Below are 56,852 nucleotides of genomic sequence, written 5' to 3' on the forward strand. Positions count from 1 at the left end.
AAATTACAACTCGATGCCAATACCATTGAAAGTAAGCTGAATATCGATCATTCGATGCAAAAGCAATTGGCAGAGCAAGTGAAAACGCTGACAACGGAAAACCAGAAGCTGAAAGATGATTTAGCCTTCTTTGAGGGGCTGATGCCTTCGGGTACCGGTACAGACGGTATCACCGTGCAAAATTTAAAAATCGAGGCACAGGGGCCAGGTCAATTACGATATCGCGCTTTGGTGATGCAGGGCGTGAAAAATACCAAAGACTTTGAGGGAGAACTGCAATTCTCTGTCAACTTGGTACAAGCGGGTAAACCTGTTACGATGCTGTTTCCCGATCCGAAATCGGGCGAGGCTGGTAAATTGAAATTGTCGTTTAAACATTACCAGCGATTGGAAGGTGTCATCACTATTCCAGATGGCGCAACAACGAAAAACGTGCAAGTCAAAGTGCTTGAAAGAGGCGTTGTCCGTGCGCAGCAGGCTGTTAATTTATAAACCTTTTCAACGAGGCAGCGCCGCCTAGTGTGGTTTGCGTGATACGTTGAAGATGTCCGAAGAAGGAAGATTTCATGTTTAACCGAAAAGCAAAAAACACGATAGATAGTTTGATTGGCGTCAGTACAAAGATTGAGGGTGATTTACATTTCACCGGTGGTTTGCGTATCGACGGTCGCATTCAGGGGAATGTGATTGCTGAGCCTGGTTCTTCCACCATGCTGATTATTTCCGAACAAGCCATCATTGATGGTGAAGTGCGTGCCGCCCATGTGATTGTGAATGGCCAAATTAACGGCCCTGTATTTTCGACAGAATTATTAGAATTGCAACCGAAGGCCCGTATTTCTGGTGATGTGCATTACAAGACCCTAGAAATGCTAAGCGGTGCGCTGGTCTCCGGAAAACTGACGCACGACGTGTTGCACGAACCTGCCTTATTAATGCTTGCAGCGTCCAATGCATAGTTTTGCAGTCAGGACTATAATGGTAGTATCTTAGATTGAAGGAGCAAGAAATGAACGCCGTTGCCGAAATGCTAGCACCGATTGTTTTTACCGAAAGCGCTGCTGCTAAAGTTGCGCAATTGATTGAAGAAGAAGGTAACCCAGATCTGAAATTGCGCGTGTTCGTGCAAGGCGGTGGTTGCTCTGGTTTTCAATACGGTTTTACTTTCGACGAAATCACGAATGAAGACGACACGACCATGACAAAAAATGGTGTGCATTTGTTGATCGATTCCATGAGCTACCAGTATCTGGTGGGCGCAGAGATTGATTACAAAGATGACCTCGAAGGTGCACAGTTTGTGATCAAAAATCCAAACGCCACCACGACTTGCGGTTGTGGCTCTTCTTTCTCAGTGTAATCTGAGTCGAAGTTGCGAAAAAAGGACGCTGAGGCGTCCTTTTTTTATGCGTTGAAAACAATTCAGGGCAGTTGCGGCAAACTATTCATCGCAGAGTCAATTAAAGCTGATTACACTGGATGGAAAATAAATAAAAGGGTGTGGTATGGAGCAAATCAGTTCAAATCATCTTTTCGCCAAAAGACAAAGTGACGTCGCAAACGCGTTACGTGAAGTCTTACCCGCACATTGCGTCTTGCACGATGAGGAAGATATTCGACCTTACGAATGTGATGGCCTCGCCGCGTTTAGACAACTGCCCATGGTGGTTTGTTTGCCGGAGAATGAAGCGCAGATTATTGCAGTGATGGAAGTCTGTCGTCGACTCCAAGTGCCGATCGTGCCGCGTGGTGCGGGAACTGGTTTGTCTGGCGGTGCGATGCCCATCGCCGATGGTTTGGTCGTGTCGACGGCGAAATTAAATAAAATTCTGAAAGTCGACGCCTATTCTCGTACCGCTGTGGTGCAGCCAGGTGTTCGTAACTTGGCAATTTCTGATGCGGTTTCTCCTTTGAATTTGTATTACGCCCCCGACCCTTCATCACAGATTGCCTGTACGATCGGCGGCAACGTTGCTGAAAATTCGGGTGGTGTTCATTGCCTCAAATATGGTCTGACGGTACACAACGTCCTGCGCGTGCGGGTGGTCACTGTTGATGGTGATGTCATTGAACTGGGTAATGAAGGCTTGGATGCGCCGGGATTGGATTTATTGTCGGTCTTTATCGGCTCTGAAGGCATGCTGGGAATTGTGAGTGAGGTCACTGTGAAACTCGTGCCCAAGCCACAAACAGCGAGGGTTATCATGGCGTCTTTCGATGACGTCGTCAAAGGTGGCAATGCGGTCGCCAATGTAATTGCAGCGGGCATTATTCCGGCAGGGTTGGAAATGATGGACAAAACTTCTTCTCGTATGGTCGAACCGTTTGTAAAGGCGGGCTATGACACGGATGCGGAGGCCATTTTGTTATGTGAGTCCGACGGAACTGCCGAAGAGGTTGAAGAAGAAATCGCGCGTATGACGACCGTATTAGAAAATGCTGGCGCGACGGCGATCGCTGTGTCGCAAAGTGACGCAGAACGATTACGGTTTTGGTCGGGCCGCAAAAATGCATTCCCAGCGGCAGGACGGATTTCTCCTGATTACTATTGCATGGATGGGACGATCCCACGTAAGCGTCTCGCAGAAGTTCTCATTGGGATTACGCACATGGAAACCAAGTATGGTCTGCGATGCGCCAACGTGTTTCATGCGGGCGATGGTAACTTGCATCCATTGATTATGTTTGATGCGAATCAGCCAGGAGAATTTGAGCGTGCTGAAGCCTTTGGCGCTGAAATTTTAGAGCTCTGTGTCGCTGTTGGTGGCACCATCACTGGTGAGCACGGTGTCGGTATCGAGAAAATTAATTCGATGTGTGTGCAGTTTTCACGTGAGGAGCTCGATGCGTTTTTTGCAGTGAAAAACGCCTTTGATACGCATTCCCTACTGAATCCAGATAAAGCTATTCCGACCTTACATCGGTGTGCCGAATATGGTCGTATGCACGTGAAAAAAGGGCGTCTTCCTTTCGCCGATTTACCGCGTTTTTAATTTTCCGATTTATTACGAAACATTCTGATGACTACAGAAATGACAACCCAATTGCAGGACTTTCGTGAACGCATATTGCATGCTGCAGAACACGGAAGCGCATTGCAAATCCGAGGTGGTGGCACCAAGTCTTGGTATGGACAAGCAGTCGAGGGCGAGGTCCTCGATACACGTGCTTACCGCGGTATTATTGCCTACGAGCCAACCGAGTTGGTCTTGACCGCACGGTGCGGTACACCCTTATCGGAAATCGAGTCCGTCCTTGCTGAGCAAAACCAAATGCTCGCTTTCGAACCCCCGCATTTTTCTCAATCGGGACAAGGTGCAACCTTAGGGGGCATGTTGTCGGCAGGCTTATCCGGTCCACGACGTCCTTATGTTGGCGCTGTCAGAGATTTCGTATTAGGCGCGACACTCATGGACGGCAAAGGACAAGTGCTGGAATTCGGCGGTCAGGTCATGAAAAACGTTGCTGGCTACGACGTATCGAGATTGCTAGCAGGTGCGATGGGAAGCCTAGGACTGGTCGTGAATGTATCAGTCAAAGTGTTGCCACGTCCATTTGCAGAGACCACCTTGGTATTTGCGTTGTCTGAGGCCGATGCGATTCGCAAAATGAATCAGTGGGCCGGACAAGCTTTACCTATCTCAGGCAGTTGCTGGCATGTCGGTCGTTTAATGTTGCGTTTGTCGGGAGCGGAAGCAGCGGTACGGGCTGCCAAACACGTATTGGGCGGGGAAGAAGTGCAGGATGCCTCGACCTACTGGCACTCCTTGCGTGAACAGACGCATGATTTCTTCTCGCAAGACGAAGAGCACGGCTTATGGCGTCTTTCACTCCCATCTACCACGGGGCCATTACCTTTGACGGGTAAATCGCTCATCGAGTGGGGTGGTGCCCAGCGTTGGCTGTTCAGTGATGAATCGCCCACGACTATTCGTACATCGGCGATTGCCGCTGGTGGCCACGCGACTTTATTCCGTGGCGGAAATAAAAATCTCGGGGTATTCACACCACTCTCGACACCATTATTCAAGATACATCAGCGTCTAAAAGAGGCGTTTGACCCTGCTGGGATCTTCAATCCTGGTCGCATGTACAAGGACTTTTAATTCGCTATGCAAACTAATCTCGCTGATTTTATCAAGGACACGCGTGCCGGCAAGGATGCCGATGAGATCTTACGCAAATGTGTCCATTGCGGTTTTTGTACAGCCACTTGTCCGACTTATCAACTATTGGGTGATGAGCTTGATGGTCCACGTGGTCGGATTTATTTGATTAAACAAGTGCTAGAAGGAAAGCCCGCCACCGAAAAAACGCAACAACATCTGGACCGTTGTTTAACCTGCCGTAACTGTGAATCGACCTGTCCGTCTGGTGTGCAGTATGGACGCTTGCTCGATATAGGTCGTCAGGTTGTCGAGAAACAAGTGGGACGATCGATTTCACAAAAAATCGTCCGTGAGACCCTCAAGGCGGTATTGCCGCGTCCATGGATTTTTCAGCCCGCGATGCGTCTCGGTCAGTCCTTGCGTCCGCTGTTGCCGCAAAGTTTAAAAAATAAAGTACCAGCCGCGCAGCCTTCTGGTGCATGGGCAACGACAAGCCACACACGCAAAATGTTGTTGCTGGACGGCTGTGTACAACCAAGTATGTCACCCAATATCAATACGGCGACATCACGTGTATTAAGTTTCCTTGGTGTTGAATTAATCGTTGCCCCTAAAGCAGGCTGTTGCGGTGCCATTCGGCATCATTTGAATGATCATGACGCGTCGTTAGACGACATGCGCCGAAATATTGACGCATGGTGGCCTTACGTAGAAGCAGGGGCAGAAGCGATTGTGATGACAGCGTCTGGTTGCGGTGCCACGGTCAAAGAATATGGCCATTTACTTGCCCATGATCCCGCTTACGCACCTAAGGCAGAACGAATTTCTGTGCTGACCCGTGATCTGAGTGAGATTTTGCCGGATTTCGAGGTGCAATTGGTCGACAAGCTGAAAGGTAAAATCGCTGAGCGCATCGTTTGGCATCCGCCATGCACGTTACAACATGGTCAACAAATTCGCGGTAAGGTCGAAGGCTTACTACGTGCCATTGGTGTTGATGTCCAGTTGTGTGCTGACAGTCATTTATGCTGCGGGTCTGCCGGCACATATTCTGTGCTGCAGCCGACCTTATCGTATCAATTACGAGATAACAAATTGGCGAATTTATTAGCGACGAAACCGGATATGGTCTTGTCCGCCAATATTGGATGCCTGACGCACTTACAGTCGGGTACCGAGACACCAGTGAAACACTGGATTGAATTGATTGACCGGGCATTGACGGCAGCTTGATCGGAATCAGCGCGCATGATTCGTACGTTTTCTATTCTGTTGATCTTCCAATGCCTGGGCGAGGGGCTCGTTTATTTGACGGGCTTACCCGTGCCGGGTCCCGTCATTGGGATGCTGCTGTTGTTTGTGTTTTTGTTGATGAGAAAAACGGAAGCAGCGAAGCTCGTGCCGGGTGTGCAGACTTTACTGGGGCACTTGTCGCTTCTGTTTATTCCGGCAGGTGTTGGCATTATGGTGCACGGTAAGATGGTCATGGAAGAATGGTTGCCACTGACTTTGGCACTCATTATCAGTACGGCTGTATCGATCGTAGTGACGGCGTTGTGTGTGAAATGGTTGCAGAAATGAACCATCATCATCTCTCCGATGTCTGGGTCTACCTCGCTGCTTCACCATTATTAGGGTTGACCGCGACGTTAATCGCTTACCAGTTTGCGTATCTGATCTATACCAAGTGCCGGTTTAGTCCTTTGGCAAATCCAGTGGCTATATCCGTCATATTGATTGTGTCCGTTCTCGTCGCGACCGATACACCCTATCAAACGTATTTTGCTGGCGCGCAATTTGTGCACTTTTTATTGGGACCAGCGACGGTCGCATTGGCGGTTCCGCTCTACCAACAAATGAGCCGGTTGCGCGATCAGTGGCGAGCGTTTCTAGTTGGCGCTGTACTAGGCAGTGCGTCTGCAATTGCCACGGCGATGATGATCGCTAGTGTATTGGGTGCTTCGCGTACCACTGTATTATCGCTGGCATCGAAGTCCGTCACGATGGCGATTGCGATGGGTGTCAGTGAGAAAGTGGGTGGTTTACCATCATTGACGGCGGCATTGGTCATGCTCACAGGGATCATTGGTGCGATGATATCGGCATCGATTTTAAATCTGCTACAGATTCGTGACGACGCGATCCGCGGCTTTGCTTTGGGTGTGAGTGCACATGGGATTGGAACTGCTCGGGCGTTTCAAATCAATGAGCAAATGGGCGCATTTGCTGGGCTGGCCATGGGGTTATCCGGGCTGCTTACCGCACTGGTGCTGCCTTTTGCCTTACGCTTACTTGGTGTGATTTAGCACAGTAATGCGCCATCTTGAACGTGACGGACATCGATCATATCCGTCACACTGAGGGGGGGTGGTGATTTACTCGGCGAGTAACTTCGTGACGTCTTTAATCAGATCCGCAGGAGCCGTTTGTGGTGCATAGCGGCTAAATACCGTACCGTCTTTTTTGATCAAAAATTTGGTGAAATTCCATTTGATGGCTTTGGTTCCCATCAATCCTGGTGCCGCTTCTTTGAGATGGTTAAAGAGAGGATGGGCATGCTCTCCGTTGACATCTACTTTTTCAAACAAGGGAAACGTTACGCCATAGTTTTTCTCGCAGAAACTACCAATCTCGTCGGCAGATCCTGGTTCTTGATGACCAAACTGATTGCAAGGGAAGCCGAGAACGACGACGCCTTTGTCTTTAAATTGCTGATAAATTTCTTCCAAGCCTTTGTATTGGGGCGTAAAGCCGCATTTGCTGGCGGTATTGACGACTAATACGACTTTTCCGAGATACTGCTTCAGGTCAACTGGTTGGCCTTGTAAATTGTTGGCATTGAAATCGAGGGCATTCATGATCAAAGTATTCCTAAATGATTGGTACCTGCGGTAAGGTCACGCTCTTTGGCTTCTTTCCCTTGCAGCATAATGGCCAGACGCAGTTCATTGACTGAGTCGGCATTGCGCAACGCATCTTCGTAGGTGATCTTGTCTGCTTCGTGCAGGTCGAACAGCGCTTGGTCAAAAGTTTGCATGCCTAATTCACGTGATTTCTTCATGATGTCTTTGATCTCGTGCACATGACCTTTAAAGATCATATCGGAGATCAGAGGTGAATTTAATAATACCTCAACGGCCGCAATCCTGCCTTTGCGTCCCTTAATCGGTAATAGGCGTTGAGAAACGACCGCACGCAGATTCAGCGATAAGTCCATTAACAACTGCGCCCGACGCTCTTCTGGGAAGAAGTTGATAATCCGATCCAGTGCCTGATTGGCGCTATTAGCATGGAGTGTGGCGAGACACAGATGACCTGTCTCTGCAAAGGCAACGGCAAAGTCCATCGTTTCACGATCACGAATCTCGCCGATTTGAATGACGTCCGGTGCCTGGCGGAGCGAATTTTTGAGTGCTGAATTCCAGTCTTCCGTGTCGATGCCCACCTCACGTTGCGTGACAATACAATTGCCATGGGGATGCACATATTCAATCGGATCTTCGATCGTGATGATATGACCGTAGCTGTTTTTATTTCGATGACCAACCATCGCCGCGAGCGTGGTTGATTTTCCTGATCCCGTCGCACCGACGACAATGACCAAGCCGCGCTTAGTCATCGCGACTTCTTTGAGATGCTCCGGCAGACCCAAATCTTCCAGTTTAGGAATAGCGGTGGTAATCGTCCGCAGTACCAGACCAACACGCCCCTGCTGCATAAAAGCCGATACGCGGAAGCGTCCCATGCCTGCAGGGTTAATCGCAAAATTACACTCTTTGGTCGATTCAAACTCGGCCGCTTGTTTATCGTTCATGATCGCACGTGCCAGATCAATCGTATGCGCTTGCGTCAGCGGTTGGTTTGAGACCGGTGTGACTTTGCCGTCAATCTTAAATGCAGGTGGAAAATCGGCAGTAATAAATAAATCTGAGCCATTCTTGGTCAGCATGAGCCTCAATAGGTCATGCATAAATTTGGTTGCCTGATCGCGTTCCATCGCTGTGATTATCCTATGTGCTCTATCGTTCGGTCGTTATATGTGGTCAGTCGTTGCTGACTTATTGGAGATCAATTAACCAGGGAAATTTTCTGGGATCTTCGCCGCTGCACGTGCTGTGCCGACAGAAATCACATTCCGTCGCACCAGATCGGTCAGATTCTGATCCAAGGTTTGCATGCCCAAATTACTACCTGTTTGAATTGCAGAATACATTTGCGCTACTTTTGCTTCACGAATCAGATTGCGGATCGCTGGTGTCCCTAACATGATTTCATGTGCCGCCACACGGCCAGAACCATCTTTGGTTTTCAACAGTGTTTGAGAAATGACGGCTTGTAACGATTCGGAGAGCATAGAACGCACCATTTCTTTCTCTTCGGCGGGGAAGACGTCAACGATACGGTCAATCGTTTTTGCGGCAGAAGACGTGTGCAACGTACCAAAAACAAGGTGACCTGTCTCAGCGGCAGTCAATGCCAATCGGATCGTTTCGAGATCGCGTAACTCACCGACAAGAATCGCATCAGGATCTTCACGCAGTGCAGACTTGAGTGCGTTATTAAACGACATCGTATGAGGTCCGACTTCGCGCTGGTTGATCAGACATTTTTTAGATTCATGCACGAATTCAATCGGATCTTCGACGGTCAGAATATGGCCATATTCATTTTCATTTAAATGGTTCACCATCGCTGCCAAGGTCGTTGATTTACCTGAGCCAGTGGGGCCTGTGACCAACACCAGACCACGAGGTTTAAGCGCGAGATCAGCAAAAATTTTGGGTGTGTTTAATTGTTCTAGCGACAGAATTTTCGAAGGAATCGTCCGCATGACGGCGGCTGGGCCACGTTCTTGGTTAAATGCATTGACACGAAAGCGGGCAAGACCAGGAATGGCAAAAGAAAAATCGACCTCTAAGTGTTCTTCGTAGGCTTTGCGTTGTGAGTCATTCATAATATCGTAAATGAGCTCATGCACATCTTTGTGCTCCAGCGGCGGCAAATTAATACGACGCACATCACCGTGTACTCGTATCATCGGGGGCAAGCCGGATGATAAGTGAAGATCAGATGCATTATTCTTGACGGAGAACGCGAGGAGTTCAGAAATGTCCATTTATAATTCCGGTAATGAGTGTGTCGCAGATGACAGACGCAATGGCTGCCTGAGATTAGGATCTATTGCAAAAAAGTGACCGATTTCAACGAGTAATTTACATACAAGATTCCTGATTATGTCCTTAATTTCCGACAACTTGCAAGCCGTACGTGCTGATATCAGACGCGCCGCGCTTGATTGTGGCCGTTCTGAGCAGCAAGTACGCCTATTGGCCGTCTCCAAGACCTTTGGCGCAGACGCCGTGCTGGAAGCAGCACATGCGGGGCAGGTCGCCTTTGGCGAGAATTATTTGCAAGAAGCGGTGGATAAAATCACGTTTATTCGTCAATCGGCACCTGAACTTGATCTCGAGTGGCACTTTATTGGACCGATCCAGAGTAATAAAACCAGACCGATTGCAGAGCATTTCGCTTGGGTACATTCTGTTGACCGTGAAAAAATCGCGCAACGACTGTCCGAGCAGCGCCCTGCAGACATGCCCCCACTGAATATTTGCTTACAGATAAATATTAGCGGCGAGTCGACGAAGAGCGGCGCATTGCCAGAAGATGCAGTGTCTCTTGCGAAGAGGATTCATGCCTTACCGGGTTTGCGCTTGCGTGGCTTAATGGCGGTGCCTGAACCGACCAATGACGAACAGCAACAGCGCGCCGCATTCAGACAATTGAAGCAGCTCAATGACGAGATCGTCGCGCAAGGTATTGTTTTAGATACGTTATCCATGGGGATGAGTAGTGATTTACACGCGGCGATCGCTGAGGGCAGCACGATGGTCAGAATCGGTACCGCCATTTTTGGGAAAAGAGATTATGCAAAGTAAGTTAAAAATTGGATTTATTGGCGGTGGCAACATGGCAGTTGCACTGATTACTGGCCTACTGCAAGCAGGAACACATGCCAAAGATATTCATGTTGTTGACGTCAACCAAGCGAATTTAAATCGCCTAGAGACAGAATTTAATGTCACCACCTCCTTGCAAATTGATGCACATTTGCAACAAATGGATGTGATTGTCCTCGCCGTCAAGCCACAACAGCTACGGGATGTTGTCGGTGCGCTCGCTCCCCATCTTCGTCACCAGTTATTGATTTCGATCGCTGCGGGTATCCGCGCGACGGATATTTCTCGCTGGTTATCTTCCTATCCAAGAATCGTTCGCGTGATGCCAAACACGCCAGCGTTGATTGGCAGAGGGGTGACGGGCTTATTTGCCTTGCCAGAAGTGACTGAGGCCGAGAAACAATGTGCGGATGATATTTTGCGTGCAGTGGGCTCCACTTCGTGGGTTGTCGAAGAGAAATTAATCGACGTGGTAACTGCGGTTTCTGGCAGTGGTCCGGCCTATGTGTTTTATTTCATCGAAGCGATGCAACAGGCAGCGCAGGAACTGGGCTTAAGTCCAGAGCAGGGGACACAGTTTGCAATCGCTACCTTTGAAGGTGCAGCGCAACTGGCGATGCGATCGGATGAGGACGTCGCTGTCTTGCGTGAACGTGTCACATCGAAAGGTGGCACGACCTATGCAGCACTGAGCAGCATGGAAGAAAGTGATGTGAAAAATCACATCATCACCGCAATCAAAGCGGCGGCATCGAGAGCGACCGCGTTGGGTGAGGAATTTGGTCAACAAGCGTGAGTGTTGTTTTCACTTTGATGTGTACGATCGGTTTGTTGCCTGCTGACAGGTAGCGAAAAATCGGTTTTTCATGACGATAAAAATGCAGCGTCCCGTTCGGGTTCGCTGCATTTTTTCTTTGTGGAAATAAAAACGACCACATTACAACATTTGAGTACCGCAAATTAGTGAAAGGACTCTTATTTCAAGGGTTTGTCATGAAGGTATATGTATCAATGAGATACAATACGTTACCCACTGCTTGTATCCTTTTGTAGGGATGCAATCGCACCTTCCCATTTTGCGTTTTACCATTTTCGTAGACGACATCTATTGCTCGTGAGAAATTAAGCCTGTAAATCGCAGATATTTTTTCCTTTTTTACTGGTTTAGTATGGCAATTTTTGTTTGGTTTCGCGTCTTTGTATTTCATTTGTTACAAACTCAGATCTTTGGTAACAATGTCGATACAAACAAAACCAGTGATCGCTCACAGGGGCTCGCCAATAAAAACACAGTGGCTGGCATTTCTGTCGATTGGTCATTGTGCGCCCTGTTATCCCTGATTGGTATCTATTTGATACCTGGCCTCATTGGCCACGATCCTTGGAAACAGGATGAAACATATATTTTTGGCATTATTCATCACCTTATTGAAACGGGTGATTGGATCGTGCCGACAATGGCAGGTGAGCCGTTTATGGAAAAACCTCCACTCTATTATTGGGTTGCCGCCATTTTTGCTAAGACGTTTTACCCATGGCTAAGCTTGCACGATGGTGCGCGGCTCGCAACGGGGTTCTTCATGTCTGTCACCTGTGCTGCTGCTGGTTGGTCGGCACGCCAGTGGTGGGGGCAGGGAGTTGGTCGCTATGCCGTGATGGCGCTGTTAGGGTGTCTTGGTCTCGTTTTTCATTCCCATTTAATGCTCACAGACGTTCCTTTGTTGACGGGTTTTGCCGTAGCCACAGCGGGTTTTGTTCACATTGAGAACAATCCTTACCGTTCTGGTGCCTTACTTGGTACGGGCATCGGTATTGGTTTCATGGCAAAAGGTGTGTTGGCGTTGGGTGTATTTGGTCTCACGGCTGTCTTGTTACCTGTGCTGTTTAAGCAATGGCGGACGCGATCCTATGGGCGTGTACTTTTGGTGGCGTTCTTGTTTTCCACACCATGGTTGCTGATTTGGCCTATCAGTTTGTATCTGCGTTCAGAAACACTCTTTATGGATTGGTTCTGGCTCAATAACGTGGGGCGGTTCTTTGGATTTTCTGTCGCCCAATTGGGTGCGCCGCATACCGACGGTTTCTGGATCACGACCTTGCCGTGGTTCACCTTTCCCGCCTTGCCATTAGCCGTGTTGACGGTCTGGCGTCAGCGATCGACGATCTTTCAATCCTCGGCGATTCAGGCATGCGGACTCGTATTTTTAATGATGTTGCTGGTTTTGTGGCGTGCCGCGTCAGCACGTGATAACTATGCCTTGCCGCTGCTCTTGCCGATCGCGCTCATTGCTGCCCCTGCTGCACGTCAGTTGAGTGCCGGGTGGGATGCAGCGTGGGATTGGAGTGCTCGGCTCATTTTTGGTCTCGTCATCGCATTTATTTGGACCGTCTGGGCACTGATGACGATCAATGGTGCGCCGCCAGAGTGGTTGTTTTTGTTGCGCCACTTACCACGTGAATTCGTGCCGCATTTTGAATTTGGTCATGTCTTGGTTGCAGCGATCATTACCGCGCTTGCTTTTGCGGGAATCGGTCAACTCTCGCGCATTCAAGGACGTGGGCTCGTTAGTTGGGTGACCGGTGTAGGACTAAGCTGGATGTTGATTTGCCAGTTATTGATGCCATGGGTTGACCATGCAAAGAGCTATCGTAGTGTTTTTTCATCGATGCAAACAGCAATGGATCGCAATTTTGATTGTATGGCGAGTAAAGATCTCGGCGAGTCTGAGCGTGCAATGTTGAAGTACTTCGTGGGTATCAATACTTACCGCCAAGAGTCAACACCGGATGTCAGTTGTGACCTTTTGTTGGTCGATGGTTTTCAACGACAACCAACAGAGTATCTCAAGGATAAGCATTGGGAGTTAGTGTGGGAGGGCGCGCGTCCAGGCGATGATAACGAACGGCTATGGCTTTTTGCAGCCAAAAAAATGACGAATCAATTGGCCTTGAGTAGTGCGCGTCGCCCACTAAAATAAGGACGTGTTATTCGTCAGAATGTGCACTCGATTTCCACTCTTTGATCAAGGGGGCGATGATCTTCCAGATCTGCCACGTGTTCAACGCAGTGCGTGATAGTGAGACGATCTTAGAGGGTTTGACCAATAGCAGGCCTGCGCCGATGGCGACGGCGAGCAACGGCCTGCGACGCAATGCACCGACTGCATTGCTCGCACATTGGTAGCCCAATTCAGCGACTTCCGTTGATTGCTTGACGTCTTGCAACTGCAATGTCAGTAGCTGTCTTTGTGCGCGGATTTTTAGCAACAATGCCTCGCGACGCAGGGCGAGTTGATCAGGTCTGCGCTTCATGACGACGTTTCTTCGGATGAGGTTGTGGTGCCACGCAAGGCAGCGCTGTCTTGTTGGAGTTCGGCTAAGGTAAAAGCAAATAATCGTGGCTTTTTACCAAACTGATCGCGCAACCAGAAACCAAGACCAATGGAAGAAGCAAAGAAGAACGTGATGAGCGACGCAACCACCGCAATGCGATGGCTATCCCAGAAGACGGCGATGAGTAGTACCGCCAATAGGACCAAGCCAAAGCAAGCGCAAAATAACGCCACTAGCGACCAGAGCAGGAGCGAAAAAAAGCGCCCCAGCTCTTCCTCAATTTCAACGGACGCTAATTCTAGTCGCGTGTGGACAATACTGAGCGATGTTGCCAGTAACTGACCGAGCGAATTCAGTATCGCCATCGTTATTTATTACGGGCGATGAGCATGCCAATGAGAACGCCTACACCCGCCGCGATACCAATGGATTGCCATGGATTTTCTTTGACATACACGTCCGTCGCTTTGGCTGCTTCTTTGGTGCGTGTCACCACGAGTTCTTCAACGCGCGCGAGCTCTGCCTTAGCAGCGCCGAGCGTTTGTTCAAAACGCGCTTTCGCCGCTTTAAAGCCTTCACCTGATTGTTGCTCGGTGTTTTTCAGCATGTCCTCTGCATCGCGAATGACTTGATTCAGGTCATCGATCAAGCGATCCTTTTGATGTTCTGTTGTGCTCATCATCATTCCTTTGATATGAAGTAGTTGAAAGTGTTGGTTCATGTACCATGTCGAGGTACGCATCTTTAGTGTAGAGCAGGGCGACGATGCAGCCTTGTCATGGATCAATATTGCCCCGGAAATCACTTCATCGGATGTCCGTTCTAGTGTTCCCTTTCACTTTAGTGCATAGTCTAAGACAACACCAGCGAAGATCGCTGCACCGAGCCAATTGTTATGACGGAATGCAGCAAAACAGCGCATCCGGTCACGATCTTTGATGAGAGTGTAGTGGTACAGAGCGCAAGCGGTGGCGATCGCCATGCCGATAAAAAACCCCATACCAAGTCCGACCTTGACCGCGACGAAAGTGATTAACGCAAAGCTCGCTGCATAACAGAACATAATCGCTGCGACGTCGTAGCGACCAAAGGTAATGGCCGACGTTTTGATGCCAATTTTTAGATCGTCATCGCGGTCTACCATCGCGTACTCTGTATCGTAGGCGACAGCCCAGAAAATATTGGCGATAAGCAATATCCATGCATCCATCGGCACCGTATTTTGAATCGCGGCATACGCCATTGGAATGCCAAATCCAAATGCAATTCCGAGATAGGCCTGGGGAATGGCGAAAAAACGCTTAAAGTAAGGATAAGTCCCCGCCACAATGACAGCGACAACAGAAAGCTCTTTGGTGAGCAAATTGAGCGGCAATATCAAGCAGTAGGACAGGACTGCCAACGTGCCAGCGACTGCCAACGCTTCTTTGCCTGAAATTTTTCCGCTAGTGATTGGTCTTTCTGCGGTTCGTTTGACGTGCTTATCGAAGTCACGGTCTGCGTAATCGTTGATGGCGCAACCGGCAGAGCGCATGAGCGCCGTACCAACGGTAAATAAAGTCACGATAGTCCAGTCTGGTTTTCCTGCCGAGGCGAGCCAGATTGCAACCAACGTGGGCCACAGGAGCAGCACGATGCCGATGGGTTTATCTAAGCGTACTAATTTGACATACCAATGACAACGTGTAACAAAAGCGTTCATTTTTACCAGTCTGTTGTTTCGATCATGTGGAATTATAAGTCCTCTATACAATGTGTGGTCGCAATGCTATCTTAGCCACCTCATCATTTATTGATCGTTTCTGCAAAAAATCCTTGGTTTTTCCTCTGATACCCCGCCTCGACTTCATGTCGGCGAGGTTTTTTGCATGAGCATTGCTGACACTTTGGTAATTCGGAATAAAACATGACATTTTTTAGAAAATTAGGCGCCGCAACCACAGCTGCGGTGATGCTCACGCAAGCGGCACCGGCCTTTGCGGTGACAGAAATCAGTTGGTGGCACTCGATGACAGGTGCCCTCGGCGATCGGGTGAACAACTTGGCCGACCAATTCAATAAAAGTCAGACCGAGTACAAAGTTGTTCCAGTGTACAAAGGAGAATACGACGAGTCGTTGTCTGCGGCGATTGCGGCTTTCCGTGCAGGTAACGCACCGGATATTTTGCAGGTCTTTGAGGTCGGCACGGCGACAATGATGTATGCCAAAGGTGCGATCAAACCTGTTTCAGAAGTCATGCGAATTGCCGGCGAAAAATTCGAGCCTGCTGCTTATATCCCCGCTGTGGCCAGCTACTACACAGCACCCAACGGAGAAATGCTGTCGCTCCCTTTTAACAGTTCAACCGCTGTCTTTTTCTACAACAAAGAGCTGTTTGCTAAAGCTGGCCTTGACCCCAACAAACCACCCGCAACATGGCAGGAAATGGTGTCAGATGCTGCGCGTCTCAAAGTGGCTGGTAGTAAATGTCCCTACACGACAGGATGGCAAACGTGGATTCAGTTAGAAAATTACTCTGCATGGCATAACGTGGAGTTCGCGACCAAAAATAACGGATTTGGTGGCCTCGATGCACGATTGAAATTTAATAGCCCCGTCCATATCCGGCACATTGAAGATATGTCGAATTGGGCAAAGCAAGGTTATTTCGTGTATGCAGGGCGCAAGAGCGAGGCTGATGCGAAGTTTTATTCTGGCGAGTGCGCGATGCTGACTTCATCAAGCTCGGTCTATAGTGTCATCGTCAAAAACGCAAAATTTAAGTTTGGTGTAGCACCCTTACCGTATTACAGCGATGTTCCCGGCGCACCGCAAAATACGATTATCGGCGGTGCCTCGTTGTGGACAATGGCCGGTAAGAAAAATGAAGAATACAAAGGCGTTGCGAAATTTTATAAGTTCTTGTCCCAGCCTGAAGTGCAAGCGAAATGGCATCAAGAAACAGGTTACTTACCCATTACCAACGCAGCCTATGAGTTGACTAAAAAGTCCGGGTTTTATGAAAAAAATCCAGGTACGGGTGTAGCTGTTCAGCAGATGATTGTGAAGACAACGGATAAGTCACGCGGTATCCGTTTAGGTAGTTTTCCGCAGATCCGCACAGTCGTTGATGAAGAGCTGGAATTGGTATGGTCTGGCAAAAAATCGGCAAAAGACGCACTGGATTCTGCGGTCTCCCGTGGCAACGATTTGTTGACGCGCTTTGAGAAGGCGAACAAATAAGCGAGGATCAATAGGGCGTGACGGTGTGTTCACGCCGACGATGCTGGTGAGTTGTTTCCCTTGTAGGTGATGTTTCTCGTCTGTGCTGTATCGCTGTCGTGGCTCTCGTGATCTGTCGACAGCACTCTCTCTTTATATCAGAAGGTGATTCTTGGAAAAACGAGCGCGTTTTCGCTCACGGTGGGTGCCTTATGCTTTATTAGCACCACAACTCACTGTGACCGTTTTATTTTTTTTCTGGCCTGCAGTACAAGCGTTATACCAGTCCGTGTTACTGCAAGATGCATTTGGCTTATCGAGTGAATTTGTCTGGTTTGACAATTTCAAAACCTTATTCGACGATCCCGCTTATCTCACGTCATTTAAAACCACAGGTATTTTTTCTGTGCTGGTCGCTGTCACTGGCTTAGCGGTATCGTTGATCTTGGCTGTTTTTGCAGATCGGGTTGTCCGAGGTGCCTCTGTTTATAAGACATTGTTAATCTGGCCTTACTCCGTCTCTCCGGTGGTTGTGGGGGTGTTGTGGATGTTTTTGTTGAATCCGACGTTGGGCGTTGTGGCGCATTTTTTGCGTCATGTTGGTATTGAATGGAACCATCTTCTCAATGCGCAGCATGCGATGATTCTCATCGTGCTAGCGGCAGTATGGAAACAGGTTAGCTACAATTTTCTCTTCTTTTTGGCAGGATTACAGTCGATTCCCAAGTCATTGATTGAAGCGGCAGCGATTGATGGTGCAGGTCCTGTCCGTCGTTTTTTCTCGATTGTCTTGCCTTTGCTGACACCTACTAGTTTTTTCCTCTTGGTGGTCAATATCGTCTATGCGTTCTTTGATACGTTTGCCATCGTGGAGGCGACGACCCAAGGTGGACCCGGTAAGGAAACAGAGATTTTGGTGTACAAGGTATTTAATGATGGCTTTAAAGGCGGCGACCTAGGAAGCGCAGCAGCGCAGTCAGTCGTATTGATGTTGATCGTGGTGGTGCTGACGGTCTTGCAGTTTAAGTATGTAGAGAAGAAAGTGCAGTATTGATCATGATAGAACGTAGACCTTTTCTCGATGCGATCAGTCATGCGGTGTTGATTGTCGGTGTGATGTTGATTGCTTTCCCGATTTACATTGCTTTTGTAGCGAGTACACAAACAGCAGAGCAAGCAGCGTTAGCTCCTATTTCCTTGATTCCTGGCGATCAATTTTTCCATAACGTAGCCATGGTCCTCAATGGGGGAAGTAGCGCGAATGTCGATATCAGCCCTGTTGCTCGAATGATGTGGGTGAGTCTGGCTTCTGCATTACTGATCGCGGTTGGTAAAATCTCGATTTCGATGCTGTCTGCTTTTGCCTTGGTGTATTTTCGTTTCCCTGGGCGTCGACTATTTTTTTGGATGATTTTTCTGACCTTAATGCTGCCAGTCGAAGTCAGAATTAACCCAACCTATAAAGTAATTTCCGATTTTGGCATGCTGAATTCCTACGCTGGATTAACCATCCCCTTAATCGCGTCAGCAACGGCGACTTTTTTATTCCGACAATTTTTCCTCACGATTCCTGATGAATTGGCTGAGGCGGCGCGGATCGATGGCGCTGGTCCAATTCGCTTTTTTAAAGATGTCATCCTCCCATTGTCTCGCACCAATTTGCTCGCCTTGTTCGTGATTATGTTTATCTATGGCTGGAACCAATATCTTTGGCCCCTCTTGGTCGCTACAGAGCAAAGCATGTATCCGATTGGTGTAGGTATTAAGCGGATGATTGCCGGTGGTGACGCAGCGGTGGAGTGGAATCTAGTGATGGCAACTTTATTACTTGCGATGATCCCACCAGGATTGATTGTGGTCCTCATGCAAAAATGGTTTGTTAAAGGCTTAGTCGACGCTGAAAAGTAATCCTCACGTGGTTGAATGTCGCGATGAGGCAACAGACTCGATTCCTTGCAAAGATTTAAAAAAAGAGATGAAACAAAGAGATTAACGATGGCACAAGTTCACTTAAAAAATGTAAAGAAAATTTACGGCCACGGCAAAAAAGCGGTAGACGTTATTCATGGTATTTCAGTGGATATCGATGATGGTGAGTTTGTTGTCATTGTGGGGCCATCGGGATGCGGCAAATCTAGCTTGTTACGAATGATTGCTGGCCTGGAAGAAATTAGCGAAGGCGATGTCATCATTGGTGATCGCGTCGTTAATGACCTAGAGCCGAAGGATAGAGATATCGCGATGGTATTTCAAAACTATGCACTCTATCCTCACATGAGCGTTTTTGAAAACATGGCGTATGGATTGAAGATTCGTGGTTATTCAAAAACGGAAATTACCGAGCGCGTTCATAAAGCAGCAAAAATTTTGGAATTGGAGCACTTACTAGACCGTACACCACGTGCCTTATCGGGTGGTCAGCGTCAGCGAGTTGCGATGGGGCGTGCGATTGTGCGTGAACCCGCCGTATTTTTATTTGATGAACCGTTGTCGAATCTCGATGCGAAATTGCGTGTGCAAATGCGCCTTGAAATTCAGAAGTTACACAAAACCTTGGCGACAACCAGTTTGTATGTGACCCACGATCAAGTGGAAGCAATGACGCTGGGCCAACGGATGATTGTCATGAATGGGGGCGTGGCGGAGCAGATCGGGACGCCGGACGAAGTGTACTCTCAACCGGCAACAAGCTTTGTTGCGAGTTTCATCGGTTCGCCGCCAATGAATCTTCTGAAAGGAACGATCAGTAGTGATGGACACTGGATGACAATGGGTGACACGAAGTTTGAACTGCCGTTCCATCCATTGCATCTACAACGTAAAACAGACACCGATGAGGAAACGCTATTAGGTGTCCGTCCAGAGCACTTATTTATTGGGATGCCCGGATTGCCATTTGACGTTGATTTGGTTGAGTCTTTAGGGGCAGATTTGTTGATCCACGGACGTTGCGCGGGACAAGCACTCGTGGTGCGTGCACCTGTTGGAACACCCGTTACAGCAGGTCAAAAAACGACTGCGGGCTTCACGTTTGATAGTATGCATCGTTTTGATCCACAAACGCAGCGACGTATTGATTAAGTCGACGTGACTTCTTTTCTGCTAGTAGAGCAACGGAAGCGAGCATCATATGGTGCTCGCAGTTTGCTACATGATGAATCCCAGTTTGCGGCGTGGCGTCTTGTTTTCAGTCACACGACCGTCTGCATTGCTTGTTTCACTGACCAAGGTTGACAGATCCTGTTGTTCAAAAGAAACCGTCTGTATCGTTGCCTGATGTTGCCCTAATACATATCCTGAAGCAAACACCACGCCTGTTATCAGTAGGCAAGCACTATATCGGATGAGTGTATTCATAAACACCTTCGTTGTCTGATTGCGTATTCCATTGAGGTCTCCTGTTGCAGCGATCGCCTGATCCGGAGATAGGATTGCCGGTGAGGAGTGTTGACCAACTTTGTTGACGAGTTGTAGTGTCTCAATGCGCTACCGTGGTAACCAGTAAAATGTGCTAAGGGTTAGATTTTAGTATGCTTGGTACTGTAATTTGATACTATTACTGACAAATGATGACTAGATTGGAATGCCATGAGTTCACCGGAGATATTACTGAGCGTCTTGCGTGCCGAGCTGCGCGCTGCTGGCGTGACCTACAAGATACTTGCTGACCGGATAGGGATGAGCGAATCCAGCGTGAAGCGGATGTTCGGCCAAAAAGACATGAACTTGTCGCGCCTGGCGGAGATTTGCAAAGCGGCGGGGATCGCATTAGAGGATGTCTTTCGTCAAGCTGCTGATGTCACACCACATTCAGACACCCTAACCCTTGCGCAGGAAAAATCGCTGGTTGCTGATGCGAAATTATTGTTGGTGGCGATTTCTTGCCTTGGCCATTGGACGCTTGAGCAGATTGTTGAAACTTACGAGTTAAGTGAGCCAGAATGTATCCTGCATCTCATCGCACTCGATAAATTAGAATTAATTGAACTTCGACCCAACAATCGTTATCGCTTGAACGTATCGCCTGCCTTCCACTGGCGTCCGGATGGTCCCGTGCAGCAATTTTTCCGTGACCACGTCGTGAGCGATTATTTTAGAGGCACCTTTGATCGGAGTGGTGAAACCCTGCTCTGCGTTCCTGCCCGCGTATCGGGACGCAGTGCACTGGAGATCGTACAAAAGATTCAGCATCTCGCTGCAGAGCTTGCGCGTCTACAGCAAGAAGATCGCCGTCTACAGGCTGATGAGCGTGATGGCTATACCTTATTGGTGGGCTTTCAATCTTGGGAGTTTTCTGCCTTGACCGCGCTCAGGCGGCCAGAGGCAAAACCTGATCTACCGAGTATCACTCACCATATTGGACTCAAGAAAAGGTAAACTGCCGATCCCGCACCTCGGGTCGTTCCAGCACCGAAAAACAGTGGTCCAAAGCGGGTATCGACGGAAAGGCTGGCGCTACCTGCTTGTTTTAAAATGCTTCGATTGAATGAGGTCGTCGTGCCATAGGTGCCACCGATTTCAGCAGAGAGCGCGAGACGGATTGCACCGCCCACGGTACCTGGTAATGAACCAATTTTTCGGGCAACGACAATCCGACTAAAGACGCTTTCGTTTCCTGACAGCGAGTTTGTTGGTAACCCTGATAATCTTAAAAATCCACCCAATGGTGACAACGGCGGCGCATTTTGTGTCCTTGTCCATTCTGCGTACAAATGACCTGACCAATCGCCTGACTCAAAGGCTTGCATCGCGTCGAATTCGGATGTTGCAGCAGATGCCTGACCGGATACTTTGTTCGGTGAGCGTTGCCAAATTGCCTTCACAAAGCTTCCCCGGGTTGGGAACGCTAGCGAGTTGAGCGTATCGATTTTAAAGTTAACGAACTCAAAGCTGTCATAAATTCTCGAATGAAGATCGTAGCTGAGCGAGGGATCCGATGATAGTGCCGAGTCTACTTTTTGAAATCCTCGAGAAACACCGGCTTCTAGACTACCCCAATGGCCAAATTGACGGCCTAATAGCAGTGTGGCGCTACTATTGGTCGTGCCCTCGGTGGCCGTTTTTACGCCGTCTTTATACACGTTGAGATTCGTCGATTTGTAATTAATGGATGGCGCAATGTACCATTGTGAAGCGGGTGCCAATGGTTGCCAAAATTGCGTATTAAACTGCCTTACGCTGCCTATTTTTGCTAATGTTCGCAGTTCTGCACCGTAAGCATTGAGTGAGGAGGCGACGTGCAACAAGTCGAGAGCGAAGGTATTTTCATCAGAAAAATTACTGGCGAGTTCCATGCCTACACGCAAGCGGTTTCGACTTGAATTGGACTCTGTTGGTTTGATGAGAATATCCCGCATACCGTCATGATCTGTCAGAATTGTCTCGACTTTATCGAGGTCGCCACGACCATATAAACGGGTCGTCGCCGCACGGATTTGTTCTTGTGTCAGGATCTGACCTGTTTCAATGCCAGTTTGCGAAATTAGGGCAACGGGATTGATGTACTGCGTTCCTTGCACTTCAATTTTTGCGACAGGTAAGGCGGTGATCGGATTTTTCGTGACAGCGCCCGTATGGAGTCGCTTAGCTTCATAGGAGGCGAAACTATCCGGTGCAATACTCAATGCCTGAAGTTGGGAGGCTAATTGACGCGTCGCTTCTTCGCCTGCTTGAATAGCGCGAGGGTATTGGCTGAAATCTAAAAATGAAAGACCGTCGAGTGCTGGTGCGATGAGAATATCTTGTGATTTCAGTTGCTTAATCGACCGCTGTACATTTTGTTCGGTGAGAATTTGCAGCATTTGTGTCGCGACATCGACGGCACTTTGAATTTGGTGTTCTTTCGCAAGAGGTGTTCCGACGTTGACGGCAATAATCACATCCGCTCCCATTGCTCTTGCCATTTCAACGGGTAAATTACTGACTAATCCACCGTCAACAACCAATTTTTCTTTGATCCTCACAGGGGCAAAGACCCCCGGTACCGCAAGTGAGGCGCGCATTGTCGCTAGTAAAGGGGTGTTATCGAGTTCGACCAAATCGCCGGTTAAGAGATCGGATGCTGCTGAGCGGAAAGGTAAGGGAAGTTGATTGACTGGCTGGTCCCGCATGCCCTCAGGTAGCAATTGCGTCAGGGCATTTTCGAGGGTCGCGTTACCTGCTGCTGCCTGCGGTAACGATACGCCTTTTTTTGTCGCCGCAAATTCAATGCGCGTGGGCAGTAGGGTATCTTCTTCTTTGCGTCGGAAATCGAGGTCATTACGCGCAGGGCGATCCGACAACACGTTATCCCAATCGGTATCACGAACGGTTTTTTCTAACTCTTCTGGCGTACGTCCCGCTGCATAAGCGCCACCGACGACAGCACCCATGCTGGTGCCGACAACGATATCAATGGGGATATGCATTTCTCGTAGTGCACGCAGCACACCAATATGCGCAAAGCCACGAGCGCCGCCACCGGAAAGGACGAGCGCGATGCGAGGGCGATTCTCAGGGACTTGCGCATTGACTGCACTTTGTTGATTCGCTTGCGCATGACCTAGGGTCGTTGTACTGAGCATCGCGATACCAGCACATACCAATAGAATCCGGTTCAATATCATAGCCATTCAGACGCTCTATCCACAATAAACCGCAGATAGACTCCTTCTGCGGCGACTGGTTCAGAAAAGCCCAGAGTATAGCCGTAGTTGTGTACAGATTGGCATTACCGTTGACTTATTTCGATCATCAAGAGCGCAGACTCGCGCACTGGATTTTCCAACTGCGCGGAGAAGGGACAAGGAAAAATTGAGGGAGGATAGACCATCATTCAAAATGCAGCGGCGCGTCGGTTCTTACATCGTCGCTGCCGCTGGGTGTGGTCAAAGACCAGCGAATCACGCTTTCTTACTGGACACTGATGCCTTCATCAAGCATCGTAACACCTGGTAAGTCGCACGCAAGGACGGCGTCGCGGATGGCGTCGATCGCTGCTTGGCGGGTGAAACTTTTACGCCATGCGATCACGACGCGACGATCCGGTACGGGTTTCGCAAAATGGACATAGCGCAGCATACCATCCGTGCTATCCATATCAGGCACCGACGCAATCGGCAGTACCGTGAGGCCAATACCTGATGCAACCATGTGGCGAATGGTTTCGAGTGATGAGCCTTCAAAAGTCCGAGCAATGCCATCGCCAGTGGTGGAGAAACGTGCCATTTCTGGGCACACTTCCAAGACTTGGTCGCGGAAGCAATGACCATTACCCAGCAATAACATCGTTTCGGATTTTAATTCCGCCGTCGATACTTCTTTACGATCTGCCCAGGCGTGGTCTTTCGGCATCGCCACAACGAATGGTTCATCGTAGAGGGGTTGTATCATCATTCCTTGCTCTGGGAGTGGCAAGGCCATGATGGCTGCATCTAATTCGCCTTGGCGTAATAATTCGATGAGCTTGACCGTGAAATTTTCTTGCAACACCAGCGGCATTTGAGGAACGCGCTGGATCATTGTTTTGACGAGCGTTGGCAGTAAATAAGGCCCAATGGTATAGATGACGCCAAGCCGGAAGGGACCCGCCAACGGGTCTTTGTTCTGTTTTGCGATTTCTTTGATCGCCGCTGTTTGCTCCAGCACACGTTCTGCTTGGGCAACAATCTGCGCACCAAGCGGGGTTGTGGAAACCTCGGTGCCGCCACGTTCGAATATCGTTACGCCCAACTCGTCTTCGAGTTTTTTGATCGCAACAGACAAGGTCGGCTGTGCCACGAAGCACGCTTCTGCTGCATGACCGAAATGTTTTTGCCTTGCGACGGCAACGATATATTTTAATTCTGTGAGTGTCATGAGCTTAGTGTGGCACAGAGTTTCGCTGGCGTCAGCAATCTGTTTTATTTAACTTCAAGTAAATAGCAATAATAAGGGGAGTATATTTTATTACGCTTTGTTATCGTTGGTAAAAAAGGCTATCAAGCAAAAAGACAAGGGTACTCAGGGGGAGTATAAATTTCGCTTGCTTGTAATATTGATAAGCAAGCGATGCTATTTTTATAAAAAAAATGCTTATTTTTTTTGCAAATGACTCATTGCTTTGGTCAACTCAAGATGTCCTTGTGCCGCACCACTGTCAGGCACGCTTTCTCCGTCACGCAGACGAACTTCTGATAAGCGAGCAGCAAGTTGCTCCGGTGCATCTGCCTCACGCCCCACAAATACACCTTGGGTTAAGGTGATATTGGCTGCTTCAAAACTTCCTGCACCAGCGCATAAAATGGCCCGGGTTGGCGCGTCTTCGGCGGCCAGGACCAACATCGCAGGTACAACATCTGACGCCTTGAGTGCTTGTAAAAACTCAGGTGGGAAGAGACTTTCCGTCATACGGGTTGCTGCAGTAGGGGCGAGACTATTGACGCGGATATCGTATTTCGCCCCTTCCAGTGCGAGGGTTTGCATCAGTCCGACCAGTGCCATTTTGGCTGCGCCGTAATTGGATTGCCCGAAATTGCCGTATAAACCAGAAGATGAGGTGGTCATCACGATACGACCATATTTTTGTTCAGTCATGACCGGCCAGACAGCCTTACAGCAATGGACAGCGCCCATCAAGTGCACATCCATGACAAGCTTGAAGTCGTCGATATCCATTTTTGCGAAACTTTTATCGCGCAAAATGCCTGCATTGTTGATCAAAATATCAACACGACCCCACTGCGCCATGGTTTCAGCCACCATCGCCTGCACTGCCGAAAAATCCGTCACGGAAGCGCCATTGGCGATTGCTTCACCACCTGCGGCGCGGATTTCTTCGACGACGGCTTGCGCTGCGGAGAGCGATGAGCCCGAACCATCACGTGCACCGCCCAAATCATTGACGACGACTTTGGCGCCACGCGCAGCAAGTGCGAGGGCGTGTTCACGTCCTAAGCCACCACCCGCACCAGTGACGATCGCTACGCGGCCTTTAAAATCAAGTGTCATTTGTCTTCCTTTGTTGGTTGTTATTGAGTTACTCGTAGATGATATGTACAACACCCCCAACCGTATTGCAAGTGCCGTGCTGATTGAACAGGTGGGTATTGGACGTTCAACGCGACTACACGACGTTCACGCGAACTTTTTTTGCATCATGATGGCGCCACCCATCGCTGGATCTAATTCATACGTAGCGAAGCCTTGATCAACATACAAAGCCCGCGCTGGTGCATTTCCTTCCAATACTTCCAGCGTTAATTTACAGCATCCCCGCGCTTGCGCGACATCACTGATGAAGCGCATTAAATCTTTGGCAATTCCTTTGCCACGAAACGCGGGGTGGACAGCAAAATCGTGAATGTTCAAGAGGGGTTGACACGCAAAAGTCGAGAACCCCTCGAAGCAGATAGAAAATGCCGCCGGTTGATCATCTTCATACGCCAGAAAAGCAACCGCCGTTGGTCGATGTTGTAGGGCTTCCGCCAGATGGGTTTTTGCGTAATCAGATAACGGTTCTCCACCGCCCATCGGGTCGCATGCATAAGCATTTAATAGAAAAATGAGGTCTTTGGCATGTTGTGCCTGCTGCAAATCAGCTTGGATGATCGTGCGCATAAACGAAAAGAAGGATTGGTGAATAAGAAAGTATAAGCGAGTTAAAGAAGTCGTGTGTCACCACAAACTATCGACTATCGACTATCGACGCTATGGCGTTTTTCTTGTTTTCTTTTTTCCTCAGTGCGGCAAGTATGTAGAGCATCTTACAAACTGTCATGGTTTTGATACAAGACGATGCATTTTCATACCCACAAATATATTGCTGCAAGGATATGATCTGCGCCTTGGCAGTCCTACGATCGGTGGGAAAGACGGCGCGCATAACAATGATATGCGACTGTCAACCGACCTGTAGCGTTGCCGTTAACAGAAACACTGCAGCGTCATCGCATTGGCATAAAACAGATCGATCACGCTGCAAAAAAAATAAACTTCATTATCCAAAAAGGAAATGCAATGAACAAACTCGTTAAATATCTGATCCCGTTCGCACTCGTTGCTGGCTTGTCTCCTGTTGTATCGATGGCGCAAGTTCTGCCTGGAAAGCACCCAGCGTATTTACATGCGTTGACTGATTTGCGCGCAGCACGTTGGTTCTTGGAACATCAAGCAGGTGATGCGAAGGTGTACGCAGGTGAGGATAAGGGTATCAACGAAATCGACGCAGCGATCGGTGAGATTAAACGCGCTTCTATCGATGATGGTAAGGATTTACATGATCATCCAAAAGCCGATGTGAAAGAGCATGGTAGCCGTTTGTTAAAAGCGATTGAAACGCTGAAAAAAGCGCACAGTGATATCGATAAAGAAGAAGACAATCCGGATGCACATGAATTGCGTCACCGCGCTTTAGAGCATATTGATCGTGCGATCAAAGCGGCGGAAGAAGCGCATTCTCAGTGGCTGGCAGAAAAGAAATAAGCGAATGAACTAAAAAAAATGCCGCGCTAACAGTCTCTCTGATAGCGCGGCATTTTTTGAATGTACGACGTTTAGTGCGCTTCTTCCCAATTGTGACCAACACCAACCTCGGCCAACAAAGGCACGTTCAGTTGTGCAACGCCTGCCATGAGCGCAGGGAGTTTTGTTTTCACCAGTTCGAGTTCTGATTCAGGAACTTCCAGCACCAATTCATCGTGTACTTGCATGATCATTTTTGATTGTAATTGATCATCTTCCAGCCACTGTTGGACAGCGATCATCGCCAGTTTGATGAGATCCGCGGCCGTACCCTGCATTGGTGCATTGATGGCCGCACGTTCGGCACCTTGGCGACGTGGACCATTCGGGCTATTGATTTCTGCGAGCCAGAGGCGACGTCCAAAGACGGTTTCGACATAGCCATGCGCTTTTGCTTTCGTCCGTGTATCTGCCATGTACTGTGCGACGCCGGGATAACGTTGGAAATAACGGTCAATATAGTTTTGCGCAGCGCTACGCTCAATGCCGAGATTGCCTGCCAGTCCAAACGCGCTCATGCCATAGATGAGGCCAAAATTAATGACTTTGGCATAGCGACGTTGTTCGCTGGTGACCTCTGCTAATGACACCCCAAAAATTTCTGAGGCGGTGGCTTTGTGAACATCTTCGCCATCGGCAAATGCCTTGAGCAGGCTCGCATCGCCAGAAATGTGCGCCATGATCCGTAACTCAATTTGTGAGTAGTCGGCAGAGACAATAACATTGCCTGGTGCAGCAACAAATGCTTCGCGAATGCGACGCCCTTCAGCGGTGCGCACTGGAATATTTTGTAAATTCGGATCATTCGATGCCAGACGTCCTGTCACCGCTACTGCTTGCGCGTAGTTGGTGTGAACGCGACCTGTCGTGGTGTTCACCATTTTAGGCAGCTTATCGGTATACGTTGACTTCAGCTTGGCTAAGCCGCGGTATTCCAGCAGCACTTTTGGCAGCGGGTAATCTTCGGCTAATTTTTGTAACACTTCTTCATCGGTCGAAGGTGCGCCAGAGGGTGTTTTTTTGACGACAGGCAGTCCTAATTTTCCAAAAAAGATTTCACCGAGTTGTTTGGGTGAATTTAAATTAAATGGCTGTTCAGCGAGTTCGTAGGCCTTTTGTTCCAGCTCAATGAGACGCAGACCGATTTCGTTTGATTGCGTTGCGAGCAGGTCTTTGTTCACTAAGACCCCGTTACGCTCGATTTTTTGTAGAACGATCGATGTTGGTAATTCGATGTCGTGATAAACGCGACGGAGGTTGGCGTCGGGTTCAATCTCTGGCCACATGGCTTGGTGTAATTGGAGAGTGATGTCAGCGTCTTCTGCAGCGTAAGCAGTCGCACGTTCAATGTCGACTTGATCGAAGCAAATCTGTGACGCGCCTTTACCGCAGACCTCTTCGTAACTGATCGTTTTTTTACCAAGATGGCGTAATGCGAGGCTGTCCATATCATGTGACTTATGGGATTCAAAGACATACGATTCCAACAATGTGTCGTGTTGAATACCGCGTAAATGAATACCTTGGTTCGCAAAAATATGGGCGTCGTATTTTAGATTTTGGCCTACCTTGGCTTTACTATCGTCTTCTAGCCAAGGTTTGAGTTTAGATAAAACTAGTTCACGCGGTAACTGCGATGGGCAATCCCCGTAGTTGTGGGCAACAGGGATATAACAAGCATGACCTGCTTCACAGCACAGCGAAATACCGACCAGTTGCGCGGTCATTGGTTCGAGTGACGTTGTCTCTGTATCGACGGCTGTCAGTGTTGCCTGCGTAATCCGTTCTATCCATGTGTCCAACATCGCCTCTGTTAGCACGGTCTCGTAATTTTTGATGACAACGGGTGGCGGTGTATCCGGGTTGGTATCCTCGTTAAATAAGCCCGCCTGCGCTGGTGTATTCCCTGAAGAGTTGGATGCTGCGCCGCCTTTGAGTGGTGTCGCGCCTGCAACCGCATCACCGGTTAATTCACGCAACCAAGTTTTAAAGCCATAGCGACTAAAAAATGCCACCATCGCTTCTTTACTCTCTTCTTGGCTCACCAGGCTTGCCTGAATCGATGCATAGTGTCCCGTGAGGTCGCAATCCGTTTTGACTGTAATCAGCTCACGACCACGTGGTAACCAATCGAGAGCAGCACGTAAATTATCACCGACGACACCTTTGATTTTATCGGCGTTGGCGATGACGCCATCGAGACTGTCGAATTCGGTCAGCCATTTGACAGCAGTCTTAGGACCGCACTTGGTTACGCCAGGGACGTTATCGACCGTATCGCCAATCAATGTCAGGTAGTCGATGATGCGGTTCGGTGGAACACCAAATTTGGCCAAGACGCCAGGCTCATCCATTTTCTCGTTGGTCATGGTGTTAATGAGCGTCACTTGAGGATTGACCAGTTGCGCCAGATCTTTATCGCCCGTGGAAACCACGGTCTGCATACCGAGTTTGGTGGCTTCAATACAGAGGGTGCCAATAACGTCATCCGCTTCAACACCTTCGACCATCAAAATCGGCCATCCCATGGCCTTAACAACCTCATGAATCGGCTCTATTTGCAAACGTAAGTCGTCTGGCATCGGCGCGCGCTGGGCTTTGTATTCTGGGTATAAGTCGTCGCGAAATGTTTTCCCTTTTGCATCAAATACGCACGCCATGTATGCTGCCGGATAATCACTACGAAGACGGCGTAACATATTGATCATGCCGTAAATGGCACCGGTCGGCTCGCCTTGCGGATTACGCAGATCCGGCATGGCGTGAAAAGCACGGTATAAATAGCTGGAACCATCAACTAACAACAGGGTATTTTGCATATGAACGAGAACAGAAAAAATGTGACAAGGTTGCGCCAAATGATGGACAAAGATAAGGCAACCGCCTTAAAAGCGCGCGAATCATGGCATATGTTCACGATTATGGCAGAGTTTATCGACTCTACCGAGCGCCTTGCGAATATTGGCCCCGCGGTGACCATTTTTGGCTCAGCACGCACAAAACCAGACGATCCTTATTATCAAAATTGCATGGATTTGGCACGACGTTTGTCGGATGAGGGCTTTGCCGTCGTCTCTGGTGGTGGTCCGGGCATTATGGAGGCCGCGAATAAAGGGGCCTACGAAGGGAAGTCGTCGTCGGTTGGCTTAAACATCGAATTGCCCCATGAACAAAGAAGTAATCCTTGGCAAAATATTAGCCTCACATTCCGTCACTTTTTCGCTCGTAAAGTCGCTTTTGTGAAATATGCCGACGCGTATGTTGTGTACCCTGGTGGTTTTGGCACCATGGATGAGGTCAGTGAAGTGCTGACCTTAATGCAGACAGGAAAAACGCGCCATATTCCAGTCATTCTGGTTGGCACTAGCTTTTGGCGTGGATTAATCGATTGGATGAAAGTGCAGATGGTGGCCAATGGCATGATTGCACCAGAAGATCTGGATCTCGTGCAATTGATTGATGAGCCAGCCAATATTGTCGATGCGATCTACGCATTCTATGAAGAACGCAGCATTGAGCCTTCTGAAGAAGAGCGTCACCGCATGCTCTACCTGTAACCCCAGTTCTGCTGTCTCCTCCGCCAGCGCGGAGGATGGCAACGCCGATGCATGCATCCTCTGGCGTTGCTTTATTCCCTCGCTACTCGTTTTTAGTTATCAAACCACAACGATGCTAATCGATGTTAGTCGATGTTAGTCGATGTAATTCACCCGAGAGAATTTCTCTTTGAAATCCTCAGGCATCGGCACGACCTTTTCACTCCGGTAGTCAAAAAAGACGAAACCAGACTTTGCCATCGCCACGAGCGTTTGATTCGCAGGGCGGGAAATGCGGAAGATGATGTCACCACCGTATTTGTTGAAATCCATCACGCCGACTTCAAACAGCAACTGATCACGTGCATGGGCCTCTGCTTTGTAGGTGGTCGCGAGATCCGTCACGATAATGCCGACGCCATCTTGCGCTGTTTCACGGATACCAAATTCATATAAAAACCGCGCTCTCGCTTCCGAAATCATCGAAATCATCGAGTCGTTACCGAGGTGATTGGCGCCGTTGATGTCTGTGACGCGTACCGTCAGTGGTGTGGAGTAGTAATACTGGTTTTCAGGAAACTGTAATTGCAGACGAGCCATAGGAAAATCGAAATTGAAGTTGAGGCGTGATTGTAACTGCCTTTTGTTGTGCTGCCGAAATACCTCGCATTTAATTTGATGAATTCGTGATCGCTTTTGCTACAAATCCATCGAGGTAATGCTGCACTGCAATCTTTTTCAAGTTCACAAGGATAAGCGAATAGAAATTTTTTTAAATATATAAATCAGTGTATTTAACAATTGTTGAAATGTTTCTCCTTGTAAATATGAAATAGACGCATAGTATGAAAAAAACGAACTGAGATCAGTCATGAAAACGGTCAGTCATATTCCGGTTGAGTTGGAAACGCTGTCGACGAGAGATGCGGCGGCGAGGCTCAAAGTGAGCGTTAGGGCTGTGCAATTGTGGGTCGCGCAGGGACGGCTTGATGCCTGGAAAACGCCGGGTGGACATCGTCGGATATTTAAAGCGTCGGTCGATGCCATGTGTGCAAGTGCAGGTGCCGTTGCGATCACTGAACCCACGCCGACGATTACACTGCTCGTTGTCAATGATGAAAGTTTGCATGCTTCTTTGGATAGGTATTTCGCCACAACGGCGGGTCTCCGTCCTCGCATTCAATTTGTACAAAGCTCCCTTGAAAGCTTAATCAAAATCGGCCAAGAGTCGCCTGATGTCCTCATTACCGATGTGAACATGCCTGACGTAGACGGCGTTGCATTACTTCGCCTATTGGCGGGGAGCAATCAGATAGGGAGGATGAAGGTAATTGTTTGTACTAGTCTGACGCAACAGCAGTTGGACGCGCTGGGAGGATTGCCTCCCATGATTGAATGCCACCCAAAACCCGTCGTGATCAACGATCTTGTGACGTCAATCAGTGCGCATCTTGAGCAACAAAGACGGAACGTACGCAGGAGCAAATCGTGAACCCACAAATGAAAGTCTTTTTCGACGCATTGAGCGATGGCGTCGCGATCGTTGATAAAGAGGGCATCGTCCAATATATGAATGCCCCAGGAATTGCAGTGTTTTCAGCGAAAATCGGTGAAGCATTTCCAGATCCTCGTATCGTTAAAGGTGTGCGTGATTTGGCGGCTGGGTTTGGAAAGCCGCCGATGCGTGTGCCATTGCCAACCCAGTTAGGAAGCCCTGCTGGATTCATCGCGCAATTGATGCCTTTACCGATCGCAAACCAATACGCAATTGTGACGCAGATTCAGACTGAAAAACAATTCTATGAAATGACACTGAAAAATTTCTATGAATTTATTCGTATTGATTTGACCCGACCTATTCACCAATTTTCTCAGCAACTCGATTTTTTTGCCAATGAAGAAACATCGCCTGAAATGCAAGGACTGGTGACAAACGGTAAAGCGATTTCAGAACGTTTGCAACGGATCGAAATGTTGGCTGAATTGTTCGGTACGTCTCCGCTCGTTGATCAGGAACGACTGCTATTCGAAACGATGATCAACGAAGCCTTGAACGCTGAAAACAAACACTTAGTGGCAAGGGGATTAGAAGTTTATCTAGAGGGCTTAGATGCGGAGTTACCGCCCGTCTATGGCAGTAGTATTTGGCTCACGAGAGCACTCAGAGAGTTGATCAATAATGCCGCGAGCCATGCTGTACCGAAATCTCGATTAGAGATTGCATTACGCTGCACTGGCACGCACGTCATTTTAAGTTTGCGCAATCATGGACAATTTACGAGTAAGCACCTGATGCAAAAGAAAATGTTTGTACCTTTCAATCAAGTCGAAGACTACATTCAAGACAAGAAGTTAAGCACGCCAAAAGCACCGGGCACACCCAAAAAGGGACCCGGTTTGGGATTGCCGATCTGTCAGCAAATTTTGCATTTGCACGGTGGACGGATGACGGTGACGGAGGGAGAGGGCGAAGAGATTGTTGAATTTAATCTCGAATTGGCGACTGGCGCACCTGTCCAAGACACGCAGGTCCTCGATGCACAGCAGGCACAACGCTATGCCCATGACATGGTGGCACTGATGCAGCGGATGCATTCAGCGAGAGCAGCACAGGCAGTACAGGCAGCAGAGAAAAAGTAATCGATGTTTCATGTAGTAGATCAACAATGCAGTAGACCAACAATGCAGTAGATCAATGTAGTACGGAGGCGACAAATGAAAACCAAACGTATCCTGATCGTTGAAGACCAGGCAGATATCCGGAAATTAATTCGCATGACGCTCGATTTTGGTGATTACGAATTACATGAAGCCGATAATGGCGATAGTGGATACAACCTGGCACTGACTGTTGCCCCTCATATTATTCTGCTCGACGTGATGATGCCAGGGAGTATGGATGGTTTACAAGTATGTGAAAAACTGAAAAAAAATCCAGACTACGCACGGACCAAAATTATCATGCTGACCGCAAGGGGGCAGCAGTCCGATATTGATACTGGGCTCAAAGTTGGTGCCAATTCTTACATGATTAAGCCCTTTAGCCCGTTAGAGCTGATGGACACCATTGATAAGTATTTTGCTGAAATTGAAGCCACTGGAGTATTGGCATGACTTCCACCATTTTGGTGGTCGATGACCAATCTGATTCACGCCAACTCGTGAGGATGGTGATGGAGCTGGAGCGCCACAATATCATTGAAGCAGCGAATGGTGAAAAAGCATTAGCGATGGCCCATCAATACAAACCGGATTGTGTGATTATCGATTTGCGGATGCCGGGTCGCGTGGACGGTTTTAATCTCTGCCGTGCCATCAAAAACGATCCAGCGTTATCTGCTACGCCCGTCATTATCTTGACTGCTTTTTTTCAGCAGGATGAAAAAAAACTCGGTATGTATTTCGGCGCAGATGCCTTTATTGAAAAGCCTTTTAATTTTTCACAGTTACTTGATGAAGTGGATCGAGTCACCGAACGTGTTCGTCAATAAATGGTCGACCACGTACTTTTCATCGACACCGCAACTTCAAATCGTCGCTGCTGACTTGCAGAGTCTGGCAGCCAGCCCAATCGACAGGGTAGGAGACAATGATGAGCCAGATTCAACCACAGCAAGAGATGCGTCCCTGGTATTACCGCTATCTTAAAATACTCAGAAAGCAATGGCTGGGGTCGCTCATTCTCATTGCTGGCCTGAGTATTTCCTACGTTGTCTGGACGATCAGCATTCGAAATCATGAAGATGTTGATCGGGCGCGATTTATCAGTACTGGAGAGCTGATCAGCACATCTCTTGCACGACGCATGAATAGCAACGAGCAGATTTTACGGGGTGGTGCCGCGCTGTTTAATATGAATAACAATACCTCCCGCGAGCAATGGCGCACCTATGTCTCTAGCTTGCGATTGGACGAAACGTCGCCCGGCATCCAAGGTGTCGGTTTCATTCTCCGCGTTCCTGACAGTGAGAAGGTCGCGCATACAGCAAAGATTCGTGCGGAGGGCTATCCTGAATATACCATCCACCCAACTGCGCCGCGTCATGAGTACATGACGGTGATTTATCTTGAGCCGTTCTGGGGACGTAATTTGCACGCCTTTGGTTATGATCTCTCATCGGAAAATGTTAGACGCGCCGCGCTAGATCAAGCGCGTGATACGGGTGAGCCTGCATTAACGGGCCGCGTGAAATTAGTTCAAGAAGGCAAGGAAGGAAATCAGGCAGGTTTTTTACTCTTCATTCCGGTATATAAAAATGGATTGCCTAGGGGCTCGGTGGAAGAGCGTCGCGAATCCCTTTTAGGGTATGTCTACAGCCCCTTCCGTGCTGAGGATATGATGCGCAATGTATTGTTCAATGTCGATAGTAGTGTCGGTGTTGAAGTCTATGATGGCAAAGAAATTGATCAAAATAAATTACTCTTTTCCAGTGCCCCAGATCATTCTGGCGTTGCTCCCCGTTATGTCAATGTCCGGCAAATGGAGTTTGAAGGGAAAACATGGACATTACGCTTTTCTAGCCTGCCCACCTTTGAGGCGCTCTCAAACAATATGATCAGTCATATGATCTTTGTCGCAGGGGTTGCGGTTACCATTTTGCTTACTTTTGTCGTGACAAATTTAGCGGCGACACGTAACCGCGCATTTGGTATGGCAAAAGAAATGACAACACAACTTAGTCATAGTGAAAACACGCTCAGAGCCGTATTGGATTCTGCAGCGGATGGTATTTTACGTGTCGATGGTCACGGTATCGTCAAATCAGTAAACCTAGCAGCAGAGCATATTTTTGGTCTTAGTAACGATCAATTACGTGATTTTCCTTTGCAGCAAATTATTGATGGTATGGATGTGAACAAGCTGGAGGACATTCTTAATAGTTACGGCAATGCCGGTAGCACCATGCGTAGTGCCCGCGTTGAGTCGTTTGGTATCCGCTCTTCTGGTGACCAGTTTCCGCTTGCCGTTTCGCTGAGTCAGTTTAATCAGAATGATGAAATCAACTACTCACTCATGGTGAGAGATGTTAGCGACGACAAGATGGCTGAAGCGATTCTTCAGCTGAGGTTAAAAGCGATTGAGGCAGCAAATAACGGTATCGCTATCGCCGACATGCGCATGCCAAGTCAGCCGATTATTTATACCAATCCTGCTTTTGAGCGTATCACTGGATATAGCGCCAGTGAAATGCTGGGAATGAATTGTCGTATTCTGCAGGCAGAAGATCGGTTCCAGCTGGAGATTGCAGAGATTTCGCAAGCCATCCAAGAGGGGCGGGAATGTAAGGTGCTGCTGCGTAATTATCGTAAAGATGGCAGCTTGTTCTGGAATGAATTATCGGTTGCACCGGTCATTGATCAAGATGGTCTCATTACTCATTATGTGAGCAGCCAGAACGATGTTACTGATCGTGTGCTGGCAGAAGAAAATCTTCGCATCCGATCCATGCGTCTTGACGCCATTTGTACACTCAGTCCAGACGGCGTCGTGGCCTTTGATGCCAACGGTAAGTTGACCAACGTGAATCCCGCTTTTTTAGAAATGACAGGATTTACCAATATCACACTCACTGATCTGACCATGGACGAGTTTGATGCGCTCATGGCCTCATTGGCTGATCCGGCACATGCCTATGTCTCTGCAAAAGAAGAAACGATGATGAATTTGGTGCTCGATGCGGAAGATGAATTAGTACATTCCAGTCAGCAAATGGTCTACTTAGCTGCGCCGTATTCTCGAATCCTTATTCGTTCTATCCGCACTGTGGCAGTGGGCTCTTTGGAGCAGGTCATTTATTTCCGCGATGTGACCCGTGAAACAGAAATTGATCGTATCAAGAGTGAATTTTTGTCGACCGCCGCCCATGAGCTGCGTACACCGATGGCGAGTATATTTGGTTTCTCAGAACTGTTACTTCGTCGTAACTATGATGAAGTAACACAGAAAGATTTATTAGGGACCATTAACCGGCAGGCCGGTATTATGATTAACTTGATTAACGAGTTACTCGATCTTGCTCGTATTGAAGCCCGCGCTGGTAAAGACTTCAAGTTCACCGTCCAGCCCATCGCACCCATCGTCGAGAATGCGGTTGCTGCGTTACTCGTTCATAACGATCCAAGACGCATTAACGTGAATATCGATGAGCATCTACCGGTCGTTAAAGTCGATGCGGAGAAAATTGGTCAGTCACTTATGAATGTATTGAGTAATGCGTATAAATACTCACCCAACGGTGGCAATATTGATCTGTTTGTTCTCAGTGAAGAGCATGACGGCGTGACAGAAATTGGTCTGCGTGTGAAGGATCAGGGCATCGGCCTAACACCAGCGCAAATGGAACGCCTGTTTGAACGCTTCTTCCGCGCCGATCCTTCTGGCAACATCCCGGGAACAGGGCTGGGAATGTGTATTGTTAAAGAAATTATCGAATTGCATGGCGGACGCGTCGATGTGCAAAGCGAAAAAGATGTAGGAACGACTGTGACACTCTGGCTACCAATTGCGCAAGAGGAGGCGTTGCTCGCAGCGTAAATAGCGTCATCTACTTGCGTTAGATTCGTCGCCAGGCGGCAAGGAACATGGTTCTTGCCGCCATTATTTTTCAAGAATGACAACTGTATAGTGGTATTATTGTTGTTAATATAGTGTCTATGCATTGATGTTCCGTTTACGAAAAGAAAGAGCACCCTATGAAAGTCGTCCCTTATGTCATCATGAGTTTCATCTGTACACTGGCTACAGTGGCCTATGCGGAAGAAAAATCGCTCTGTCCTTCGCTATGTACTTCAGAGAAAAAACAATGTTTGTCGCATGCCGAAGCTGATGCAAAATTAATGGTCGACCCCATCCTCAGGACGAACACGGAAAGAAATACGGGCGAAAGCCTCTCTGAGTATCAAGCACATAAAAAAGCGGATTTACGCAATGTGACCAGAGAGAAATCCAATGCATGTGATCAGTCTTATGGGCAGTGCGTGCAGTCCTGCCGAAAGGATGAGCAAGCACCGTCGACGACCGCTACCCCTGCGAAATAATTGCGCCATTGACCTGATCAACATTGACCATGTTGATCTAGATGAAGAGTCATTGGGATCGGCATCCGACGAAGGTGGATACGCGCTAATGGTCAATAAAAAAGCCGTATAATCTGCATTGTCATAGGCGGGTGTAGTTCAATGGTAGAACGGCAGCTTCCCAAGCTGCATACGAGGGTTCGATTCCCTTCACCCGCTCCAATAAAATCAAAGACTTAGTTGGTTTTTTCGTTCTTAAATTTCCGCAATTCTGAAATATTTCCTCAAAAGACGGTTTTCGAACGCGCTTCAAAAGAAACGACGATTGCCATTCCTTATCACTAGTTGCACAGTATCACTCGTATCTGATGTAACCCAAACGCAGTCGATATCCTTTGTCTGTTTTTTTAGTAATCCTAGATCTTTTTTAGCTAATCGATATGGTTTTGAGTAGCCTTTGCTTCTACCTGCAAAGCGGTCGAATGCGCTTTGGGTGCACAGCTCTTCGATAGCAGCAACAACACCATATCGTTCCAATGCTCTTCGCTGCCCGCAGCCCAAGTAGTCTAGCTTGGTCAATGTTGACGTAAGTTGTCCATTTAAATGAATCAAAGCGTCTGAACATGAGTTGACCGTATGGTGTTTCCACAAGGGCTCGTGATGATGAATTCTGTTTCGGAGATTTACAATCTCGTCAAAGGCTTTGTGTAATGGACCAACTGCTCGCATATGAGATGGGGCACCAGGAAAAACGGTAGTAACATGATTTGGCCACAGCTTAGATTTGCTGTTAATATCCCAGAACCGCTTTACTAAAAAATTAACCCAGAAACCAAATGTCATCTCAGCTAGTACACGCTGCCAAGCAGGTTTATACCCCGGTGGAGCGCCATTTGGATAGTCGCGTGATGTGATTTTTTTTATCGCCTCTTGGATTAGACGCTCACCTGTACTAAGTTTTCCTGCTTGGATTGTTCCCTTTGATCTTAGCTCGTTTGCATCTTTCGTTACCCAGTAATCGAACCATCCATTACCGTAGTGAATGGATAGCTCTTTGTTAAGAGCATTTCGAAAACCGACCTCCAACGCGTGTACTAAGGGGGAGAAAGCTGTCGAAATCGCCATGCTCCACATGTACGCTCCGTAAGATTCAGCGGCGCTAGCGGTTCCAAGATGTCGTGGATAAGAGCTAAGGCGTGCCATTGAAGTAATCAATTGCAATTCTTGTAATTCAATGGGATTGAACATAAGTACAAATGTTAAAAAATGATGCATCAGTCTAGCATTAATGACCTTTCATTCGGAAGGAGAGCTTGACTCGGTTATGATCAAGCAGTATATTTCGTGTGTACACATTGATAGGTCACTGACTCAAACCTACACTGTAATGAATGAAGGGGCCTTGTGCCCCTTCGCCTTTTCTAAGTGCTATTTGAGTTAAATAGCAGCGCACTCCTCCCCGCAAGCAGTACTTCCAGATCATCTCCGCGTCACCTTTGCTTCAATTTCATGAATGCACTTTGCTAACGGAATATGAGCTGAACATGAACTAATGCCTATCTCATCGGCGATACAATCTTGCATCGCCGTAAATAATGACGTTGTGTCGTCCTAACGCTCTTATGTCCAAGTTTTTGGGGTGTATTTCAATTGTTGAGAGCCATTTTTACCAGTGGTCGTCTTCGCGCGAGATCTGTGAGCGTTGAGCGAGTCTGCCCCAACGAGAGAATTGCTTTTCTGGCATCTCTGTTTAATTCACCCTCATGCTCTGTTAAAATACGCCTTTTGCGGAATGAAATGCGTTCAATTGGTCTGGCGCATTGGTTGATCTGATAACGCGTTGTCTGATCGTTTGTAATGTGTGGCGCATTGATGTTAATGGGGCCTCACTGTTCCGTCTCTTCCTCTTTTACTAAGTTCCCGTATGTCAGATTCCAAACCTGCTGATGGCGCAAAGCCGTTATTTTATGATCCTACTGAGCGCCGTATTCGTAGCTTTGTGACCCGTGCCGGACGTTTGTCTGATGCGCAGGCACGTGCCATTGAAACGCTCGGGCCACGTTTTTGCATTCCTTACCAAAAAGCCATCTTGGATGTTGACGCCGCATTCGGTCGTCAAGCGCCCACGGTGTTTGAGATCGGTTTTGGGATGGGCGAAACTAGCGCCAAAATTTCTGCCAGCATGCCAGAGAAAAATTTTATCGGGGTCGAGGTACACACGCCTGGCGTCGGAAGTTTGCTCAAGCTCACGGATGAAATGGGATTGCAAAATCAGCGCATCATTCAGCACGATGCGTTTGAAGTATTGACCAATATGATTGCCCCGTTGTCATTGCATGGGGTGCATGTGTTCTTTCCTGATCCATGGCATAAAGCGCGTCATAACAAGCGCCGCTTGATTCAGGGACCCTTAGTACAGTTATTGGCGTCGCGCTTGGCGCCAGGTGGCTATCTGCATTGCGCCACCGACTGGGAAGACTACGCGGTACAAATGTTAGAAGTACTCAGCGCTGAACCGACCTTGAAAAACACCGCAGACGGCTATGCACCTCGTCCGGACTATCGTCCAGTGACCAAATTTGAAAATCGTGGTTTGCGTTTGGGCCACGGTGTCTGGGATTTGGTCTTCACCAAAATCTAATATCGGACGACACGTCCATCGTATCCCTCCCCCTATGTTGTACAGATAAACACAACGAGGGGAGGGCGACGACAGCGCCCTGTGGCATCGATTTATTGCTGACGAAACATTCTGATATCGTCGAGGCTATTCAATAATTACCTTCTCTTTACCCAGCGCTGAATGGCTGCGTTTCGATTTAAGAATCGGGTAAAACAATTCAGTCAGCCAGTTTTCTTTTCCAAATTGCAGATCGTCTTGCAAGCCGACTTTGGGCGGGTATTGACGGGTGATGAGCGCTGTACCGAAAATCACATCCCATAAAAATAAGAAGTTACCGTAATTGCCGCGGTAATGACCGATACCATCATCCATCGTCAGCGCGTGGTGAGCATAATGCGTTGCTGGCGTTGAGATCGTTCGTTCAACGACCCACATCACGTGTTTGATCACCGGAAGCTTATACAAAGCTTTATCCCATGGGTTGGCGCTGTGCGCACCAATGATGACAGCCAACTTCAGCACGACGTACACGACATAGACGTTTCCAAAGCCAAGGTAAATCAAGATGGACGAAATCCAAATACCCGGCATGGCAGCGTAATAGAAAAAATTATTCCGATAGACTACGCGGACACTCATGTACGCCGCAGAGTGGTGGGCGCGATGAAACGGCCACATCCACGAAGTGTGTGATAAACGATGCCACCAGTATTGCGTGAGGTCATCTGCGACGAAAAGGATGAGGAACATGCTCCAAGCTGGCAGATAGCTATAAGCATTATGCAGCAAGGGGAAATAGTGCATCCCTAGAAAATTCACTACAACCACGATCCCTGGCTGAATCAGCACCAGCAGCAAAAGCAACATGGCGGTATCAATTTTCCAGTCATCTTTCGATGCGCCGAGGTTAAAAAAACGCCCCGTGATGATTTCAAATAAGGCAAAGCCAAAATAAATCGCCGTAATGACGATAAGTTGGGTTGGGTTCATTGTGAGTCTCCGGATAGGTGACAAGCGGGCTTGTCTTGTTGTTATCGCTCTCTCAGGTAGCGTTGGCTCTCATTCTTCTCTTGTCATTGCTTGTCGTCCAATGCATTATTTGGCTATTGGTAATGAGAAAAACGCATTACTGAGCTAAGCGAGACCAATCTAGACACAAGGTGACCATGATGGATTTGCGGAAACTACGACATGCTGTTGTTTTATCGGAAGAATTGAATTTTGCGCGCGCGGCACAAAAGGTAAATCTGACCCAATCTGCCCTCAGTCGCAGTATTCAGAACCTCGAAGAAGAACTGGGTGGTAAGTTATTTGACCGTACGCTCCACGGTGTCCACATTACGCCAATCGGTCACCAGGTCATCCAGCGCGCAAAAGCCTTGTTACTGGAGGCGAATAACCTGCGTCATGAAGTCCACCAGATGCAGCACCATGAGATGGGGGATGTGCATTTTGGTGTTGGTCCTTTGCCAGGCTCCACTTTTTTACCTCCGGTACTGGCGCAATTATTAAACGCATTTCCGAAGTTGCGAACCGAAGTGACGATTAATAATTGGGACACCTTGTTGCTGCAACTGATGGATGAGCAAATAGAATTTTTTATTGCTGATGTGCATAACATCACGCCTAATAACACCATTGAGGTACAGCGCTTTGCTCGGCAATATGGGGGATTCTTTTGTCGGCGCGAACATCCACTCGCAGGGCAAGACATTTCGGCAGCAGCGCAAATTTTCGCGTATCCATTGGTTTCAGTACGCTTACCTGCCGAAGTTAAAATCGCGTTGCATGATTTTTTTAAGCTATCTGCGCAGCAGACGTTTGATCTCGCATTGACTTGCGATAATCCCTCGCTACTTCATTACGTGTGCCTGCACAGCAATAGCATTTTACTGAGCACCCATGCCGTTGTCCGAGCTGAAATCGAACGAGGCGCGATGTGTGAGGTGAGAATGCCCGATCAAATTGAGGTGTATGCCGAAATGGGAATCGTCACGTTAGCGGGGAGAAGTTTGTCTCCAGCCGCCACGTGGTTGATTGACCATATTCGGCAATACATTGATTCGCTCGCTTTTACGGCGCAATGAGTGTCTCATCAGATGCGTTGCGAACGGTCTGTTTAAAAAGCACATTGATCGCACCGAGTTGCCCAAACTGCACGTGGATATCGGTGTAGAGCGGTACGTCCGGACTTCCAGCATACGACCCAGTAATAATGGCTTGCCCAGCGCGTAAGCCGATGCCTTCTTGACGCAAATAATTGACAAGCCAGTACAGTGGTGCAAGGGGATTGCCAGCAGGATGCTTGCCAGCGAACGTTTGCGTGACTTGGTCCTTGACCTGAAGTGTGATGGCGATCTCTTGCACGGTCTCCGCTATCGCCAGATCAAGCGGCGCGCCTAAAAATAGACCTTGATTAAACAAGCCATCCGCCAGTAGTTCTGGAAAACTTGCGGAAGTCGGATCAGCATAACGACATCCGATTATTTCTAACGCAAGATGCACATGGGAGATCGCCGCCCGCATTTCCATGTCAGAATACGCCAATTCACGTGGTGGCAAATCGTGCCCTAAAACAAACGCAAGTTCAGGTTCAATCTTGACCGATTTGTCATCGCTCACGGAGCAAATGATGCTTTCCTTTTCCCGGAAAACTGTCGTCTCAAAAATCGGCGCGAGAACGATTTTGTCGTCGGCAGGGACGGCGCATTTCCAACCTGCGATGTCACATTGCATGTGGTGTGATAACCGACGTTGAATCTCCATAGCATCATCGATCGTGGTAGGACGAAGTGTGATCGATAAGCGCTCACCCCGAACGCCACTACGTCGTCTTTGAGCGAGGATGTGCGATGCTGCTTCTAATGACGCTTGGTTCTCTGAAGAAATGGATGGCATAGTGACTCCGATGAGCATTTGGTTTGCGCCCATGTTGGCGAACAAATACAAAGGAATAGCGACATTGCATTAGCTCGCTTCAAGTTCCTCAATCAACTGCAAAATCTCCGCACCATAACTCTCCAGCTTTTTATCGCCAACACCCGAGATCGCCCGTAAGGCGATGAGGGAAGCGGGGGCTTGGCGGGCGATTTCGCGCAGGGTGGCGTCTGGGAAAATCACATAAGCGGGCACGTTATGCGTGCGGGCTGTTTCGACGCGCCACCAACGTAGCTTATCGAAGAGCGTTTGTTCGGTGCTACTGAGCTCGGTTTCGGCATAGTCTTTCGCTGATTGGCGTTTATGCTTCACGGCTTTTTCAGCTTTTTTATACTGACGAAGTTGCACCTTGGTTTCGCCACGCAAAACAGCGCGGGAGGCTTCGGTTAATTTCAGAGAACTAAAATTCTCATAATCAACAGCGACCAGACCTAGCGCAATGAGTTGGCGCAGAAGGGCGCGCCATTCTGCTTCACTTTTATCCGAGCCAATGCCATACGTTGATAGTTGATCGTGACGCCATTGCGTAACACGCTCCGTGTCGATCCCACGTAAGATATCGATCACATGTCCTGCGGCGAAGCGTTGATCGACGCGGTAGATCGTAGACAGAATTTTTTGTGCGGCGATGGTGCCATCAAAGGAGGTGGGCGGATTGAGGCAGGTATCGCAATTACCGCAAGGCTCTGAGGCTTGGCCGAAATACGCCAGAATATGGACGCGACGACAGTTGAGGGTCTCGCAGAGGGAGAGCATGGCATCCAACTTGACGCCTTGTACCCGTTTGAACGTGTCATTCGCTTCAGATTCATCAATCATGCGGCGTTGTTGAACGACGTCTTGTAAACCGTAGGCCATCCAAGCATTTGCGCTGGCGCCATCGCGACCGGCACGGCCCGTCTCTTGGTAATACCCTTCCACGCTTTTCGGCAAATCCAAATGCGCAACAAAGCGGACGTCAGGTTTATCGATGCCCATACCAAACGCGATGGTCGCGCACATCACGATACCTTCTTCTCGTAGGAACCGCGCCTGATTACGGCTACGCTCTTGCATATCCATCCCCGCATGGTAGGGGAGGGAAGTGATGCCATTTTCGTTTAGAAATTCAGCGGTTTCTTCGACTTTTTTACGCGACAGGCAGTAGACAATACCTGCATCACCATTGTGTTGCGCTTGAATGAAATCGAGTAATTGTTTGCGCCCGTTGGCTTTCTCGACGATCTGATACCGGATATTGGGGCGATCGAACGAGGAAACAAATTGCAGCGCGTTTTCAAGTTGCAGACGATGAATAATTTCGTCACGCGTTTGTTGATCCGCGGTGGCGGTTAATGCGATGCGCGGAACGTGGGGAAAACGCTCATGTAGCGCCGATAAGCGGATGTACTCCGGGCGGAAATCATGTCCCCATTGAGAGACGCAATGTGCCTCATCGATGGCAAAGAGAGCGATATCGATGATCTGAAGTAATTCAAGGCATCGTTGCGTCAACAAACGTTCTGGAGCGATGTACACCAGATCCAAATCGCCTTCGCGCATCTTTTTCTCGACGGCTAAGATTTCGTCAAAACTCTGTGTCGAATTAAGAAACGCGGCGCGAACACCTACCTCAGCCAACGCATCCACTTGGTCTTGCATGAGGGCGATTAAGGGCGACACGACAATGCCAACGCCAGAGCGGATCAATGCGGGAATCTGATAGCACAACGATTTACCGCCGCCGGTCGGCATGAGCACCAAGGCATCACCGCCTTGCACTACGTGCTCAACAATTTGTCCCTGTTGTGATCGGAACGCCGGATAGCCAAACACCGTTTGCAGCAGGTGCAATGCGTGTTCTTCGGTATGACTGAACTGATTGGAATGACTCAATGATGACACTACTTACTCTGCCCATTCTCTGGCGTTAATTGACACATCCGCTTGCCTTGTCTGTACCGTAGCAGCGATGTCGATGCTGGTGTTCATTGCATGCCGCCACAGAGCGTGGGGGGAAGATGAACGGGGGATACGGTATGTAGGCCCTCTGCGGAGGTCGAAAATTGAAAGATCTTAATCGGCACGAAGCTTACCACGAGGGCCTGACCAAGGCATGGATTTTTGCCTGATCGTGTTGCTGCGATTTCGCAACAGGATGGATAAAAATAGTGACTTTTTTATAATATGTGTTATCTTTTCGATATTATCAAAAAGAAAATAATAACACCGATAGTATCGTTTTTTAATACTTTTTAAGTTTAAATTGAGATCAGGATCGAATCTGCAGATACTCCATTCTCACCGTTGAAAGCGGGTTTCTTGCTGGCACCGGTACGAATCATTTTGTCCCTTATTCTGACGAAGGATAGACCATGTATTTATCATCGACACCGACCAGCAACGTTGAATCCAGTCATCCACTCTTCTCGATGCCAGAGATAGAAGATGCGCGTCCATCCTATTTTTCTGCGTTTGAAGAAAAGGTCGCCATTACAGGAAAAGCCCCAGTGCAGATGGGCGACTATCAGTTCACTGTCGTACCGTTTAAAGCGGCGAAAGGAATGCTGATGCAAGTTGAACGTCAAGAGAAACGCATTATTTCTGCGCATTTACCATCGATGTTTTCGCGGGGTGAGTTGGTATCGGCTAGCTTGAAAGTGCGCGATAGTGAATACCTCTTAGTGGCTGCTCACTCCGCATCGAGAGTGTTTGCCACCGGTAAGCGTTGGCTTGGTATTTTCAGGGCAGATGGTAAAAACGTGTACGCCAATGTCTTTGAGCAACAAGTCGTTCAAGTCAAGCCGCACGACGATGGCATTTCGATGCTGTTTTTGAATGGCGACAAAATGCGTATTAAGCTTTGATTCATCGCCAAATTAACGCGAAAGACATCGCTTTCGCGGGACACATCGGGTCAGTCATTCTTTGAGAATCGACTGACTTTTTGACGCCTGTCCAACTGGTGCGGTCGCTTTTTCAAGCGCACTCAACCAGATCAACGCATGTTCGCGTGTTTCACCGCACATCTCCGCAGACGCTTGTAAGCCCGAGCAACACGCCGGACGTTCTGGCTGACCAAAAATGGCGCAGCGCAAATCATCTAAGAGTTGTACACAGGGGACGCCCGCTAGCTTGCCATGGGGCATGCCAGGGATAGGACTGCTGATCGAGGGAGCGATACAGCACCCTGCGCAGCCTGGACGACAATTCATGGTTTCACTGCTGTTTTTCTGCATTGTTTCTTAAAGCGTGGTATTTTGATAAAACTCTTCTCGTGAGTCGAAGTACGTCAATGGCTGTGTGTTCATCGCATCCACGCGGTTATGTTTTACTGTCAGAAAGACATTAATCCTGCCATTTTGTCGTTTCAGCATGAAAAATGCGCGTTTCATCGCATTCCTGTGGCGATGGAACCAAGTCTCATTGATCATAGCAATCAATCGGCGCTTGACGCTGTTTTCATAGACGATTACATTACTGACTCAAGAGTAAGTTATTTTGAATGATCGCTTTTTTGTGCGAACTTCGGGTAATTATAGGCAATTATGCCGTTGGTCATCAGTTAATCACGTCAGAAACCATGTCATGTCCGTTTAAACCCAAATGGGAACGCCGTAAAGAGGCACGCCCGCAGGAGCTGCTCGCGGCTGCGCTCGATCTATTCGTTGAGCGCGGTTTTGCCGCGACACGTTTAGACGATGTCGCCAAGGCTGCGGGTGTTTCCAAAGGAACGCTCTACTTGTATTTTTCGAGCAAAGAGGATTTGTTCAAGGCCGTTGTCCGAGAAAGTATCATCCCGCTCATTGGTGAAGCGGAAGGAATGATCGGCGAATTTGAAGGGACGAGTGAAGAATTATTCAGAACCATGATGACCACGTGGTGGCAAAACATGGGGATGACGAAGTTGTCCGGCTTACCAAAGCTGATGATGGCCGAAGCGGGAAACTTTCCTGAATTAGCGCGCTTTTATCAGGAAGAAGTAGTGAACCGAGGCGAACGCTTAGTGGCGACGATGCTTGAGCGCGGTGTGCAGCGTGGTGAAATCCGCTCGTTTGACTTAGAAGTGGATGCGCGGTTACTGATCGCGCCGATGATGATGATGATGATGTGGAAGCATTCAGCGGGTGTTTGTATGGTTGAGGAACACAAATTAAACGACTACTTAGAGCGTTACATTGATCTCGCAATGCACGGATTAATGATAAGGAAGTAAGCGGTCTGGATAGCGCATCGTGAAGCTCGGTTGTTGATCATGGTATGGAGGTGTGGTTGAGAAACATGCCTTTAGTGATGAAAATTTGTTAATATTTAAATATTTTTCATGTTATTTAGCCAAGTTGAATACATTTAGATGCTTGGTTTACATGAAAATGCTCCAGTAATGATCAATCTAGGCATGTGCTTTGATAAAATGCGGGTTCCCTTAATTTTGCAATCGAGTGAAGAAATGACTATCGAAAAAGCCCGCTTTAACATGATAGAACAACAAATTCGTCCATGGAACGTGCTCGACAAAAATGTTCTGGACATGCTGATTGTCGTCAAGCGTGAAAATTATTTCCCTGAAGATCAAAAGACATTGGCTTTTTTTGACACTGAACTACCGCTGCCAGATGGTTCGAAAGCGATGAATCCGAAAGTGGAAGCGCGTATTCTGCAAGAGCTGAACGTGAAAAAAACAGATGCCGTGTTGTTGATCGGTGCAGCATCTGGTTACTTGGCAGCACTGTTGGCTTATGCTGGCCGCCACGTTACCGTGCTGGAATCGTCGCCTGTTCTGAAAGAATTAGCAGAAAAAAATCTGCATGCTGACGGTGTTCGTAACGTGACCGTATTGCTCGCCGACGGCTTGTCTGGTCAACATTCAGGTTCTTATGACGTGATCGTTGTTGCTGGCGCTGTCGAAACAATTCCAGAGTCACTGACCAAGCAATTAAATGCTGATGGTCGCTTGCTGGCTGTTGTTGGCCAACTGCCCATGATGCATGCTCATGTTGTTACCCGTACTGCGGGTGGTTTGACAGATCGCAGCGTTTTTGACACCGTGTTAGCACCGTTAGCGGGCGTGGTTCCTGCATCGCAATTTACGTTTTAATTGGTCAGATAACATTAGATTAGAGAACGTATGCAAAACATCACCGCAACAGAGCTGGCAGCGTGGCTTGCTGATACCGGAAAAACACCACCGGTTTTACTCGATGTAAGGGAACCATGGGAGTATGAAACTTGTCACATTGGCGGCGTGCAGTTAATGCCAATGCAGACTGTGCCGACACGTTTCAATGAGCTGGACGAAGAAGCGGTGATTGTTTGTATTTGCCATCATGGCGGTCGTAGTATGCAGGTGGCGAATTTTCTTGAACGTCAGGGGTTTACACAAGTGATAAACCTGACGGGTGGTGTGCATGCGTGGGCATTGCAAGTCGATCCTTCGATGCCGACCTATTAATCTCATTTATTTTCCCGGAGCGTCTTAATGCGTAATCCTGTACGTAATTCTGTTCTTGCGGCCCTGTTGGCAACGGCTTTTTGTTCTATCGAGGCCAATGCGGCTGATTTGCTGCAAACATACAGAGATGCACTTGCCAATGATGCGCAGTATGCGAGTGCACGTGCATCGCAAGTTGCGGGTGCCGAGAAGGCAGTGCAAGGTCGTGCAGGTTTATTACCATCTGTTTCTCTGTCAGGAAGCGATACGAAAGCGCATAACGATTTTGCCTCTGATAGTAGCGTGAGCAGCATCAAAGGCGACAACTATACGAATGTCTGGCAATTGCAATTAGTGCAGCCCGTGTTTCGTTGGGCGAACTGGCAGCAGTATGAGCAAGGAAAATTAGCAGTCGTGGCGTCCGACGCCCAATTTGCTCAATCCCAGCAAGATCTCATCGTACGGGTTGCGCAAGCCTATTTTGACGTTCTGACGGCACAAGACAATTTGATGACGCTTCAGGCGCAACAAGCAGCGATTTCCGAGCAATTGGCTTCAGCAAAACGTAATTTTGATGTGGGTACATCGACGATCACAGATACGCATGAAGCACAGGCGCGTTATGACCTCGTCATTGCGCAAGAATTTGCCGGACAAAGTGATTTGCAGGTAAAGCGCTCTGCATTGCAGCAGATTATCGGCAAAGAAGCGGGTGATCTTGCCATGCTGAGAGTCGGGATTAAATTGGATGCACCGAAGCCTGCACGGATCGAAGATTGGGTCACATCAGCTGAACAGCAAAACTTTAATGTTGTTGCTTCACAGGTTGGCGTCGAAATCGCCAAACGGACGATTGAAATTAGCCGCGCTGGTCATTATCCAACGTTGGATATCGTTGCTGGACGAGCACGGAGTTCGTCTGGTGGCCAATCCGTGTTAAGCCCATCTGGCGTGTCGACCGCGAATACCATCGGTGTTCAATGGAGTGTGCCAATTTTCTCGGGCTTTGCTGTGAACAGTAAAGTCAATGAAGCGATTGCGTTAGAGGATAAAGCACGTAATGATCTGGAATCCGCGCGCCGTTCGGCGGCATTAGCGGCGCGTCAGGCCTATGTTGGCGTAACGAGTGGATTAGCGCAGGTAAAAGCCTATGAAGCAGCGGAGATCTCTAGTCAATCTGCTCTTGATTCGAATAAATTGGGATATCAGGTGGGGATCCGCATCAACATTGACGTATTGAATACCCAACAACAGCTCTACACAACGCGTCAGACCCTCGCCAAAGCGCGCTACGACACGATTATGAGTGGTTTACGACTGAAGGCTGCCTCGGGTATTTTGAAGGAGTCTGATTTGGTAGAAGTGAATGCCTTACTTCAGCACTGAGTGATTTCTCATGGGAGCAGTCTCATCTTGCTCCCCAGCGTTTTACCCAAAAACCACGGACTTGTTGTCCGTGGTTTTTTATTGTTAGCGTATTTAGCTTAATAGGGAAATGGTCCCGATAACAATGAAATGGCCAACAACGAGCAATACTGTCAGTGGTGCCAAAGCAAACGCTACCAGCATCGGAAACCGCAATAAAAGCGGCATCGTCCCTGATATGAATGGGGATACAATCCACATGCTCATTAAATACGCCATCACGACGGTCAGGCAAAAAATAATCATCAGAAAATTACTAGGATTGTAGGGCGCGTCAATTCCGCCAAGGATGGCCCAGAGAATCCAAAACGTTGTCGCAACGATGATCATGCGTTGGCTCGATTCTAGAAAAGCGATGTTCGACATCGAAAAACTCCAGCTGAAAAGTGTTGAAAATAGACTACTCTTACTCTCAGATCAGATCAAATCAAATCTATGACGTGTCTAGAAGCCGATCGCGATTATTTGCCCTGCTGTAAATGATCAATTAATTGATGCAAGCCTGTGGTCAGTGCTTTGACAGAACCTTCCATATCCCATTGATCGTTGTCGATATCCACCACGTTTGAAATCGCTCGTAGTTCCAGAAAACGTTGCTGCTCTTGTTGGCAGACGTGGAAAAAGGCAGCGCCTTCCATGTTTTCTAAGTCGACTTCTCGACTGTCAATAAACGGCGCCATTGCCGCATTGACAGAAAGACTTTTTGCTAAAGGGAAAAGAGGCGTTGTTGGTAAGTCACCACACGTGAGTGTGTGTCGGCGCTCAAATGCCATGTCGATTGGGAGGTGAGCGAGATGGACAAAACCATTGTTGGTGAAGAAACCTAAATCTGCCTCAACTTCGCTTTCGACGAGCACAACATCATAAACACGATGACTGGAGTGGGGGAAAACACCGGCGATGCCAGCAAGGATCAGGATGTCAGGACGATCTTGAATCGCTTTGACAGTGGCGTACGCCGTTGCTGTAAGTCCGACGCCAGAGATGATCTTCGTCACGTCTGGGCGTTCAAATAAACTTGCTTCTGTGTGTGTTGGAAATAAGACGGTAATTTTCATGGAAGAGTAGTAATGTTCGATTGATAGGATGAAAGATTACCAAAAACAAAGAACGCTGACACTTCGGTATTGTAGGTGTGAATAGTGCAATTCTTATTAACTGTTCTGCAAAAAAAATGTTAAATATGATTGGTTAACTTTCACTTTTGTCGCTTATCGTTAAAACCTGTTGGACGCGCATTTTTTTTGATGTGTATGATGGATCTGTGATGAAAAATAAAAAGATAAAAGACGGCTTCATTTGAAAATAGGCGGTCTTGTAGCTTGCAAACAAACGTCGTCTGGATCGTTGTTGCAATTGACCTTCCCTGAATTGAATTACGCTGACCGTCGCGTATTTTGCTTTAATGCAATGGTGATTGGTGTTGCGGGAAAGGTGATGTAATGCATTGTTCCAGTACCTGAATTCATGAGTAGTTCTTCGAGATTTGCGCTATGCAATTTGTTACTGATCCACAGATAATATCGATAGAGAGTCCGCCAGTAATGATGACGCGGGAGGCCGATGCCTATCGCAATCGAAGGATGGCGGATGACTTTTATAGTCGGTCATTGATTGGTCCATTTTTTTACTTAATTGCCACCTTGATGACCATCGGTTTATCTGATTTTTACCAAGGTCGGTTATGGATGCTTGCCCTACCCATTGCTTTGTTTACGATGTTAGGTGGACTGCGCTATGCACATAAGCCGCCGCAAGCTGATGCTGCACCAGATGAATACCGCGTGTGGAATCGGCATCAATGGTATCTGGTTCATGCGGGTGCTATTTTATGGAGTAGTATTGTTGCGTTGACTTGCGCTATTGAATTACGAGCCAATAATGCCGTGATCATCACGATGATTACCAATGTTGCCTTCAGTACCGCTGTCAGTCACTCCTTCGCGATGCATCCCCGTCAAGCACGGTGGTGTATGGTTGCTTTTGTTCTTCCACCCACCTTGGTTTATCTTTTTTATGCAGTCGAATTGCGCTCGATTGGCGTGACTGTGTGTATTTATTTTCTCTATCTCCTCATGAATTTGCAACGGAATGCGAAAGAGTATAAGACGCAGATAGAGACAGAGATTAGTTTGATCCAAAGCAAGGCGGAAGTTGCGCAGCTCTCATTGACCGATGCGTTAACTGGTTTGCCTAACCGCCGTAGTTACGAATCGACCTGGAATAATGTATGGCGAATTTCCGCCCGTAAAACAGAGGTACTTGCGCTCATTATTATCGATCTCGACCACTTTAAAAGAATTAACGATAAATATGGTCATATTGGTGGCGATCGTTGTCTCCAACATTTTTCGACGATATTGCGTCAACATCTTCGTCGAGAAAGCGATGTAATGGCACGTATCGGGGGGGAAGAGTTTGTCATCATCTTGCCTGGAGCGACAAGCGAGTTAGCCTACACGATGGCAGAAAATCTACGGAAAGATCTCTTCCATACTCCATGTCAGATCGATTCGTTTCATGTCCCCTTAACAGCGAGTTTTGGCGTTGGTGTCGCTGACTGGAGTGTCGACCGCACGCCAAATGATACGTTTCATCGAGTGGATCTCGCTTGCTATCAGGCCAAGACCGAAGGTCGAAATAAAGTGGTGCGAGCGTAATCGACATTGCAGTGATCAGTGATCACCACCGGCGCCCTCACGTTGCCGAGCGCACGTGGTGTCATAGGTCAATGCGATGTTATGAATGGCCAGTCAGATCGATCTGGAAGTCGCCCGCATCATAGGCTTTGCAATAGGTTTTCCAGTCCTCATTGACTTGCTTTGCACATTGCTGGCTCAGTTTTAACAAGGGCTTCATCCATTGTTTTCCTTGCGCGAAAGCGATCAGTTCGTCGGCATTCGCTGAACCCTGTCGGCCTGAACTACGCAATTGCGCTGATGCAACGATCTCCCCCATAACCTGAATCACTTTTTTGACTTCAGTTAATGTGCTGACAGAACCGTCGAGCGAGACGCGGTCTTCTGACGGTTGTAGCGCCCTTAAAATAAACGGCTTTCCGCCCATCTTTACTGGTTGTAGAAACGCCATAGAGACAGCTTGCATCCGTTTCTGAACGGCCACCACACGGTGTGCTTCCGATTCCCATGCAGGCTGTGGTGTATTGAGGTAAGGGGCTAGCGACGATGGGACGGCCTCTTTCAAATCCAGCAGATAATTTTGATCGGGACTACCTTTTCCCTGTACCAAAATGATATACCGATCAACGCCGAGACTACCATTGCCAGCGATCCGACGAGCGATATCGATGGGTTTGAAAAACTTTTTATCCGATTGATGTTGTGCGAACTCTTTCAAGAAAGCCGTGACCAATTTTCGTTGGGAAGGCGTGACGGCGAGGGCTTTTTTTCCATCGATGCGTATGCGTCTCTCGTCGCCTTTAAAGATCGTGCGATGATCTAAAAAATCACAACGCTGGCGCAGCTTCACTGCAGTGAGTAAATTACGAATCAGTCCTGTCGATGTTTCTCGTTCCACCCAACGGCTCTTACCGCTCGCAAGGACTGTTTGATAACTGAATAAAAATTCTTTTGTCAGTTCTTTTGCGTCATCGCTATCGATACCGAGACTTTTTGCACCCACTAAAATGCTGGTCAAAAATCGGATCAGATCCCAACTCGTTGGTGCCAGAACGGCTTCATCGAAATCATTGAGATCGAAATAAGCCAGCCGATTGTCCCCCTTGTAGCTACCAAAATTTTCTAAGTGCATGTCGCCCATACACCACGTTAATGGCGTGGGGAGCGCATGAAGATCCGGTGCGACGCGCTCGTAAAACAGATGGCATGTTGCACGCAAAAAAATAAACGGTGAAATACGCATGTTGCGATATTTCATCGATAAACGCTCTGGTTCACGCGTTTGATTAAAGCGGTGAATGGTCGAACAGACATCTATCATACGAGACTCCTACAAATGAAAATGGGTACTGAGTGCAGCGCTTATTTCAAGTATTTCTGAAAATGATCATCCGCGAGACTCTTAAACACGTAACCATCCGCGAGTAAGCGCGTGATGATCTCATCTAAATTTTTTAGTGTATTTGGATGAATCTCGTGCATTAATACAATACCACCGTTGTGTGCATGAACAGAAGAAATGACATGTTCTAGGTAATTTTTACGGTTTTGCGCCAAGACGCCGCAACTCAGTGCTTCTTTGAGGTCGACACTTCCTTTGTGGTCAAACGCCCAGTCGCAGGAATCGACATGCCAGCCTACGATCTTTTGTCCCATCGATTTTAGTAATTGATTGGATTCGCAGCTGGCATTGCCGTACGGGTAGCGAAATAATTGATGGGTATTGAAGGTTTCGCTGATGGCGTTACTTTTTTGAATTTCGAGCGATTGTTCTTCAACAGAAATATCATGAAAATTGGGGTGACTCCACGAATGGTTCGCGATGAGGGCGTAATCCGATTCTTGGACTAACTTGACCAATTCTGGATGGGTCTGAATTTTTTCACCGATCATGAAGAAGGTCGCGGGAACACGGTGTTTTTTAAGGATCGCTAGAATATATTCTGTTTGAATAGGCTCAGGTCCATCATCAAAGGTGAGTGCTATTTCTTTAGCAGGTGGGGTAAGAGGGATATCTGATTCATACCGGCAGGACTTTTTCAGCGTTTCTTCATCGGTTGTTAAGCGTTCAGTGAGTTTCACCATCCGATGTTTTTTGATCTGCGCCGCATCCACTTTATCGTGTGATGCAGGGAGAGTCCCCGCGCTGGCAGAGGGGGAAGGCGCGGCAGCGGCACTATTTTTGTTGGTTTCTGGCGTTGTATCGCCTGCGGATGCCGGAATGGCTGTGATGAGCAAAGTCAGTAGGCTGAGGGCTCCGACGATGCTGTTACAGCGCATACGGCGTAATGTGATTTTCTGAGCGTTGTTATATCCAAGGAATGCCATGTGATCAACAGTGTTAGCAATAATAAGGCGTTCATTATCGCTAATTTTTGACGATGTCCATAGCAAACCATTGCAAAACGACCATCAATCTAGCAGCAAAGGGGGGGATGAGGCTATGCCGAAACAAACCGCTGTTGACGCATCCATTTTGTCGCTACCCATTTTTCACCTTCGATGACGGGGTTACTTGCATGAAGCGACGCATGGTCGACTTGTCCCTGTGCGTTGGCGTATTCAAAATACACAGCATTACCCGGTATCGGCGAAACCGACCATCCCGCTTCAGGAAACACGGTTTCTCCGCCGGCTTCTACGTGGTTCAGATAAGTCACCAGCGTGCTGCATCGCTGGCCACTACGGTTTAATGAAGCATGGTTGAGCGGGTTGGCGGGAGTGAGGAAATCAAAGTGAGGTTCGCTGCCAGCCCCCGTTGGATAGTAAAGAATCTGAATACCTTCACCGTGCTCGACTGGTAAATTCATGATGTCGGAAATGCGCCGATCCAAGCTTGCAATGAGGGCGTTTTCGTTCAACTGAAAGAACATGCCGTAACTCGTGCGCTTATTGCTGACAACATTTTTTCCCGTCATTGGGTCGACAATCGTCGATGGTGTGAGGCGTGGGTGTGCAATCTCAATGAGTTGGGCACATTCTTCCGCACTGAACACGTTACTCAATGATGCCAAGAAAGGGCGTTCTGCACGTGCGTTAATGTGCACCAAACGGTCTGCCGTCTGAATACGATTGCCTGAACGAAACACCGGTGTGGGATACAAGTAGTCGAGGGAGAGTTCGTCGATGACAACATGATCGACAGGCACGGCACGTCCTGTGCACCGCGCCTTGACGAAGGCCTGTGTGATCGCCTGCGCAGCCAACTCTTCCATTTGCTGTTCACGCATCACAGCAACCAGTGCTGTTGGCGCTGCACCCTGATCGAGGTGTTGACTGATCCAGGCACTTAATTCAGGCGAAAAACGGACAATCGTACTCATGTTCAATCCACGTTAGTGATTACAGGTCAACCGCAACCCAGCCATCTGGTGTTAATTTAAAGCTTTCCTGTAACTGCATCGTACCAGCACCTTTTACGATGCGATCGACCATCGGAAACACGTGTTGTACATCGATGTCTTTAGTCCACGGTGCTGCATCTGCTTTGTAGGTGTAGTTGACGACCACCATTTTTTCATTGCCGCTTGTTTTACTTACTTCCCACCCAACCACTTTATCGAGCGTCAATTTGGCGGCACATAAATCACCTTGTTGAAATTTGATATCGCCATCTGATTTGATGCTACGCATTTCTTTATGGAGATAATATTTTTTCCCCTCATCAGTCAGATCGTAGCGACGCACTTTGATATCAGCGCTGATACCATCGGCGGTTGCTCTGACCGTTGCGACGGAATAACTGACGAGTCCCATTTTTTCGAGAATAGGCATTTGAATGGCATTGCGACCACCCGCATCAATTTCTCGTTGCGTGACGTCGATTGGCCAGACATTTTTTGCCAAACACAGATCACCGCGTTTAGCGAGGTATGCTTCCATGCCGGTTGTCAGATTTTCTTTGTTTAAATCAGTTTTGCTATTGCACGCAGAGAGTGCTGCGACAGTGAAAAGAATGCAGGAAATAGTTTTCATTGTTGTTTCTAAAAAGCGGTTTAATAACGGTCCAAATCAGTCTCTCGCTACCTGCTTAGTTTGTGCAGTTGGGACTGGTTGGTGTAATGCCGGGTTGATATCCATCCGTCAAGATATTGAGGAAGCAAATCAGATCTGAAATATTTTGCGCTGTCATTGGTGGCGTTGATCCGGCTTTGCGACCATCAAGAGGCAGTTGTTTGTCGA

58 protein-coding genes and 1 tRNA gene (2 of these 59 only partly in view) are annotated in these 56,852 nt (G+C 48.1%); 33 read left to right on the top strand and 26 right to left on the bottom strand.

Features of this window, described 5'->3' with window-relative positions; translation table 11 throughout:
* The 8 genes from ACO0K2_RS00760 to ACO0K2_RS00795 all read left to right on the top strand — a co-directional run.
* Positions 1–492 carry the 3' portion of a DUF6776 family protein gene (locus ACO0K2_RS00760; RefSeq protein ID WP_423014729.1) on the top strand. Its footprint begins 234 nt before the window's first position, so only the last 492 of its 726 coding nucleotides appear in the window; its start codon lies beyond the left edge, outside the window; the stop codon is at positions 490–492.
* Positions 493–566: 74 nt separating this feature from the next.
* Positions 567–959 carry a bactofilin family protein gene (locus ACO0K2_RS00765; RefSeq protein WP_423014731.1) on the top strand — a complete coding sequence of 131 codons (393 nt, stop codon included), beginning with the start codon at positions 567–569 and terminating at the stop codon, positions 957–959.
* Positions 960–1,009: 50 nt separating this feature from the next.
* A complete protein-coding gene (gene erpA / locus ACO0K2_RS00770) occupies positions 1,010–1,360 on the top strand; it encodes an iron-sulfur cluster insertion protein ErpA (protein WP_423014733.1) in 351 nt (116 codons plus the stop codon).
* A gap of 145 nt (positions 1,361–1,505) precedes the next feature.
* A complete protein-coding gene (locus tag ACO0K2_RS00775) occupies positions 1,506–2,993 on the top strand; it encodes an FAD-linked oxidase C-terminal domain-containing protein (protein WP_423014735.1) in 1,488 nt (495 codons plus the stop codon).
* A 27-nt stretch (positions 2,994–3,020) separates the two neighbouring features.
* Entirely contained in the window at positions 3,021–4,106 is a 1,086-nt protein-coding gene (gene glcE / locus ACO0K2_RS00780; protein WP_423014737.1) for a glycolate oxidase subunit GlcE, read from the top strand.
* A 6-nt stretch (positions 4,107–4,112) separates the two neighbouring features.
* Entirely contained in the window at positions 4,113–5,342 is a 1,230-nt protein-coding gene (glcF, locus tag ACO0K2_RS00785) for a glycolate oxidase subunit GlcF (RefSeq protein ID WP_423014739.1), read from the top strand.
* A 15-nt stretch (positions 5,343–5,357) separates the two neighbouring features.
* Entirely contained in the window at positions 5,358–5,690 is a 333-nt protein-coding gene (locus ACO0K2_RS00790) for a CidA/LrgA family protein (protein ID WP_423014741.1), read from the top strand.
* Positions 5,687–6,415 (top strand): LrgB family protein, encoded by a 729-nt coding sequence (locus tag ACO0K2_RS00795; protein ID WP_423014743.1) that lies wholly within the window; start codon positions 5,687–5,689, stop codon positions 6,413–6,415. The genes ACO0K2_RS00790 and ACO0K2_RS00795 overlap by 4 nt, the downstream gene beginning before the upstream one ends.
* Before the next feature lie 69 nt (positions 6,416–6,484).
* Here ACO0K2_RS00795 and ACO0K2_RS00800 read toward each other — a convergent pair whose 3' ends face one another.
* The 3 genes from ACO0K2_RS00800 to ACO0K2_RS00810 all read right to left on the bottom strand — a co-directional run bounded on the left by ACO0K2_RS00800 (position 6,485) and on the right by ACO0K2_RS00810 (position 9,225).
* Positions 6,485–6,967 carry a glutathione peroxidase gene (locus ACO0K2_RS00800; RefSeq protein WP_423014745.1) on the bottom strand — a complete coding sequence of 161 codons (483 nt, stop codon included), beginning with the start codon at positions 6,965–6,967 and terminating at the stop codon, positions 6,485–6,487.
* Between the two features lie 2 nt (positions 6,968–6,969).
* Positions 6,970–8,106 (bottom strand): PilT/PilU family type 4a pilus ATPase, encoded by a 1,137-nt coding sequence (locus ACO0K2_RS00805; protein ID WP_423014747.1) that lies wholly within the window; start codon positions 8,104–8,106, stop codon positions 6,970–6,972.
* A gap of 75 nt (positions 8,107–8,181) precedes the next feature.
* Complete coding sequence (locus ACO0K2_RS00810) at positions 8,182–9,225, bottom strand: type IV pilus twitching motility protein PilT (protein WP_423014749.1); 1,044 nt, start codon at positions 9,223–9,225, stop codon at positions 8,182–8,184.
* 118 nt (positions 9,226–9,343) lie between these two features.
* On the opposite strand from ACO0K2_RS00810, the gene ACO0K2_RS00815 reads away from it, so the two are divergent.
* From ACO0K2_RS00815 to ACO0K2_RS00825, 3 genes are all read left to right on the top strand, one after another.
* A complete protein-coding gene (locus ACO0K2_RS00815) occupies positions 9,344–10,048 on the top strand; it encodes a YggS family pyridoxal phosphate-dependent enzyme (protein ID WP_423014751.1) in 705 nt (234 codons plus the stop codon).
* The gene (gene proC, locus ACO0K2_RS00820) at positions 10,038–10,865 is read left to right on the top strand and encodes a pyrroline-5-carboxylate reductase (RefSeq protein ID WP_423014753.1); all 828 of its coding nucleotides are present in this window, start codon (positions 10,038–10,040) and stop codon (positions 10,863–10,865) included. Before ACO0K2_RS00815 ends, proC begins: the two co-directional genes overlap by 11 nt.
* Before the next feature lie 373 nt (positions 10,866–11,238).
* Positions 11,239–13,047: an ArnT family glycosyltransferase gene (locus tag ACO0K2_RS00825; protein WP_423014755.1), complete on the top strand. Its 1,809-nt coding sequence runs from the start codon at positions 11,239–11,241 to the stop codon at positions 13,045–13,047.
* 7 nt (positions 13,048–13,054) lie between these two features.
* Here ACO0K2_RS00825 and ACO0K2_RS00830 read toward each other — a convergent pair whose 3' ends face one another.
* The 4 genes from ACO0K2_RS00830 to ubiA form a co-directional block, all read right to left on the bottom strand.
* Positions 13,055–13,381, bottom strand: coding sequence for a YqjK family protein (locus ACO0K2_RS00830; RefSeq protein ID WP_423014757.1), 327 nt, complete (start codon positions 13,379–13,381; stop codon positions 13,055–13,057).
* On the bottom strand, positions 13,378–13,767 hold the full coding sequence (locus ACO0K2_RS00835; RefSeq protein ID WP_423014759.1) for a phage holin family protein: 390 nt from the start codon (positions 13,765–13,767) through the stop codon (positions 13,378–13,380). The genes ACO0K2_RS00830 and ACO0K2_RS00835 overlap by 4 nt, the downstream gene beginning before the upstream one ends.
* Positions 13,768–13,769: 2 nt before the next feature.
* Positions 13,770–14,123: a DUF883 family protein gene (locus ACO0K2_RS00840; protein WP_423014762.1), complete on the bottom strand. Its 354-nt coding sequence runs from the start codon at positions 14,121–14,123 to the stop codon at positions 13,770–13,772.
* Between the two features lie 114 nt (positions 14,124–14,237).
* On the bottom strand, positions 14,238–15,104 hold the full coding sequence (gene ubiA, locus ACO0K2_RS00845; protein WP_423014764.1) for a 4-hydroxybenzoate octaprenyltransferase: 867 nt from the start codon (positions 15,102–15,104) through the stop codon (positions 14,238–14,240).
* A 204-nt stretch (positions 15,105–15,308) separates the two neighbouring features.
* On the opposite strand from ubiA, the gene ugpB reads away from it, so the two are divergent.
* The 4 genes from ugpB (at position 15,309) to ACO0K2_RS00865 (ending at position 19,685) form a co-directional block, all read left to right on the top strand.
* Complete coding sequence (gene ugpB / locus ACO0K2_RS00850) at positions 15,309–16,625, top strand: sn-glycerol-3-phosphate ABC transporter substrate-binding protein UgpB (RefSeq protein WP_423014766.1); 1,317 nt, start codon at positions 15,309–15,311, stop codon at positions 16,623–16,625.
* A gap of 151 nt (positions 16,626–16,776) precedes the next feature.
* The gene (gene ugpA, locus ACO0K2_RS00855; protein WP_423014768.1) at positions 16,777–17,658 is read left to right on the top strand and encodes a sn-glycerol-3-phosphate ABC transporter permease UgpA; all 882 of its coding nucleotides are present in this window, start codon (positions 16,777–16,779) and stop codon (positions 17,656–17,658) included.
* Between the two features lie 2 nt (positions 17,659–17,660).
* Positions 17,661–18,512 (top strand): sn-glycerol-3-phosphate ABC transporter permease UgpE, encoded by an 852-nt coding sequence (gene ugpE, locus ACO0K2_RS00860; protein ID WP_423014770.1) that lies wholly within the window; start codon positions 17,661–17,663, stop codon positions 18,510–18,512.
* Between the two features lie 87 nt (positions 18,513–18,599).
* The gene (locus ACO0K2_RS00865; RefSeq protein WP_423014772.1) at positions 18,600–19,685 is read left to right on the top strand and encodes a sn-glycerol-3-phosphate import ATP-binding protein UgpC; all 1,086 of its coding nucleotides are present in this window, start codon (positions 18,600–18,602) and stop codon (positions 19,683–19,685) included.
* Positions 19,686–19,751: 66 nt separating this feature from the next.
* Here the strand turns inward: ACO0K2_RS00865 and ACO0K2_RS00870 are convergent, their stop codons facing one another.
* Positions 19,752–19,961: a hypothetical protein gene (locus ACO0K2_RS00870; protein WP_423014774.1), complete on the bottom strand. Its 210-nt coding sequence runs from the start codon at positions 19,959–19,961 to the stop codon at positions 19,752–19,754.
* A 231-nt stretch (positions 19,962–20,192) separates the two neighbouring features.
* Here ACO0K2_RS00870 and ACO0K2_RS00875 point away from each other — a divergent pair, with 231 nt between their 5' ends.
* Positions 20,193–20,981, top strand: a complete 789-nt coding sequence (locus ACO0K2_RS00875) for a helix-turn-helix domain-containing protein (protein WP_423014776.1) — start codon at positions 20,193–20,195, stop codon at positions 20,979–20,981.
* Here the strand turns inward: ACO0K2_RS00875 and ACO0K2_RS00880 are convergent.
* The 4 genes from ACO0K2_RS00880 to ACO0K2_RS00895 all read right to left on the bottom strand — a co-directional run bounded on the left by ACO0K2_RS00880 (position 20,954) and on the right by ACO0K2_RS00895 (position 26,180).
* On the bottom strand, positions 20,954–23,215 hold the full coding sequence (locus tag ACO0K2_RS00880; protein ID WP_423014778.1) for a patatin-like phospholipase family protein: 2,262 nt from the start codon (positions 23,213–23,215) through the stop codon (positions 20,954–20,956). The two genes, ACO0K2_RS00875 and ACO0K2_RS00880, sit on opposite strands and share 28 nt — an antisense overlap.
* A gap of 280 nt (positions 23,216–23,495) precedes the next feature.
* Entirely contained in the window at positions 23,496–24,440 is a 945-nt protein-coding gene (locus ACO0K2_RS00885; RefSeq protein WP_423014780.1) for a LysR substrate-binding domain-containing protein, read from the bottom strand.
* Positions 24,441–24,656: 216 nt separating this feature from the next.
* Positions 24,657–25,571, bottom strand: coding sequence for an SDR family oxidoreductase (locus ACO0K2_RS00890; RefSeq protein WP_423014782.1), 915 nt, complete (start codon positions 25,569–25,571; stop codon positions 24,657–24,659).
* 126 nt (positions 25,572–25,697) lie between these two features.
* Positions 25,698–26,180 carry a GNAT family N-acetyltransferase gene (locus tag ACO0K2_RS00895; protein WP_423014784.1) on the bottom strand — a complete coding sequence of 161 codons (483 nt, stop codon included), beginning with the start codon at positions 26,178–26,180 and terminating at the stop codon, positions 25,698–25,700.
* A gap of 399 nt (positions 26,181–26,579) precedes the next feature.
* Between ACO0K2_RS00895 and ACO0K2_RS00900 the strand changes: the two genes are divergently transcribed.
* Complete coding sequence (locus ACO0K2_RS00900; protein WP_423014787.1) at positions 26,580–27,044, top strand: hypothetical protein; 465 nt, start codon at positions 26,580–26,582, stop codon at positions 27,042–27,044.
* 71 nt (positions 27,045–27,115) lie between these two features.
* Here the strand turns inward: ACO0K2_RS00900 and polA are convergent, their stop codons facing one another.
* Positions 27,116–29,902 (bottom strand): DNA polymerase I, encoded by a 2,787-nt coding sequence (gene polA / locus ACO0K2_RS00905; protein ID WP_423014789.1) that lies wholly within the window; start codon positions 29,900–29,902, stop codon positions 27,116–27,118.
* Here polA and ACO0K2_RS00910 point away from each other — a divergent pair, their 5' ends adjacent.
* The gene (locus ACO0K2_RS00910) at positions 29,903–30,640 is read left to right on the top strand and encodes a TIGR00730 family Rossman fold protein (protein WP_423014791.1); all 738 of its coding nucleotides are present in this window, start codon (positions 29,903–29,905) and stop codon (positions 30,638–30,640) included. It abuts the gene before it with no gap.
* Positions 30,641–30,775: 135 nt separating this feature from the next.
* On the opposite strand, the gene ACO0K2_RS00915 is transcribed toward ACO0K2_RS00910, so the two are convergent.
* Complete coding sequence (locus ACO0K2_RS00915; protein WP_423014793.1) at positions 30,776–31,219, bottom strand: thioesterase family protein; 444 nt, start codon at positions 31,217–31,219, stop codon at positions 30,776–30,778.
* A 271-nt stretch (positions 31,220–31,490) separates the two neighbouring features.
* Here ACO0K2_RS00915 and ACO0K2_RS00920 point away from each other — a divergent pair, with 271 nt between their 5' ends.
* The 7 genes from ACO0K2_RS00920 (at position 31,491) to ACO0K2_RS00950 (ending at position 37,858) form a co-directional block, all read left to right on the top strand.
* The gene (locus tag ACO0K2_RS00920; RefSeq protein ID WP_423014795.1) at positions 31,491–32,111 is read left to right on the top strand and encodes a response regulator; all 621 of its coding nucleotides are present in this window, start codon (positions 31,491–31,493) and stop codon (positions 32,109–32,111) included.
* Entirely contained in the window at positions 32,108–33,259 is a 1,152-nt protein-coding gene (locus ACO0K2_RS00925) for a sensor histidine kinase (protein WP_423014797.1), read from the top strand. The genes ACO0K2_RS00920 and ACO0K2_RS00925 overlap by 4 nt, the downstream gene beginning before the upstream one ends.
* Positions 33,260–33,334: 75 nt before the next feature.
* Positions 33,335–33,733 (top strand): response regulator transcription factor, encoded by a 399-nt coding sequence (locus ACO0K2_RS00930; RefSeq protein WP_423014799.1) that lies wholly within the window; start codon positions 33,335–33,337, stop codon positions 33,731–33,733.
* A complete protein-coding gene (locus ACO0K2_RS00935) occupies positions 33,730–34,110 on the top strand; it encodes a response regulator (RefSeq protein WP_423014801.1) in 381 nt (126 codons plus the stop codon). Before ACO0K2_RS00930 ends, ACO0K2_RS00935 begins: the two co-directional genes overlap by 4 nt.
* Before the next feature lie 101 nt (positions 34,111–34,211).
* Complete coding sequence (locus tag ACO0K2_RS00940) at positions 34,212–37,154, top strand: CHASE domain-containing protein (RefSeq protein ID WP_423014803.1); 2,943 nt, start codon at positions 34,212–34,214, stop codon at positions 37,152–37,154.
* Between the two features lie 158 nt (positions 37,155–37,312).
* Positions 37,313–37,657: a hypothetical protein gene (locus ACO0K2_RS00945; protein WP_423014805.1), complete on the top strand. Its 345-nt coding sequence runs from the start codon at positions 37,313–37,315 to the stop codon at positions 37,655–37,657.
* 127 nt (positions 37,658–37,784) lie between these two features.
* A tRNA-Gly gene (locus ACO0K2_RS00950) sits at positions 37,785–37,858 on the top strand.
* A gap of 87 nt (positions 37,859–37,945) precedes the next feature.
* Here ACO0K2_RS00950 and ACO0K2_RS00955 read toward each other — a convergent pair.
* Complete coding sequence (locus ACO0K2_RS00955; protein ID WP_423014807.1) at positions 37,946–38,911, bottom strand: Abi family protein; 966 nt, start codon at positions 38,909–38,911, stop codon at positions 37,946–37,948.
* Positions 38,912–39,560: 649 nt separating this feature from the next.
* Between ACO0K2_RS00955 and trmB the strand changes: the two genes are divergently transcribed.
* Complete coding sequence (gene trmB / locus ACO0K2_RS00960; protein WP_423014809.1) at positions 39,561–40,277, top strand: tRNA (guanosine(46)-N7)-methyltransferase TrmB; 717 nt, start codon at positions 39,561–39,563, stop codon at positions 40,275–40,277.
* A 126-nt stretch (positions 40,278–40,403) separates the two neighbouring features.
* Here the strand turns inward: trmB and ACO0K2_RS00965 are convergent, their stop codons facing one another.
* Positions 40,404–41,249, bottom strand: a complete 846-nt coding sequence (locus ACO0K2_RS00965) for a sterol desaturase family protein (RefSeq protein WP_423014811.1) — start codon at positions 41,247–41,249, stop codon at positions 40,404–40,406.
* A 176-nt stretch (positions 41,250–41,425) separates the two neighbouring features.
* On the opposite strand from ACO0K2_RS00965, the gene ACO0K2_RS00970 reads away from it, so the two are divergent.
* The gene (locus tag ACO0K2_RS00970; RefSeq protein WP_423014813.1) at positions 41,426–42,346 is read left to right on the top strand and encodes a LysR family transcriptional regulator; all 921 of its coding nucleotides are present in this window, start codon (positions 41,426–41,428) and stop codon (positions 42,344–42,346) included.
* Here the strand turns inward: ACO0K2_RS00970 and ACO0K2_RS00975 are convergent.
* On the bottom strand, positions 42,333–43,157 hold the full coding sequence (locus ACO0K2_RS00975) for a 2-keto-4-pentenoate hydratase (protein WP_423014815.1): 825 nt from the start codon (positions 43,155–43,157) through the stop codon (positions 42,333–42,335). The genes ACO0K2_RS00970 and ACO0K2_RS00975 overlap by 14 nt on opposite strands.
* Before the next feature lie 69 nt (positions 43,158–43,226).
* Positions 43,227–45,080: a DNA helicase RecQ gene (gene recQ, locus ACO0K2_RS00980; protein ID WP_423014817.1), complete on the bottom strand. Its 1,854-nt coding sequence runs from the start codon at positions 45,078–45,080 to the stop codon at positions 43,227–43,229.
* 470 nt (positions 45,081–45,550) lie between these two features.
* Between recQ and ACO0K2_RS00985 the strand changes: the two genes are divergently transcribed.
* Positions 45,551–46,042 carry a hypothetical protein gene (locus tag ACO0K2_RS00985; protein ID WP_423014819.1) on the top strand — a complete coding sequence of 164 codons (492 nt, stop codon included), beginning with the start codon at positions 45,551–45,553 and terminating at the stop codon, positions 46,040–46,042.
* 54 nt (positions 46,043–46,096) lie between these two features.
* Here ACO0K2_RS00985 and ACO0K2_RS00990 read toward each other — a convergent pair whose 3' ends face one another.
* Positions 46,097–46,390 (bottom strand): YkgJ family cysteine cluster protein, encoded by a 294-nt coding sequence (locus ACO0K2_RS00990; protein WP_423014821.1) that lies wholly within the window; start codon positions 46,388–46,390, stop codon positions 46,097–46,099.
* 368 nt (positions 46,391–46,758) lie between these two features.
* On the opposite strand from ACO0K2_RS00990, the gene ACO0K2_RS00995 reads away from it, so the two are divergent.
* The 4 genes from ACO0K2_RS00995 (at position 46,759) to ACO0K2_RS01010 (ending at position 49,992) form a co-directional block, all read left to right on the top strand.
* Complete coding sequence (locus ACO0K2_RS00995) at positions 46,759–47,391, top strand: TetR/AcrR family transcriptional regulator (RefSeq protein WP_423014823.1); 633 nt, start codon at positions 46,759–46,761, stop codon at positions 47,389–47,391.
* A gap of 234 nt (positions 47,392–47,625) precedes the next feature.
* Positions 47,626–48,273, top strand: a complete 648-nt coding sequence (locus ACO0K2_RS01000) for a protein-L-isoaspartate O-methyltransferase family protein (protein WP_423014825.1) — start codon at positions 47,626–47,628, stop codon at positions 48,271–48,273.
* Positions 48,274–48,303: 30 nt separating this feature from the next.
* Positions 48,304–48,627, top strand: a complete 324-nt coding sequence (locus tag ACO0K2_RS01005) for a rhodanese-like domain-containing protein (RefSeq protein WP_423014827.1) — start codon at positions 48,304–48,306, stop codon at positions 48,625–48,627.
* Between the two features lie 27 nt (positions 48,628–48,654).
* The gene (locus ACO0K2_RS01010) at positions 48,655–49,992 is read left to right on the top strand and encodes a TolC family outer membrane protein (RefSeq protein ID WP_423014829.1); all 1,338 of its coding nucleotides are present in this window, start codon (positions 48,655–48,657) and stop codon (positions 49,990–49,992) included.
* 93 nt (positions 49,993–50,085) lie between these two features.
* Here the strand turns inward: ACO0K2_RS01010 and ACO0K2_RS01015 are convergent, their stop codons facing one another.
* Complete coding sequence (locus ACO0K2_RS01015) at positions 50,086–50,397, bottom strand: hypothetical protein (protein ID WP_423014831.1); 312 nt, start codon at positions 50,395–50,397, stop codon at positions 50,086–50,088.
* Between the two features lie 95 nt (positions 50,398–50,492).
* The gene (locus tag ACO0K2_RS01020) at positions 50,493–51,089 is read right to left on the bottom strand and encodes a hypothetical protein (protein WP_423014833.1); all 597 of its coding nucleotides are present in this window, start codon (positions 51,087–51,089) and stop codon (positions 50,493–50,495) included.
* Positions 51,090–51,524: 435 nt separating this feature from the next.
* On the opposite strand from ACO0K2_RS01020, the gene ACO0K2_RS01025 reads away from it, so the two are divergent.
* Positions 51,525–52,691, top strand: a complete 1,167-nt coding sequence (locus ACO0K2_RS01025) for a diguanylate cyclase (protein ID WP_423014835.1) — start codon at positions 51,525–51,527, stop codon at positions 52,689–52,691.
* A gap of 79 nt (positions 52,692–52,770) precedes the next feature.
* On the opposite strand, the gene ACO0K2_RS01030 is transcribed toward ACO0K2_RS01025, so the two are convergent.
* The 5 genes from ACO0K2_RS01030 to ACO0K2_RS01050 all read right to left on the bottom strand — a co-directional run.
* Positions 52,771–53,991 (bottom strand): DUF2252 domain-containing protein, encoded by a 1,221-nt coding sequence (locus ACO0K2_RS01030; RefSeq protein ID WP_423014837.1) that lies wholly within the window; start codon positions 53,989–53,991, stop codon positions 52,771–52,773.
* 41 nt (positions 53,992–54,032) lie between these two features.
* Entirely contained in the window at positions 54,033–54,998 is a 966-nt protein-coding gene (locus tag ACO0K2_RS01035; RefSeq protein ID WP_423014839.1) for a polysaccharide deacetylase family protein, read from the bottom strand.
* Positions 54,999–55,111: 113 nt separating this feature from the next.
* Positions 55,112–55,993 carry a 2OG-Fe(II) oxygenase gene (locus ACO0K2_RS01040; protein ID WP_423014841.1) on the bottom strand — a complete coding sequence of 294 codons (882 nt, stop codon included), beginning with the start codon at positions 55,991–55,993 and terminating at the stop codon, positions 55,112–55,114.
* Between the two features lie 19 nt (positions 55,994–56,012).
* The gene (locus tag ACO0K2_RS01045; RefSeq protein WP_423014843.1) at positions 56,013–56,645 is read right to left on the bottom strand and encodes a hypothetical protein; all 633 of its coding nucleotides are present in this window, start codon (positions 56,643–56,645) and stop codon (positions 56,013–56,015) included.
* A 55-nt stretch (positions 56,646–56,700) separates the two neighbouring features.
* Positions 56,701–56,852, bottom strand: the 3' portion of a protein-coding gene (locus tag ACO0K2_RS01050; RefSeq protein ID WP_423014845.1) for a cytochrome-c peroxidase. The gene runs 1,231 nt beyond the window's last position; 152 of the gene's 1,383 nt are visible here — the last part of the coding sequence; the start codon falls outside the window, past its right edge — the gene reads right to left on this strand; it ends in the stop codon at positions 56,701–56,703.

This window comes from Undibacterium sp. MH2W (assembly GCF_049340215.1).
In the GTDB taxonomy this organism is placed as follows: domain Bacteria; phylum Pseudomonadota; class Gammaproteobacteria; order Burkholderiales; family Burkholderiaceae_D; genus Undibacterium.

Bases quoted from the DNA above. Each gene is read 5' to 3' on its own strand.
- ACO0K2_RS01035 (WP_423014839.1), bottom strand. From the start codon at position 54,998: ATGGCATTCCTTGGATATAACAACGCTCAGAAAATCACATTACGCCGT.
- ACO0K2_RS01015 (WP_423014831.1), bottom strand. From the start codon at position 50,397: ATGTCGAACATCGCTTTTCTAGAATCGAGCCAACGCATGATCATCGTT.
- ACO0K2_RS00920 (WP_423014795.1), top strand. From the start codon at position 31,491: ATGAAAACGGTCAGTCATATTCCGGTTGAGTTGGAAACGCTGTCGACG.
- glcE (WP_423014737.1), top strand. From the start codon at position 3,021: ATGACTACAGAAATGACAACCCAATTGCAGGACTTTCGTGAACGCATA.
- ACO0K2_RS00830 (WP_423014757.1), bottom strand. From the start codon at position 13,381: ATGAAGCGCAGACCTGATCAACTCGCCCTGCGTCGCGAGGCATTGTTG.
- ACO0K2_RS00955 (WP_423014807.1), bottom strand. From the start codon at position 38,911: ATGCATCATTTTTTAACATTTGTACTTATGTTCAATCCCATTGAATTA.
- ACO0K2_RS00990 (WP_423014821.1), bottom strand. From the start codon at position 46,390: ATGAATTGTCGTCCAGGCTGCGCAGGGTGCTGTATCGCTCCCTCGATC.
- ACO0K2_RS00800 (WP_423014745.1), bottom strand. From the start codon at position 6,967: ATGAATGCCCTCGATTTCAATGCCAACAATTTACAAGGCCAACCAGTT.
- ACO0K2_RS00935 (WP_423014801.1), top strand. From the start codon at position 33,730: ATGACTTCCACCATTTTGGTGGTCGATGACCAATCTGATTCACGCCAA.
- ACO0K2_RS00940 (WP_423014803.1), top strand. From the start codon at position 34,212: ATGAGCCAGATTCAACCACAGCAAGAGATGCGTCCCTGGTATTACCGC.
- ACO0K2_RS00815 (WP_423014751.1), top strand. From the start codon at position 9,344: ATGTCCTTAATTTCCGACAACTTGCAAGCCGTACGTGCTGATATCAGA.
- ACO0K2_RS00985 (WP_423014819.1), top strand. From the start codon at position 45,551: ATGTATTTATCATCGACACCGACCAGCAACGTTGAATCCAGTCATCCA.
- ugpE (WP_423014770.1), top strand. From the start codon at position 17,661: ATGATAGAACGTAGACCTTTTCTCGATGCGATCAGTCATGCGGTGTTG.
- ACO0K2_RS00840 (WP_423014762.1), bottom strand. From the start codon at position 14,123: ATGAACCAACACTTTCAACTACTTCATATCAAAGGAATGATGATGAGC.
- ACO0K2_RS00970 (WP_423014813.1), top strand. From the start codon at position 41,426: ATGATGGATTTGCGGAAACTACGACATGCTGTTGTTTTATCGGAAGAA.
- ACO0K2_RS00885 (WP_423014780.1), bottom strand. From the start codon at position 24,440: ATGACACTCACAGAATTAAAATATATCGTTGCCGTCGCAAGGCAAAAA.
- ACO0K2_RS00765 (WP_423014731.1), top strand. From the start codon at position 567: ATGTTTAACCGAAAAGCAAAAAACACGATAGATAGTTTGATTGGCGTC.
- ACO0K2_RS01010 (WP_423014829.1), top strand. From the start codon at position 48,655: ATGCGTAATCCTGTACGTAATTCTGTTCTTGCGGCCCTGTTGGCAACG.
- ACO0K2_RS00835 (WP_423014759.1), bottom strand. From the start codon at position 13,767: ATGGCGATACTGAATTCGCTCGGTCAGTTACTGGCAACATCGCTCAGT.
- ACO0K2_RS00895 (WP_423014784.1), bottom strand. From the start codon at position 26,180: ATGCGCACGATCATCCAAGCTGATTTGCAGCAGGCACAACATGCCAAA.
- ACO0K2_RS01025 (WP_423014835.1), top strand. From the start codon at position 51,525: ATGCAATTTGTTACTGATCCACAGATAATATCGATAGAGAGTCCGCCA.
- ACO0K2_RS00880 (WP_423014778.1), bottom strand. From the start codon at position 23,215: ATGGCTATGATATTGAACCGGATTCTATTGGTATGTGCTGGTATCGCG.
- polA (WP_423014789.1), bottom strand. From the start codon at position 29,902: ATGCAAAATACCCTGTTGTTAGTTGATGGTTCCAGCTATTTATACCGT.
- ACO0K2_RS00805 (WP_423014747.1), bottom strand. From the start codon at position 8,106: ATGGAACGCGATCAGGCAACCAAATTTATGCATGACCTATTGAGGCTC.
- ACO0K2_RS00775 (WP_423014735.1), top strand. From the start codon at position 1,506: ATGGAGCAAATCAGTTCAAATCATCTTTTCGCCAAAAGACAAAGTGAC.
- ACO0K2_RS01005 (WP_423014827.1), top strand. From the start codon at position 48,304: ATGCAAAACATCACCGCAACAGAGCTGGCAGCGTGGCTTGCTGATACC.
- trmB (WP_423014809.1), top strand. From the start codon at position 39,561: ATGTCAGATTCCAAACCTGCTGATGGCGCAAAGCCGTTATTTTATGAT.
- erpA (WP_423014733.1), top strand. From the start codon at position 1,010: ATGAACGCCGTTGCCGAAATGCTAGCACCGATTGTTTTTACCGAAAGC.
- ACO0K2_RS00910 (WP_423014791.1), top strand. From the start codon at position 29,903: ATGAACGAGAACAGAAAAAATGTGACAAGGTTGCGCCAAATGATGGAC.
- ACO0K2_RS00810 (WP_423014749.1), bottom strand. From the start codon at position 9,225: ATGGACATTTCTGAACTCCTCGCGTTCTCCGTCAAGAATAATGCATCT.
- ACO0K2_RS00825 (WP_423014755.1), top strand. From the start codon at position 11,239: ATGGCAATTTTTGTTTGGTTTCGCGTCTTTGTATTTCATTTGTTACAA.
- ACO0K2_RS01000 (WP_423014825.1), top strand. From the start codon at position 47,626: ATGACTATCGAAAAAGCCCGCTTTAACATGATAGAACAACAAATTCGT.
- ACO0K2_RS00930 (WP_423014799.1), top strand. From the start codon at position 33,335: ATGAAAACCAAACGTATCCTGATCGTTGAAGACCAGGCAGATATCCGG.
- glcF (WP_423014739.1), top strand. From the start codon at position 4,113: ATGCAAACTAATCTCGCTGATTTTATCAAGGACACGCGTGCCGGCAAG.
- proC (WP_423014753.1), top strand. From the start codon at position 10,038: ATGCAAAGTAAGTTAAAAATTGGATTTATTGGCGGTGGCAACATGGCA.
- ACO0K2_RS00995 (WP_423014823.1), top strand. From the start codon at position 46,759: ATGTCATGTCCGTTTAAACCCAAATGGGAACGCCGTAAAGAGGCACGC.
- ACO0K2_RS01030 (WP_423014837.1), bottom strand. From the start codon at position 53,991: ATGATAGATGTCTGTTCGACCATTCACCGCTTTAATCAAACGCGTGAA.
- ubiA (WP_423014764.1), bottom strand. From the start codon at position 15,104: ATGAACGCTTTTGTTACACGTTGTCATTGGTATGTCAAATTAGTACGC.
- ACO0K2_RS00865 (WP_423014772.1), top strand. From the start codon at position 18,600: ATGGCACAAGTTCACTTAAAAAATGTAAAGAAAATTTACGGCCACGGC.
- ACO0K2_RS00975 (WP_423014815.1), bottom strand. From the start codon at position 43,157: ATGCCATCCATTTCTTCAGAGAACCAAGCGTCATTAGAAGCAGCATCG.
- ACO0K2_RS00915 (WP_423014793.1), bottom strand. From the start codon at position 31,219: ATGGCTCGTCTGCAATTACAGTTTCCTGAAAACCAGTATTACTACTCC.
- ACO0K2_RS01045 (WP_423014843.1), bottom strand. From the start codon at position 56,645: ATGAAAACTATTTCCTGCATTCTTTTCACTGTCGCAGCACTCTCTGCG.
- ACO0K2_RS00890 (WP_423014782.1), bottom strand. From the start codon at position 25,571: ATGACACTTGATTTTAAAGGCCGCGTAGCGATCGTCACTGGTGCGGGT.
- ACO0K2_RS00965 (WP_423014811.1), bottom strand. From the start codon at position 41,249: ATGAACCCAACCCAACTTATCGTCATTACGGCGATTTATTTTGGCTTT.
- ACO0K2_RS00945 (WP_423014805.1), top strand. From the start codon at position 37,313: ATGAAAGTCGTCCCTTATGTCATCATGAGTTTCATCTGTACACTGGCT.
- ACO0K2_RS00790 (WP_423014741.1), top strand. From the start codon at position 5,358: ATGATTCGTACGTTTTCTATTCTGTTGATCTTCCAATGCCTGGGCGAG.
- ACO0K2_RS00900 (WP_423014787.1), top strand. From the start codon at position 26,580: ATGAACAAACTCGTTAAATATCTGATCCCGTTCGCACTCGTTGCTGGC.
- ACO0K2_RS00870 (WP_423014774.1), bottom strand. From the start codon at position 19,961: ATGAATACACTCATCCGATATAGTGCTTGCCTACTGATAACAGGCGTG.
- ACO0K2_RS00795 (WP_423014743.1), top strand. From the start codon at position 5,687: ATGAACCATCATCATCTCTCCGATGTCTGGGTCTACCTCGCTGCTTCA.
- ACO0K2_RS01020 (WP_423014833.1), bottom strand. From the start codon at position 51,089: ATGAAAATTACCGTCTTATTTCCAACACACACAGAAGCAAGTTTATTT.
- ACO0K2_RS00875 (WP_423014776.1), top strand. From the start codon at position 20,193: ATGAGTTCACCGGAGATATTACTGAGCGTCTTGCGTGCCGAGCTGCGC.
- ugpB (WP_423014766.1), top strand. From the start codon at position 15,309: ATGACATTTTTTAGAAAATTAGGCGCCGCAACCACAGCTGCGGTGATG.
- ACO0K2_RS01040 (WP_423014841.1), bottom strand. From the start codon at position 55,993: ATGAGTACGATTGTCCGTTTTTCGCCTGAATTAAGTGCCTGGATCAGT.